This is a genomic window from Pseudomonas brassicacearum subsp. neoaurantiaca (assembly GCF_013608025.1).
In the GTDB taxonomy this organism is placed as follows: domain Bacteria; phylum Pseudomonadota; class Gammaproteobacteria; order Pseudomonadales; family Pseudomonadaceae; genus Aquipseudomonas.
In genome coordinates this window covers 168,318-225,988 of record NZ_VDLV01000004.1, presented here as the reverse complement: position 1 = coordinate 225,988, position 57,671 = coordinate 168,318, and the positions used below count along the sequence as shown (strand labels likewise).

Annotated in this window: 46 protein-coding genes, 1 other RNA gene and 1 pseudogene (2 of these 48 cut by a window edge); 19 read left to right on the top strand and 29 right to left on the bottom strand. The window is 61.4% G+C overall.

What is annotated here, in order from left to right:
• From smc to ffs, 5 genes are all read left to right on the top strand, one after another.
• Positions 1-353 carry the 3' portion of a chromosome segregation protein SMC gene (gene smc / locus FHK92_RS04145; protein ID WP_181286945.1) on the top strand. 3,136 nt of this gene lie to the left of the window's left edge, so the window shows 353 of its 3,489 coding nt (coding positions 3,137-3,489); its start codon lies off the left edge, out of view; the stop codon is at positions 351-353.
• Between the two features lie 257 nt (positions 354-610).
• On the top strand, positions 611-1,456 hold the full coding sequence (gene zipA, locus FHK92_RS04140) for a cell division protein ZipA (protein ID WP_030140882.1): 846 nt from the start codon (positions 611-613) through the stop codon (positions 1,454-1,456).
• Positions 1,457-1,589: 133 nt separating this feature from the next.
• A complete protein-coding gene (gene ligA / locus FHK92_RS04135; RefSeq protein WP_181286944.1) occupies positions 1,590-3,947 on the top strand; it encodes an NAD-dependent DNA ligase LigA in 2,358 nt (785 codons plus the stop codon).
• A 228-nt stretch (positions 3,948-4,175) separates the two neighbouring features.
• Positions 4,176-5,336 carry a zinc-binding metallopeptidase family protein gene (locus tag FHK92_RS04130; protein ID WP_181286943.1) on the top strand — a complete coding sequence of 387 codons (1,161 nt, stop codon included), beginning with the start codon at positions 4,176-4,178 and terminating at the stop codon, positions 5,334-5,336.
• 313 nt (positions 5,337-5,649) lie between these two features.
• An RNA gene (gene ffs, locus FHK92_RS04125) (signal recognition particle sRNA small type) lies at positions 5,650-5,746 on the top strand.
• A 182-nt stretch (positions 5,747-5,928) separates the two neighbouring features.
• Here the strand turns inward: ffs and FHK92_RS04120 are convergent.
• Complete coding sequence (locus FHK92_RS04120) at positions 5,929-6,243, bottom strand: helix-turn-helix domain-containing protein (protein ID WP_181286942.1); 315 nt, start codon at positions 6,241-6,243, stop codon at positions 5,929-5,931.
• A 339-nt stretch (positions 6,244-6,582) separates the two neighbouring features.
• On the opposite strand from FHK92_RS04120, the gene FHK92_RS04115 reads away from it, so the two are divergent.
• Complete coding sequence (locus tag FHK92_RS04115) at positions 6,583-8,325, top strand: putative bifunctional diguanylate cyclase/phosphodiesterase (RefSeq protein ID WP_181286941.1); 1,743 nt, start codon at positions 6,583-6,585, stop codon at positions 8,323-8,325.
• Here FHK92_RS04115 and FHK92_RS04110 read toward each other — a convergent pair.
• A pseudogene (locus tag FHK92_RS04110) lies at positions 8,313-9,044 on the bottom strand (substrate-binding periplasmic protein); the annotation flags it as partial. The gene FHK92_RS04115 and the pseudogene FHK92_RS04110 overlap by 13 nt on opposite strands.
• A 143-nt stretch (positions 9,045-9,187) precedes the next feature.
• Between FHK92_RS04110 and dnaX the strand changes: the two are divergent.
• From dnaX to recR, 4 genes are all read left to right on the top strand, one after another.
• Positions 9,188-11,269 (top strand): DNA polymerase III subunit gamma/tau, encoded by a 2,082-nt coding sequence (gene dnaX / locus FHK92_RS04105; RefSeq protein ID WP_181286940.1) that lies wholly within the window; start codon positions 9,188-9,190, stop codon positions 11,267-11,269.
• A 64-nt stretch (positions 11,270-11,333) separates the two neighbouring features.
• Positions 11,334-11,672 (top strand): YbaB/EbfC family nucleoid-associated protein, encoded by a 339-nt coding sequence (locus FHK92_RS04100; RefSeq protein ID WP_025212712.1) that lies wholly within the window; start codon positions 11,334-11,336, stop codon positions 11,670-11,672.
• A 300-nt stretch (positions 11,673-11,972) separates the two neighbouring features.
• Positions 11,973-13,001 (top strand): NADP-dependent oxidoreductase, encoded by a 1,029-nt coding sequence (locus FHK92_RS04095; protein WP_030140890.1) that lies wholly within the window; start codon positions 11,973-11,975, stop codon positions 12,999-13,001.
• Between the two features lie 66 nt (positions 13,002-13,067).
• On the top strand, positions 13,068-13,670 hold the full coding sequence (gene recR / locus FHK92_RS04090; protein WP_181286939.1) for a recombination mediator RecR: 603 nt from the start codon (positions 13,068-13,070) through the stop codon (positions 13,668-13,670).
• A 131-nt stretch (positions 13,671-13,801) separates the two neighbouring features.
• On the opposite strand, the gene FHK92_RS04085 is transcribed toward recR, so the two are convergent.
• From FHK92_RS04085 to ccoN (FHK92_RS03990), 20 genes are all read right to left on the bottom strand, one after another.
• Positions 13,802-14,350, bottom strand: a complete 549-nt coding sequence (locus FHK92_RS04085) for an adenine phosphoribosyltransferase (protein ID WP_003183509.1) — start codon at positions 14,348-14,350, stop codon at positions 13,802-13,804.
• Positions 14,351-14,425: 75 nt separating this feature from the next.
• Complete coding sequence (fnr, locus tag FHK92_RS04080) at positions 14,426-15,160, bottom strand: fumarate/nitrate reduction transcriptional regulator Fnr (RefSeq protein ID WP_181286938.1); 735 nt, start codon at positions 15,158-15,160, stop codon at positions 14,426-14,428.
• Between the two features lie 95 nt (positions 15,161-15,255).
• A complete protein-coding gene (hemN, locus tag FHK92_RS04075) occupies positions 15,256-16,638 on the bottom strand; it encodes an oxygen-independent coproporphyrinogen III oxidase (protein WP_181286937.1) in 1,383 nt (460 codons plus the stop codon).
• A gap of 310 nt (positions 16,639-16,948) precedes the next feature.
• Positions 16,949-17,632, bottom strand: coding sequence for a sulfite exporter TauE/SafE family protein (locus FHK92_RS04070; RefSeq protein ID WP_181286936.1), 684 nt, complete (start codon positions 17,630-17,632; stop codon positions 16,949-16,951).
• On the bottom strand, positions 17,625-17,843 hold the full coding sequence (gene ccoS / locus FHK92_RS04065) for a cbb3-type cytochrome oxidase assembly protein CcoS (protein ID WP_181286935.1): 219 nt from the start codon (positions 17,841-17,843) through the stop codon (positions 17,625-17,627). The genes FHK92_RS04070 and ccoS overlap by 8 nt, the downstream gene beginning before the upstream one ends.
• 24 nt (positions 17,844-17,867) lie before the next feature.
• A complete protein-coding gene (locus tag FHK92_RS04060; protein ID WP_181286934.1) occupies positions 17,868-20,318 on the bottom strand; it encodes a heavy metal translocating P-type ATPase in 2,451 nt (816 codons plus the stop codon).
• Between the two features lie 158 nt (positions 20,319-20,476).
• Positions 20,477-21,016 carry a FixH family protein gene (locus FHK92_RS04055; RefSeq protein ID WP_181286933.1) on the bottom strand — a complete coding sequence of 180 codons (540 nt, stop codon included), beginning with the start codon at positions 21,014-21,016 and terminating at the stop codon, positions 20,477-20,479.
• An 11-nt stretch (positions 21,017-21,027) separates the two neighbouring features.
• Complete coding sequence (gene ccoG, locus FHK92_RS04050) at positions 21,028-22,443, bottom strand: cytochrome c oxidase accessory protein CcoG (RefSeq protein WP_181286932.1); 1,416 nt, start codon at positions 22,441-22,443, stop codon at positions 21,028-21,030.
• A gap of 303 nt (positions 22,444-22,746) precedes the next feature.
• Positions 22,747-23,220 (bottom strand): SMI1/KNR4 family protein, encoded by a 474-nt coding sequence (locus FHK92_RS04045; protein WP_181286931.1) that lies wholly within the window; start codon positions 23,218-23,220, stop codon positions 22,747-22,749.
• 13 nt (positions 23,221-23,233) lie between these two features.
• The gene (locus FHK92_RS04040) at positions 23,234-27,628 is read right to left on the bottom strand and encodes an RHS repeat-associated core domain-containing protein (RefSeq protein WP_181286930.1); all 4,395 of its coding nucleotides are present in this window, start codon (positions 27,626-27,628) and stop codon (positions 23,234-23,236) included.
• A 95-nt stretch (positions 27,629-27,723) separates the two neighbouring features.
• Entirely contained in the window at positions 27,724-28,134 is a 411-nt protein-coding gene (locus FHK92_RS04035) for a type II toxin-antitoxin system VapC family toxin (protein WP_181286929.1), read from the bottom strand.
• On the bottom strand, positions 28,135-28,389 hold the full coding sequence (locus tag FHK92_RS04030; RefSeq protein WP_181286928.1) for a type II toxin-antitoxin system Phd/YefM family antitoxin: 255 nt from the start codon (positions 28,387-28,389) through the stop codon (positions 28,135-28,137). It abuts the gene before it with no gap.
• A gap of 149 nt (positions 28,390-28,538) precedes the next feature.
• Positions 28,539-29,522: a cytochrome-c oxidase, cbb3-type subunit III gene (gene ccoP, locus FHK92_RS04025; protein WP_181286927.1), complete on the bottom strand. Its 984-nt coding sequence runs from the start codon at positions 29,520-29,522 to the stop codon at positions 28,539-28,541.
• On the bottom strand, positions 29,519-29,704 hold the full coding sequence (locus FHK92_RS04020; protein ID WP_003183474.1) for a CcoQ/FixQ family Cbb3-type cytochrome c oxidase assembly chaperone: 186 nt from the start codon (positions 29,702-29,704) through the stop codon (positions 29,519-29,521). Before FHK92_RS04020 ends, ccoP (FHK92_RS04025) begins: the two co-directional genes overlap by 4 nt.
• Positions 29,705-29,709: 5 nt before the next feature.
• Complete coding sequence (gene ccoO, locus FHK92_RS04015) at positions 29,710-30,318, bottom strand: cytochrome-c oxidase, cbb3-type subunit II (RefSeq protein ID WP_003199605.1); 609 nt, start codon at positions 30,316-30,318, stop codon at positions 29,710-29,712.
• Entirely contained in the window at positions 30,318-31,760 is a 1,443-nt protein-coding gene (gene ccoN / locus FHK92_RS04010; protein ID WP_181286926.1) for a cytochrome-c oxidase, cbb3-type subunit I, read from the bottom strand. Before ccoN (FHK92_RS04010) ends, ccoO (FHK92_RS04015) begins: the two co-directional genes overlap by 1 nt.
• Before the next feature lie 481 nt (positions 31,761-32,241).
• Entirely contained in the window at positions 32,242-33,195 is a 954-nt protein-coding gene (gene ccoP / locus FHK92_RS04005) for a cytochrome-c oxidase, cbb3-type subunit III (protein WP_181286925.1), read from the bottom strand.
• Positions 33,192-33,392: a cbb3-type cytochrome oxidase subunit 3 gene (locus FHK92_RS04000; RefSeq protein WP_181286924.1), complete on the bottom strand. Its 201-nt coding sequence runs from the start codon at positions 33,390-33,392 to the stop codon at positions 33,192-33,194. Before FHK92_RS04000 ends, ccoP (FHK92_RS04005) begins: the two co-directional genes overlap by 4 nt.
• Before the next feature lie 3 nt (positions 33,393-33,395).
• On the bottom strand, positions 33,396-34,004 hold the full coding sequence (gene ccoO, locus FHK92_RS03995; RefSeq protein ID WP_181286923.1) for a cytochrome-c oxidase, cbb3-type subunit II: 609 nt from the start codon (positions 34,002-34,004) through the stop codon (positions 33,396-33,398).
• Between the two features lie 10 nt (positions 34,005-34,014).
• Positions 34,015-35,439 (bottom strand): cytochrome-c oxidase, cbb3-type subunit I, encoded by a 1,425-nt coding sequence (ccoN, locus tag FHK92_RS03990; protein WP_181286922.1) that lies wholly within the window; start codon positions 35,437-35,439, stop codon positions 34,015-34,017.
• Positions 35,440-35,535: 96 nt separating this feature from the next.
• Here ccoN (FHK92_RS03990) and FHK92_RS03985 point away from each other — a divergent pair, with 96 nt between their 5' ends.
• Complete coding sequence (locus FHK92_RS03985) at positions 35,536-36,228, top strand: alpha/beta family hydrolase (protein ID WP_258232566.1); 693 nt, start codon at positions 35,536-35,538, stop codon at positions 36,226-36,228.
• Between the two features lie 169 nt (positions 36,229-36,397).
• Here the strand turns inward: FHK92_RS03985 and FHK92_RS03980 are convergent, their stop codons facing one another.
• From FHK92_RS03980 to acnA, 3 genes are all read right to left on the bottom strand, one after another.
• Complete coding sequence (locus FHK92_RS03980) at positions 36,398-37,963, bottom strand: methyl-accepting chemotaxis protein (RefSeq protein ID WP_181286921.1); 1,566 nt, start codon at positions 37,961-37,963, stop codon at positions 36,398-36,400.
• Positions 37,964-38,040: 77 nt separating this feature from the next.
• Complete coding sequence (locus FHK92_RS03975) at positions 38,041-38,829, bottom strand: CPBP family intramembrane glutamic endopeptidase (RefSeq protein ID WP_181286920.1); 789 nt, start codon at positions 38,827-38,829, stop codon at positions 38,041-38,043.
• A 114-nt stretch (positions 38,830-38,943) separates the two neighbouring features.
• The gene (gene acnA, locus FHK92_RS03970; protein ID WP_181286919.1) at positions 38,944-41,685 is read right to left on the bottom strand and encodes an aconitate hydratase AcnA; all 2,742 of its coding nucleotides are present in this window, start codon (positions 41,683-41,685) and stop codon (positions 38,944-38,946) included.
• Positions 41,686-41,857: 172 nt separating this feature from the next.
• Between acnA and rlmM the strand changes: the two genes are divergently transcribed.
• Both rlmM and tusA read left to right on the top strand, forming a co-directional pair.
• Positions 41,858-42,931 (top strand): 23S rRNA (cytidine(2498)-2'-O)-methyltransferase RlmM, encoded by a 1,074-nt coding sequence (gene rlmM, locus FHK92_RS03965; protein ID WP_181286918.1) that lies wholly within the window; start codon positions 41,858-41,860, stop codon positions 42,929-42,931.
• A gap of 198 nt (positions 42,932-43,129) precedes the next feature.
• Positions 43,130-43,381 (top strand): sulfurtransferase TusA, encoded by a 252-nt coding sequence (gene tusA / locus FHK92_RS03960; RefSeq protein ID WP_030140914.1) that lies wholly within the window; start codon positions 43,130-43,132, stop codon positions 43,379-43,381.
• Here the strand turns inward: tusA and FHK92_RS03955 are convergent.
• The gene (locus tag FHK92_RS03955) at positions 43,378-44,781 is read right to left on the bottom strand and encodes an MATE family efflux transporter (protein ID WP_181286917.1); all 1,404 of its coding nucleotides are present in this window, start codon (positions 44,779-44,781) and stop codon (positions 43,378-43,380) included. The genes tusA and FHK92_RS03955 overlap by 4 nt on opposite strands.
• A 297-nt stretch (positions 44,782-45,078) precedes the next feature.
• Here FHK92_RS03955 and pdxB point away from each other — a divergent pair, with 297 nt between their 5' ends.
• Positions 45,079-46,221: a 4-phosphoerythronate dehydrogenase PdxB gene (pdxB, locus tag FHK92_RS03950; protein WP_181286916.1), complete on the top strand. Its 1,143-nt coding sequence runs from the start codon at positions 45,079-45,081 to the stop codon at positions 46,219-46,221.
• A gap of 192 nt (positions 46,222-46,413) precedes the next feature.
• On the opposite strand, the gene FHK92_RS03945 is transcribed toward pdxB, so the two are convergent.
• The gene (locus FHK92_RS03945; protein WP_003199629.1) at positions 46,414-46,593 is read right to left on the bottom strand and encodes a PA1571 family protein; all 180 of its coding nucleotides are present in this window, start codon (positions 46,591-46,593) and stop codon (positions 46,414-46,416) included.
• Between the two features lie 259 nt (positions 46,594-46,852).
• Here FHK92_RS03945 and FHK92_RS03940 point away from each other — a divergent pair, with 259 nt between their 5' ends.
• On the top strand, positions 46,853-48,625 hold the full coding sequence (locus FHK92_RS03940; protein WP_181286915.1) for an ABC transporter transmembrane domain-containing protein: 1,773 nt from the start codon (positions 46,853-46,855) through the stop codon (positions 48,623-48,625).
• 204 nt (positions 48,626-48,829) lie between these two features.
• On the opposite strand, the gene FHK92_RS03935 is transcribed toward FHK92_RS03940, so the two are convergent.
• Positions 48,830-50,758 carry a transglycosylase SLT domain-containing protein gene (locus FHK92_RS03935; RefSeq protein WP_181286914.1) on the bottom strand — a complete coding sequence of 643 codons (1,929 nt, stop codon included), beginning with the start codon at positions 50,756-50,758 and terminating at the stop codon, positions 48,830-48,832.
• 213 nt (positions 50,759-50,971) lie between these two features.
• Between FHK92_RS03935 and FHK92_RS03930 the strand changes: the two genes are divergently transcribed.
• Complete coding sequence (locus FHK92_RS03930) at positions 50,972-52,891, top strand: ATP-binding cassette domain-containing protein (protein WP_181286913.1); 1,920 nt, start codon at positions 50,972-50,974, stop codon at positions 52,889-52,891.
• 169 nt (positions 52,892-53,060) lie between these two features.
• Here the strand turns inward: FHK92_RS03930 and FHK92_RS03925 are convergent, their stop codons facing one another.
• Positions 53,061-53,501, bottom strand: a complete 441-nt coding sequence (locus tag FHK92_RS03925) for a universal stress protein (protein WP_181286912.1) — start codon at positions 53,499-53,501, stop codon at positions 53,061-53,063.
• Positions 53,502-53,603: 102 nt separating this feature from the next.
• On the opposite strand from FHK92_RS03925, the gene FHK92_RS03920 reads away from it, so the two are divergent.
• From FHK92_RS03920 to fadA, 3 genes are all read left to right on the top strand, one after another.
• Positions 53,604-54,041: a hypothetical protein gene (locus tag FHK92_RS03920; RefSeq protein ID WP_181286911.1), complete on the top strand. Its 438-nt coding sequence runs from the start codon at positions 53,604-53,606 to the stop codon at positions 54,039-54,041.
• A gap of 484 nt (positions 54,042-54,525) precedes the next feature.
• Positions 54,526-56,673, top strand: a complete 2,148-nt coding sequence (gene fadB, locus FHK92_RS03915) for a fatty acid oxidation complex subunit alpha FadB (protein ID WP_181286910.1) — start codon at positions 54,526-54,528, stop codon at positions 56,671-56,673.
• Positions 56,674-56,703: 30 nt separating this feature from the next.
• Positions 56,704-57,671 carry the 5' portion of an acetyl-CoA C-acyltransferase FadA gene (gene fadA, locus FHK92_RS03910; protein ID WP_041020098.1) on the top strand. 208 nt of this gene lie beyond the right edge of the window, so only the first 968 of its 1,176 coding nucleotides appear in the window; its start codon is at positions 56,704-56,706; its stop codon lies beyond the right edge, outside the window.

Sequence of the window (57,671 nt, the reverse complement as noted above, 5' to 3'; positions counted from 1 at the left end):
GGGTGACAATCATGGCGCGTCCTCCCGGCAAGAAGAACAGCACCATTCATTTGCTCTCCGGCGGTGAAAAAGCGCTGACGGCATTGGCCCTGGTCTTCGCCATCTTCAAACTGAACCCGGCACCGTTCTGCATGCTCGATGAAGTCGATGCACCATTGGACGACGCCAACGTAGGCCGTTACGCACGGCTGGTGAAGGAGATGTCTGAGACAGTGCAGTTCATCTATATCACCCACAACAAGATCGCCATGGAGATGGCCGATCAGTTGATGGGGGTGACCATGCATGAGCCCGGCTGCTCGCGACTGGTGGCGGTGGATGTGGAGGAAGCCATGGCGATGGTGGATGCCTGAAGACAGGTTGTAGGGCTTCTACTTGTAACGCTGTAGGTATTTTTTACCGTTGGGGCTGATGGTCAATTCACAGATTGGGCACAAGCCTATGCGACAGACGGTGTAAAGTTATCTTTGGTCGTGCTAGTTTAATGTCAATTTTTCGTATGCGTGGGCAAAACGCCATTCAGAACATAGAGTTGGCGCCACGTTTTAAAGCGGTTTGCAAATAGCTAAGCCCCTTATTTTTCAGCATTTTTATAGAGGCACGGGATTACATGGAAATCGGTCTGCGCGAGTGGCTGATCGTCATCGGCATCATTGTCATTGCCGGTATTCTTTTCGACGGCTGGCGTCGCATGCGCGGCGGCAAGGGGAAACTCAAGTTTCGCCTGGATCGCAGCCTGTCTAACCTGCCTGATGAGGATGACAGCGCCGAACTGCTGGGCCCGCCACGGGTGCTGGACACCCACAAGGAGCCGCAGCTGGACGAGCATGACTTGCCGTCGATGAGCGCGCCTGCGCGTGAGCCACGGGAATCGGGTTCCAAGCGCGGCAAGCGCAACAGCGAGCCGTCCCAGGGCGATTTGAACCTGAACCTGGATCTCGATGGCGGCCCGGGCTTCAGCAGTCGTGACGGCGACTTCCCGGACGAGAGCAAGCCTTCCAGCGCCGACAAGGAACAGGCCCAGGCTGAAGAAGTGCTGGTGATCAGCGTGATCTGCCGCGACCCGGCCGGCTTCAAGGGCCCGGCGCTGCTGCAGAACATCCTCGAAAGCGGCCTGCGCTTTGGCGAAATGGACATTTTCCATCGCCACGAAAGCATGGCCGGCAATGGCGAGGTGTTGTTCTCCATGGCCAACGCGGTCAAGCCTGGTGTGTTCGACCTCGATGACATCGACCACTTCAGCACCCCGGCGGTGAGTTTCTTCCTCGGCCTGCCAGGCCCACGCCATCCCAAGCAGGCCTTTGACGTGATGGTTGCAGCGGCGCGCAAGCTGTCCCAGGAGCTCAACGGTGAATTGAAGGATGATCAGCGCAGCGTGCTGACCGCCCAGACGATCGAGCACTACCGCCAGCGCATCGTCGAATTCGAGCGCCGTGCGCTGACCCAGAAGCGCTGAGGTCGCCAGAGTCTTTATGGCTGGGGCCTTTTGTGGCGAGGGAGCTTGCTCCCGCTGGAGGGCGAAACCCTCCCAAGAAAGTCTTGAAAAAATGAGCAGCCCAGGCTGCTCTTTTGCTTTATGAGAGAACACTATGAACGCCGTTGAAACCCGCATCCTAGAGCTGCGCGCCGAGCTGGATCAGCATAACTATCGCTACCACGTTCTCGATGAACCGAGCATCCCGGACGCTGAATACGACCGCCTGTTCCATGAACTGAAAGCCCTGGAAGAGCAGCACCCGGAACTGGTGACCAGCGACTCGCCGACCCAGCGGGTGGGCAGCGTGGCGCTGTCGGCATTCAGCCAGGTACGTCATGAAATCCCGATGCTCAGCCTGGGCAACGCGTTTGACGAAACCACCATGCGCGAATTCGATCGGCGCGTGACGGAAGGCCTCGACCTGCCCCAGGGCGATTTGCTCGGCGGCGGTGCGGCGGTGGAATACAGTTGTGAACCGAAGCTCGATGGCCTGGCGGTCAGCCTGCTGTATCAGGATGGCATGCTGGTGCGTGGTGCCACGCGCGGTGACGGCACCACGGGCGAGGACATCAGCGTCAACGTGCGCACGGTGCGCAACATTCCCCTCAAGCTGCAGGGCAGCGGTTGGCCACCGGTGCTGGAAGTGCGCGGCGAGGTGTACATGTCCAAGGCCGGTTTCGAGCGCCTCAATGCCACGCAACTGGAAGCGGGCGGCAAGACGTTCGCCAACCCGCGCAACGCAGCCGCCGGCAGTCTGCGCCAATTGGACTCGAGGATCACGGCCAACCGTCCCCTTGAATTCTGCTGCTATGGCATCGGCCAGGTGACGTCGGACATCGCCGACACCCACATCGGCAATCTCAAGCAACTCAGGGCCTGGGGCATGCCCATCAGCCGTGAGCTGAAGCTGGCCCACGGTATCGACGAATGCCTGGATTACTACCGCGACATCGGCGAGCGACGCAATTCGCTGCCCTACGAAATCGACGGTGTGGTGTTCAAGGTCAACAGCATCGCCTCCCAGCGCGAATTGGGTTTTCGTGCCCGCGAGCCGCGCTGGGCCATCGCCCATAAATTCCCCGCCAGCGAAGAACTCACCGAATTGCTCGACGTCGAGTTCCAGGTCGGCCGTACCGGTGCTGTCACACCCGTGGCGCGGCTCAAGCCAGTCAAGGTGGCTGGCGTGACGGTGGCCAATGCCACGCTGCACAACATGGACGAGGTGGCGCGCCTGGGCCTGATGATCGGCGACACGGTGATCATTCGCCGCGCCGGCGACGTGATCCCGCAGGTGGTGCAGGTCGTCACCGAGCGCCGCCCGGAAAACGCCCGCCCGGTGGCAGTGCCGCAGCAGTGTCCGGTTTGCGGTTCCCATGTCGAGCGTACGCAACTGATCAAGCGCAGCAAGGGTCGCGAGACCGTCAGCGAAGGCGCGGTGTACCGCTGCGTCGGTCGCCTGGCCTGTGGCGCGCAGCTCAAGCAGGCGATCATCCATTTCGTCTCGCGACGGGCAATGGACATCGAAGGCCTGGGCGAGAAAAGTGTCGAGCAATTGGTGGACGAAGGGCTGGTGGGGTCGCCCGCCGACCTGTATGCGCTGACGTTCGAGCAAATCGTCGACCTGGAAGGCTTCGCCGAGCTGTCGAGCAAGAACTTGCTGGCGGCCATCGTCGACAGCAAGCAGCCGAGCCTGGCGCGTTTTATCTACGCCCTCGGCATCCCCGATGTGGGCGAGGAGACCGCCAAGGTCCTGGCCCGCTCCCTCGGTTCGCTGGAGCGCGTGCAGGCGGCGTTGCCCCAAGTGCTGACGTACCTGCCAGATGTGGGCCTGGAAGTCGCCCACGAAATCCACAGCTTCTTTGAGGATGCGCACAATCGCCAGGTCATCAAGGACCTGCTGCGCCACGGCCTGGAAATTCAGGACCAGGGCGAGTTGGGCGCGGAATTCTCCGCCAGCACGACCCTCGGCGGCTTCCTCGACAAGCTGCACATTCCTTCGGTCGGCCCGGGCGGGGCGCAGAAGCTGGCGGACAAGTTCGGGTCGCTCGAAGCGGTCATGAACGCCGACTGGCTGGATATGCGCCAGGCGCTGCCGGAAAAGCAGGCCAACGCCGTGCGCGAGTTCTTCGCTGTCGCCGCCAATCGCGAGCAGGCCCTGGCTGCAGAGAAGCAACTGCAGGATTTCGGGATGCACTGGCTGAGCGAGAAGAAAGTCGTCGAAGGCTTGCCCGAAGCAGGGAATACCTGGGTGCTGACCGGTTCGCTGGAGCTGATGAGTCGCGACGTCGCCAAGGATAAATTGGAGAGCCTGGGGGCCAAGGTCGCCGGGTCCGTGTCGGCAAAAACCCACTGCGTGGTGGCCGGGCCGGGAGCAGGGTCGAAATTGACCAAGGCCAATGAGTTGGGGCTCAAGGTGCTCGACGAACAAGCGTTCGTCGATTTCCTGAAGGGCCATGGCATCCCGGTCTGAGGGGCGCGGCTTTTTTGGCGAGGGAGCTTGCTCCCGCTGGGTGGCGCAGCCGCCCCAATCGGCGCGACGCAATCGTCTTGATGAACCGCATTGTCCGGTTTTGCGACGGCTGTGCCGCCGAGCGGGAGCAAGCTCCCTCGCCACGGTTTATCGGTGCTATGAGCCGGCGTTTGGAACGATCATGAACCTAAGGTGATCTAGTCTTGCAGGCTCCAGGGAGAGATCGCCATGTACCGCTTCTTCGAACAACTGAGCTCGCGCATCGCCGCGCCGTTCCTCGGTGATCGGTCACGCAACAGCAAGGTCTGGCCGTGCCGTTGCGGCCAGTCATTGTTCTTTCGCAACAGCCAATGCCTGGCTTGCCTGGCGGCGCTGGGCTACCAGCCGGAGCAAAGCCGCCTGTCATCCCTCCAGCCTGGCGAGCAGCCTGATACCTGGACCTTGGATGCCGACCCGCAGGCCGGGCTGTTCCGCCGCTGCGCCAATCTCGATACCGCTGCAGCCTGCAACTGGCTGCTTCCCGCCAACGGGCACGACACGCTGTGCATCGCCTGCAGTCTGAACCGCACGATTCCTGACCTGTCGATCCCGGAAAACCCTGAGCGCTGGCGCAAGGTTGAAACGGCCAAGCGCCGCCTGGTTGCGCAGTTGATCACCCTCGGCTTGCCGGTCATTCCCAAGACCGTTAACGAAAGTACCGGCCTGGCATTCGACTTCATTGGCGTCGATCCCGACGGTAAACCGCCGACCACCGGGCACGCCAGCGGGCTTATCACGCTCGATATCAAAGAAGCCGACGATGCTCATCGCGAGCACGTGCGCCAGCAGATGCACGAGCCGTATCGCACCTTGCTCGGGCATTTTCGCCACGAGGTCGGCCATTACTATTGGGATCGGTTGATTGCCGGCAGCCATTGGCTGGAGCCGTTTCGCACGTTGTTCGGCGATGAGCGCGCCAGTTATTCCGAAGCTTTGGAGCGGCACTACCAACAAGGCGCGCCGCTGGATTGGCAAACCCACTACGTCAGTGCCTACGCCACCATGCATCCTTGGGAGGACTGGGCCGAGACCTGGGCTCATTACCTGCACATGATGGACGCGGTGGACACGGCGCTGGGCTTCGGCATGAGCGCGCGGGAAATGGATTTCGACTATCAGCCGTTCCCGCCCGACACCCTGTTTGACCCCGAGCACGCGGGTGGCACGGCGTTCCTGTCATTCGTCAACGCCTGGATCGAACTGGCCGGTATGCTCAACGAACTGTCGCGCAGCATGGGCCAGCCGGATTTCTACCCGTTCGTCGTGCCGGCAGCGGTGATCACCAAGCTGCACTTCATTCACTTGGTGATCCAGGAGGAGGGTGGTCGGGCGGATGAGGTGTTGTTGTAGTTTTGTGGTGAGCTGGCTGCCAAGGATGGCGGATGTTCCGACGCATTCGCGAGCAGGCTCGCTCCCACAGGGTTCTCCGCTATTCGAGAATCGGGCGTCCAGCGCAGATCCCTTGTGGGAGCGAGCCTGCTCGCGAATGCGCTAGGCCAGCTTGCATCCATACCGAATATGCCCGTGAATCCCAAGGACATGTTGCTGGAGCAAGTCCTTGAACACCTTCGGTTTTTTCAATACGACACGAACGGTTGTAACTTCTTGTCAGATAGGTACAATGGCGCGGCTCGCCGTCAGGCGGGCGTCGTTATGGTGACCCCATCGGTCCCCCCGCAACGATTACCCGTGAACCTGGTCAGATCCGGAAGGAAGCAGCCACAGCGGGAACATTGTGTGCCGGGGTGTGGCTGGTGGGGTTGCCTCCATAACGCTCCAGGCCTTCGTTCGCAAGGTTTGCCAAACTCAAAATTTCTTGCTGTTTTGCTGATCGATACTGATCGGTGCCTTCTGCTGCCCTGGTTTTCGCGGACAAGGCAGCCGAGCGCCAACTAGGAGGCCGAGCCGTGCCGTTGGCGCCCCCTGCTTCTATTTCACTGCATCAAGGCTTGGCCAACGCCTGATCAACCGCCGCAATCAGCTTTCCAAGGTCCTTCGGCGTGGCTCTGTGGATGACGTTGAACAGGTACGCCCGCTGCTCATCTTCGTCGCCCATGTCGGCGAAGAATGCTTTGAGCTGGACGTCCAGCGCGTCGGCAAACAGGAACAGGGCTTCGACGCTCGGGGTGTAGGCGCCGGTTTCGAAGCGGCTGATGGTTTTCGGGTCGAAACCGGTCTTTTCGCCAAGTTCAGCCTGAGTGAGCCCCGCTACTTTGCGGTAGCGTCTGATGGCTGGACCCAGACTTGAAATTCGCATCGCTTAATTCCCATTCAGAATCAAGAACTTAACGATAGATCTTCGCATTAGGCAACCGCTCGTTCCATCACCTTGCTTTGCAAAATGTGATGTGTTTCGTAGAATCGGCCTTTGGCATGGGTGTTTTGGTGTCCTGCTTCAGGAGCCCGGGTGTAGGAAAGACCGGGGCTCGCGCTTCTTTAGCAGCGACACAGGGCGGGGCCTGGAGCTTTTCAGGTCGCACCGCCAGCGTCCATGCTCCAGCTTTCTCAAGGTATTTGAGCCTAGTTGATTTTCGCCCCTGCGGGGGCGGTGCAACCGTGCGCGACAAACGAGCCTGACTCATGGATGACTGCTTCGATGGATAAGAAGTACCGCAGGGCTGTTGACGCCGCCGCGATCTTTTCCGAAACCGATTTGAGCGGGCGCATCACTTACGTCAATGATCAATTCTGCAGCCTGTTCGGCTACGGTCGGGATGAGTTGCTTGGGTCAAACCATCGCGTGCTCAACTCGGGCCAACATCCCAGTGAGTTCTTCAGCGCCATGTGGCGCACCATTGCCCTGGGCAAGATCTGGAAGGGCGAGATCTGTAATCGGGCCAAGGACGGCGCATTGCACTGGGTTGATACCACCCTGGTGCCGGTAATCGACGAAGCGACAGGGAAGATCAAGCGTTATCTGGCGATTCGTTTCGACGTCAGCGAGAAGCGTCGGTTGCTGCATTCCTTGCAGTGGCGTGTCGGCCACGACGTGCTCACCGGCTTGCCCAATCGCACCTATTTGTCCGAACTGCTGGACCAGGCACTGGAGTTTTCCCGGGTGGAAAACCTGCCCTTGGCCGTATGCATGCTCGACCTTGATGGCTTCAAGGCCGTCAACGACGGATATGGCCATGCCAGCGGCGATCGGTTGTTGGTGGAAGTCGCCAGGCGTCTGCGCAGCATCGTGCGTGGCGAAGACGTCGTGGCGCGGCTGGCCGGGGATGAGTTCGTCCTGGTGTTGCGACATGTTCGCGGCATGGACGAGTTGCATGCGGCCTTGAACCGGGTCCTGATCGCGGTTTCCATGCCGTATGCGATCGACGGCAAGGCCATCAACGTCTTTGCCAGCATTGGCGTCACGCTCTCTCCGTGGGACAACGACGACGCCGACACGCTGTTGCGCCACGCCGATCAGGCGATGTACGTGGCCAAGCAGAGCGGCCGCAATCGCTTCCATCTGTTCGACATTTCCAGGGACAAGGAGGTGCGGGCCACTTACCAGACCGTGGAGCGGGTGCGGCAGGCGCTGGCCGATAATGAGTTGCGGCTGCATTTTCAGCCAAAGGTCAACATGCGCGACGGCGCAGTGGTCGGGCTTGAGGCTTTGTTGCGCTGGAAGCATCCGCAGCGTGGGCTGGTGCCGCCACGGGAATTCCTGCCGTTGGTGGAAGAGACCGATCTGATCGTAGACATCGGCGAATGGGTCATGGAACAGGTGTTGACCCAGCTACAACAATGGCAACGGGCGGGACCGGGTTGGCCGGTCAGCATCAATATTTCGGCGCGGCATTTCCAGCGGACGGATTTCGTCGAACGGCTGCAGCGGGTACTGGAGCGACATCCGGCGGTGTCGCCGCGCATGCTCGACCTGCAGATCGTCGAGTCGGTGGCCGTGGAAAACCTGGCGCATGTCAGTGCTTGTCTCCAGGCGTGCCAAGCCTTGGGCGTAGGCTTTTCCCTGGGCGGCTTCGGTACGGGGCATTGCTCGCTCAACGACCTCAAGCACCTGCGCACGCAAACCATCAAGATCGACAAGACGTTCGTGCGCGATATTCTCAATGACCGGGATGATCTGGCATTGACCGAAGCGGTGATCGGTCTTGCCCGGGTATTTGGTCGGCAGGTGGTCGCGGAGGGGCTGGACAGCCTGGAGCACGGGCAGCTCCTGTTGGCGCTGGGGTGTGAAGTCGCCCAGGGTTATTTCATCGCCCGACCGATGCCGGCCAGGCAGATACCGGGCTGGGTCAAGACGTTTATTCCACCGTCCCAATGGCAGGCCCGGCCAGGCGACCAGAGCGAAGCGGCGCTGGCCTGCGACTCTTCGCTGCGGCCGGTATAAAGCTGGATAATTGCGTCGATTTCCCCGGATGCCTTCATCTCCCGCAAAGTTTGCAGAATGCGTTGCACCGGGATTTTCGGGTCATTGCGCAGGTAACAGCTCAATTGCTGTTCCTGGAGCACCGCCACTTCGTGTAATTGCCGGTCAGCGGTGTGGCGTTGGTTGAACCAGTCCAGCGCCCATTGATTGCTGACCGCATAGTGATAACGTCCCGCCAGCAGCTTTGCCAGCACCTGGTCCTGGCTGCGGGCGTCGTCCCGCCGAAGATGGCCGCTGTCGAACAAAGGTTGCAGAGTAGGGTAGCTATAGCTGAGCACGGTGCCGATCGCTTGCTGGACCAGCGCCGCGGGAGTGATTTTCTCCGGAGCGCTGGACGAGCCGACCAGCACATCGCGTTGAAAGAACAGCGGGACACTCCAGAGGTAGTCGGGCGTTTCGTGGTCTACCCAATCAGGCGAGACGTAACACCGCATGTCTATTTCACCGTGCTCCATGGCGCCGTCGAGCCTTGCGCGGGATAGCACGTGGAATTGCGCCGGCATGCCCACCCGGGTTGCCAGGCTGGTCATGATATCCGGCAAGATGCCCTGGGTCGGTCGGCCCCTGTCGACCTGAACCATGGGCATGGCCCAGCCATCGGTAATGGCGAAGCGCAAGGGGACCTCTTCTGCGAAACATCCCGTTCCCAGCAACAGCAAAGCCCCCATGGCCGAACGCATAAACTCTCCTGACTCTACAAAAACATGTCGACAACCGAGCTGCTCAACCTAGCTTAGCCAGATTAGACGAGCACACCGGATGCAATTTCGCCCCTGCTCCGCTAGCATTAGCCGCTTATGTTCCTTCGTTGCGACGGTTTTCGATGAGTTATCAGGTTCTTGCACGTAAATGGCGTCCGCGCTCGTTCCGCGAAATGGTCGGCCAGACCCATGTGCTCAAGGCTCTGATCAATGCCTTGGACAGCCAGCGGCTGCACCACGCCTACCTGTTCACGGGCACCCGTGGCGTGGGCAAGACCACCATCGCGCGGATCATCGCCAAGTGCCTGAACTGTGAAACCGGCATCACCTCGTCGCCCTGCGGCGAATGTTCGGTCTGCCGGGAAATCGACGAAGGCCGTTTTGTCGACCTGATCGAAATCGACGCCGCCAGCCGCACCAAGGTCGAAGACACCCGCGAACTGCTCGACAACGTGCAGTACGCGCCGAGCCGTGGGCGCTTCAAGGTCTACCTGATCGACGAAGTGCACATGCTCTCCAGCCATTCCTTCAATGCGCTGCTCAAGACCCTCGAAGAACCGCCGCCCTACGTCAAGTTCATCCTGGCGACCACCGACCCGCAGAAACTCCCTGCAACGATTCTGTCGCGTTGCCTGCAGTTCTCCCTGAAGAACATGACACCGGAACGCGTCGTCGAGCATCTGACCCACGTGCTGGGCGTCGAGAACGTGCCGTTCGAAGATGACGCGCTGTGGCTGTTGGGCCGCGCCGCCGATGGTTCGATGCGCGACGCCATGAGTCTGACCGACCAGGCCATCGCTTTCGGCGAAGGCAAGGTCATGGCCGCCGATGTGCGGGCCATGCTCGGCACGCTTGATCACGGCCAGGTCTATGACGTCTTGCACGCATTGATCGAAGGCGACGCCAAGGCGCTGCTGGAAGCGGTGCGTCACCTGGCCGAGCAGGGACCGGACTGGAATGGCGTGCTCTCGGAGATTCTCAACGTGCTGCACCGTGTCGCCATCGCCCAGGCCTTGCCTGATGGCGTCGACAACGGCCACGGGGATCGTGACCGCGTGCTGGCGTTGGCCCAGGCGCTGCCGGCCGAGGACGTGCAGTTCTATTACCAGATGGGCCTGATCGGCCGTCGCGACCTGCCCCTGGCGCCGGACCCGCGCGGCGGGTTCGAAATGGTCTTGCTGCGGATGCTTGCGTTCCGGCCCGCCGATACGCCGGACGCGCCAAGACAAACGCTAAAGCCAGTGGGGATCAGCCAGGCCACAGCTGATTCCGCCAAGCCAGTGGCTGCCGCGCCCGTGGTTGCGCCGGCAGCGGTTTCTGCTCCGGCAGCGGTGGCGCCTGTAGCCCAGCCAATGCCGGCGCCTGTCGTTGCGACGCCCGAGCCGGAGCCGGAACCTGAACCGAGCGCCGAGGTACTCCCAGAGTCGGTCGTTGAAGAGGTCATCGACCTGCCTTGGAACGATCCGGTTGAACCGGAAGTCGTCCAGCAACCCGCCGTGGAGCCTGTGCTGGAAACCATCGCCGAGCAGCCTGAATTGCCGCCGATGCCCATGCCGACGCCGGACAGCGCAGTGCCTGACGCGCCGGAGTGGGTGGCGGCACCGGTGCCGGAGCCGACAGTGGCGGACGTCGATGTCGCCACGCCGGGCATTGACCTGGACGACGAGCCGCCGCTGGATGAGGATTACATCGAGCCGGACATGGATTCGGCCTACAGCTACCTGGACGACCTGGCCAGCGAGCATGCCGCCGAGCCGGCCCCTGAGCCCGAGCCGGAACCGGCGGCGATGCCGGCCACCGGATTGGCCCTGCAATGGCTGGAGCTGTTCCCCAAGCTGCAGATCAGCGGCATGACCGGCAGCATCGCCGCCAACTGCACGTTGATCTCGGTGGAGGGCGACCATTGGTTGCTGCACCTGGACCCGGCCCACAGCGCACTGTTCAACGCGACCCAGCAGCGTCGCCTCAATGATGCGCTGAACCAATACCACCAGCGCACCCTGACGTTGACCATCGAGCTGATCAAGCCCGAGCAGGAGACGCCGGCCCAGGCCGCGTCCCGTCGCCGTGCCGACCGACAGCGTGAAGCTGAGGATTCGATTCACAACGATCCGTTCATCCAGCAGATGATGCAACAGTTCGGCGCCGTGGTCCGTCACGATACTATCGAACCTGTCGAGGCCCCGGTCCCCCAGGGCTCATAACTGAAGGCGCCGGGCCGGGCAGGCCGGGCGCGTTGTTTATCCAAGTACTTTCGAGGTGATTCCCATGATGAAAGGTGGCATGGCCGGCCTGATGAAGCAGGCTCAGCAGATGCAGGAAAAAATGGCCAAGATGCAGGAAGAGCTGGCCAACGCCGAAGTCACCGGCAAGTCCGGTGGCGACATGGTGACCGTGGTCATGACCGGTCGCCATGACGTCAAGCGCGTCAGCATCGATCCAAGCGTGGTCGAAGGCCTGAGCGAAGACGACAAGGAAATGCTTGAAGCCCTGTTCGCCGCTGCCGTCAACGACGCGGTGCGCAAGATCGAAGCCAACAGCCAGGACAAGATGTCCGGCATGACCGCGGGCATGCAATTGCCGCCGGGCATGAAACTGCCGTTCTGATTCGCCATCCCGGTCGGGATGGGCTACACACAATGCCAGGCATCGCGCCTGGCATTTTTGTTTCTGTCGGAGCATGGGGTCTCTGTTCGACCGCTTTCGTCGGAACGCCGCCCGGAGCAAGCTCGCTCCCACAGTGGATCGAAGTGGTCTCGATTGCGAGTTTCGCAGCAGGTCCTATGTGGGAGCGAGCCTGCTCGCGAAGGCTGCACCGCGCCATACCGGAATAAACATCGAACACCGCCCCTTCGGCAATGGTCTGCTCCCTATACGTGTCCGCTCAACGAACAAGGAGACGCCCCCATGTCATCGATTTCCAACCAGCGCATCGTCCTGGCCTCGCGCCCCACAGGTGCGCCAACCGCTGAAAATTTTCGCCTTGAACACATGACGCTGCCGGATCTGGCCGAAGGACAGATCCTGCTCAAGACGCTGTTCCTGTCTCTGGACCCCTATATGCGCGGGCGCATGAGTGACGCACCGTCCTACGCCGCCCCGGTGCAAATCGACGAAGTGATGACCGGTGGCGCCGTTAGTCGCGTGGAGCGCTCGATGCACCCGAAATTCCAAGAGGGTGATCTGGTGGTGGGCGCCACGGGCTGGCAGAGCCACTGCATCAGCGATGGGCGCAATGTCATTCCCATCCCTTCAGGATTGCCGAGCCCTTCGATGGCGCTGGGTGTTTTGGGCATGCCCGGCATGACCGCCTACATGGGGTTGATGGACATTGGCCAACCCAAGGCGGGGGAAACCCTGGTCGTGGCGGCGGCTTCGGGCGCCGTGGGCTCGGTGGTGGGACAAGTGGCCAAGATCAAGGGCCTGCGTGTGGTGGGCGTGGCCGGCGGCGGCGAAAAATGCAAATACGTGGTCGATGAGCTGGGATTCGACGCCTGTATCGACCACAAGAGCGCGAATTTTGCCGAAGAGCTGGCTCGGGCCTGCGATAAAGGCATCGACATCTATTACGAAAACGTCGGCGGCAAGGTTTTTGAAGCCGTGCTGCCGCTGCTCAACGCCAAGGCGCGCATCCCGCTTTGTGGCTTGATCGCGTCCTACAACGATCATCAGCCGCCAAGTGGCCCGGATCGCCTGCCTCAGTTGCAGCGCACGCTATTGACCAAGCGTGTGCGTATCCAGGGGTTCATCGTGTTCGATGACTACGGGGACCGCCAGCCGGAGTTCATCAGCGCCATGGCCCCCTGGGTGCGCGACGGCAGGGTCAAGTTCCGCGAAGACGTTGTCGACGGGCTGGAGAATGCGCCGCAGGCGTTCATCGGTCTGCTGGAAGGGCGCAATTTTGGCAAGTTGGTCGTGCGGGTGGCGCGCGATTGAGTATTTGACGCTAATCGGAGGCGCGGGTATAAACCGCGTCTCGTTGTTATGTCGGACGTTTCCTCGATGAGCTTCAGCCCTTTGATCCGCCAACTGATCGATGCCCTGCGAACCTTGCCGGGCGTGGGTCAGAAAACTGCCCAGCGCATGGCGTTGCAACTGCTCGAGCGTGATCGCAGCGGCGGCTCGCGCCTGGCCCAGGCCTTGAGCCAGGCCATGGAAGGGGTAGGGCACTGCCGCCAGTGCCGGACCCTGACCGAGGACGACCTCTGCCCGCAATGCGCCGACCCGCGCCGGGACGACAGCCTGCTGTGTGTGGTGGAGGGGCCGATGGATGTCTATGCGGTGGAGCAGACCGGTTTCCGTGGCCGTTACTTTGTGCTCAAGGGGCACTTGTCGCCGCTCGACGGCCTGGGGCCTGAGGCGATTGGCATTCCACAATTGATGGCGCGGATCGAGGAGGCGGGCACGTTTACCGAAGTCATTCTCGCCACCAACCCGACGGTCGAAGGCGAGGCCACTGCCCATTACATCGCCCAATTGCTGAGCAACAAAGGCCTGGTCGCCTCTCGCATCGCCCACGGCGTGCCGCTGGGTGGGGAGCTTGAGCTGGTGGACGGCGGGACGCTGGCGCATTCGTTTGCGGGGCGTAAGCCGATCGCGTTGTAACTTCCGAAGAAGTCCCCTGTGGGAGCGAGCCTGCTCGCGAAGGCGGTGGGTCAGTCAGACATTATCTGCTGATCGTCCGCTTTCGCGAGCAGGCTCGCTCCCACAGGGAATATGTGTTTTGTCGGGGACAATTATTTTTCGCTGAGCGAAAACTGCGTCAGGCAGAACGTCGGGATGCCCATGTCTTCCAGGCGCTGGGAGCCAAGCAGCTCCGGCAGATCAATGATCGCGGCCGCTTCGTGGACCTTCGCGCCCATGCGGCGGATCAGGTTGGCGGCGGCAATCAACGTGCCGCCAGTAGCGATCAGGTCATCGAACATCACCACCGAATCCCCTTCGCACAGGCTGTCCGCATGGACTTCCAGGAAGGCTTCGCCGTATTCGGTCTGGTAACCCTCGGCCAACACGTCGGCCGGCAGCTTGCCTTGCTTGCGAAACAGCACCAAGGGCTTGTTCAACTGATAGGCCAGGATCGAGCCAATCAGGAAGCCGCGCGCATCCATCGCGCCGATGTGCGTGAACTCGGCCTCGACGTAACGGTGGGCGAAACTGTCCATGACCAGCCGCAGGGCGGTGGGTGACTGGAACAACGGGGTGATGTCGCGAAAGATCACGCCTGGCTTGGGGAAATCGATCACGGGGCGAATCAGGGATTTGATGTCGAAGGAGTCGAAGACCATCGTCGAGGTGTCCTGGCTGGCTGCAAACGCGGCAGTATAGCGCGGCGAGGCGAAAGCCTCAGCCGCGCAAGCGCATCAGCCTTCGACCGAGCCGCCGGCCAGGGCGCAGAGCTGGATCGGATCAAGGATATGGATTTCCTTGCCTTCGGCGGCGATCAATTCGCTCTGCTGGAAACGGGTAAACACCCGGGACACGGTTTCCACCGCCAGACCCAGGTAATTGCCGATTTCGTTGCGCGACATGCTCAAGCGAAACTGATTGGCCGAAAACCCACGGGCACGAAAGCGTGCCGAGAGGTTGACCAGGAACGTCGCAATGCGCTCGTCGGCGGTCTTCTTCGAGAGCAACAGCATCATTTGCTGGTCGTCGCGGATCTCGCGGCTCATGACTCGCATCAACTGGCGACGCAACTGCGGCAGTTGCAAGGCCAGCTCATCCAGGTGATCGAAGGGAATTTCACATACAGAAGTGGTTTCCAGCGCTTGGGCCGAGACCGGATGGGTTTCGGTGTCCATGCCGGACAGGCCCACCAGCTCGCTGGGCAGATGGAAGCCGGTGAGTTGTTCTTCGCCACCGTCGCTCAGGTTGAACGTCTTCAGGGCGCCTGAGCGCACAGCATAGACCGAGTCGAAGGCATCGCCCTGACGGAACAGGAACTCGCCCTTTTTCAAGGGACGCCCCCGCTTGACGATGTCGTCCAGCGCGTCCATGTCTTCCAGATTCAACGAAAGTGGCAGACAGAGAGGGGCCAGGCTGCAGTCCTTGCAATGGGCCTGGTTATGAGCGCGGGATTTGACTGGCTCGGACATTTCTTAAATCCTTGTGGGAAAAACACACATTAGACGTAAGGGTAACTCAGCGCACACCCTCCGGCCAGTGCGGCGTCACCGGCAAATTGTCGCGCTCAGATGACGCGGGAAAAACGCTGCCGGTTTTGCTGCTCCAGATAGGCATCGAACACCATACAGATCGAGCGCACCAATAGGCGTCCCGCAGGCAGTATCTGGAGGTGCGTATCGGTCAATTCGATCAGGCCATCGTCGGCCATCGCCTGCAACTGCGGCCATGACGACGCAAAATACTCACGAAAATCGATGTTGAAGCGTTGCTCGATTTCGGCGAACGCCAGGATGAAGTGGCAGATCAGCTGCTGGATCACCGCACGCCGCACTCGGTCGTCCGCATTGCACACAAGCCCGCGACTGGTTGCCAGTTGCCCATCGGCCAATGTGTTTTGATAGTGGTTCAGGTCGCTGCTGTTCTGGCAGTACAGATCACCGACCTGGCTGATGGCCGACACCCCAAGACCGATCAGGTCGCAATGACCATGGGTGGTGTAGCCCTGGAAATTTCGCTGCAGCGTCGCCTCTTCCTGAGCGATCGCCAGCTCGTCGTCGGGCAGGGCGAAGTGGTCCATGCCGATGTAGCGGTAACCGGCGGCGGTCAACTGTTCAATGGTGCCTTGTAGCATGGCCAGTTTCTGCTCGGGGTTTGGCAGGTCCTGGCTGTTGATGCGCCGCTGAGGCATGAAGCGCTCCGGCAGGTGGGCGTAATTGAACACCGAGAGGCGGTCCGGTTGCAGGTTGATGACTTCCTCGACGGTGCGCGCGAAGTTGTCCGGCGTCTGCTTGGGCAAGCCGTAGATCAGGTCGATGTTGATCGAGCGAAACTGCAAGGTCCGCGCGGCTTCGATCACGGCGCGGGTTTCTTCCAGGCTTTGCAGGCGATTGACGGCGCGCTGCACGACCGGGTCGAGGTCTTGCAGGCCGACGCTGACCCGGTTGAAACCCAGTTCCCGCAACAGGCCCATGGTCGACCAATCGGCTTCGCGAGGGTCGACCTCGATGCTGTAGTCGCCGGAGTCGTCGTCCATCAGGTTCAAATGCTGGCGCAGCTTGGCCATCAACTGGCGCAGCTCGTCGTGACTGAGGAACGTCGGGGTGCCACCGCCAAAATGCAATTGTTCGACGCGCTGGGCGGGGTCCAGATGGCAGCCGATCAGCTGGATTTCCTGCTCCAGCCGTTGCAGGTAGGCATGGGCGCGACCGCGATCCTTGGTGATGACTTTATTGCAGGCGCAGTAGTAGCAGATGTTCGCGCAAAACGGCACGTGCACATACAGCGACAGCGGCCTGATCGCCTTGCGGCTGTCGCGCAGGGCGTGAAGCAGGTCGAAGGAGCCCACCTGGCTGCCGAACTGTGCCGCGGTCGGGTACGAGGTGTAGCGTGGTCCCGCCAGGTCGTAGCGGCGGATCAGGTTTGAGTCCCAACGAATGGCGTCGAGCATGCGGGCGTTCCCCGGATAGGCTGGCATGGTCGGGAGTCTATGGGGGCGTGGGGACGGGGGTGTTGATTTGTGTCAACGGCGCATCAGCAGTCGTCGAGGGGCGACGTCTGTCCAGACCACTCAAGACCCGTGGCGAGGGAGCTTGCTCCCGCAGGCCTGCAAAGCAGGCCCCTACGATCTTCAGGCAGAACGCATTTAGCTGATATTGCGTCTGCTGCGCAGCCGAGCGGGAGCAAGCTCCCTCGCCACAGGGGCAGTTGCAATGATCGAGTTCATTCTCTCTGAATGGCTGGCAAAGATGGCGATTCGGTCAATGCCCCATGAGCCAATGCTGATGCGGCCCCGGCAGCGTCCAGATGCCGAAGACGATCACCAACAACCCGCCGGCCATGCGCACGCTGCGTTTGCGCAGCAGCGCGGTCACGCGCTCGGCCGCCAGGCCGGTGGCGAGTAGCACCGGCCAGGTGCCGAGGCCGAAGGCGAGCATCAGCAGCGCACTGTCCAGCGCATTGCCCTGGCTGGCAGACCACAGCAGGGTGCTGTAGACCAATCCGCACGGCAACCAGCCCCACAGCGCGCCGAGCAGCAAGGCCCGAGGCACGCTTGACACCGGCAGCAGGCGATTGGCGACGGGCTGGATGTGCCGCCACAAGCCACGGCCGATGCTTTCGATGCGGGTCAGGCCGCTCCACCATCCGGCGAGGTACAGGCCCATCGCGATCAGCAGCAAACCTGCCAATACGCGCATGATCATGGCCGCCGGACTGTTGGCGACGGCCCAGCCGGCCAGGCCGATCAGCAAGCCGGCGGTGGCGTAGCTCAGGATCCGCCCCAGGTTGTACGCCAGCATCAGTCGGAAGCGCCGGCTGCGTTGTTCCTTGGGAATCGCCAGCGTGAGGGCGCCCATCAGGCCGCCACACATGCCCAGGCAATGGCCACCGCCCAGAAGGCCAAGGATGACGGCTGAAACCAGCAGCGGTGCCAGGTCAAGCATGGGGCGGCGCCTTGTCGTCCGGTTTTTTCGCCTCGCCACTGGCTTCGTCCACGGCCGCCTGATGGTTAGGGTCCTGGTCGTCGAACAGGATGCTGTGGGCCGGACCGTCGAGGTCGTCGTACTGTCCGCTGTCCACGGCCCAGAAAAAAATGTACACGGCGATGGCCACGATCAGCAGCGCGGCCGGGATCATCACGTAGAGAGCTGGCATGTCGGAACTCCATGCCCGCGCGGCTCAGGCCGGCAGCGGACGGGTATCGGGCGTGGCGTCGAGATCCTGCGCCTGCGGTTGACGGGTCAGCCTCAGCGCATTCAGCACCACGGTCAGCGAACTGATGGACATGCCGACCGCGGCCCATACCGGCGTGATCCAGCCGAGGGCGGCGAACGGCAACATGAGCCCATTGTACAGCGCTGCCCAGGCCAGGTTCTCGATGATCACCCGGCGGGTGCGCCGGGCCAGGCTGAAGGCATGGATCAACGCATCGAGGCGATTGGACAGCAGCACGGCGTCGGCGCTGGTCTTGGCCAGGTCGGTGGCTGAGCCCATGGCGACACTGATATCCGCCGCCGCCAGCACTGGTACGTCGTTCACGCCGTCGCCGAGCATCAGCACTTTGCGACCTTGCTGATGCAATTGTTGGAGCACCGCCAGCTTGTCGTCCGGGCGCAAGCCGCCGCGGGCTTCATCGATGCCAAGCTCGGCGGCGACGCTGGCAACCATCGGCGAGCTGTCGCCCGACAGTAACAGCGTGCGCCAGCCGCGGGCCTTGCAGGCGGCCAGCAGCGCCGGGGCATCCGTGCGCAAACGATCGTCGAGGACAAACCAGGCCAGTGGTCCGACGTCATTCCCCAACAGCAGCCATTGTCCGGGTTCGTCCGGCATCAACGGTACGGTGGCGCCACTCGGTTCGCAGACAAACACCGGATGGCCGATGCGCAATCGCTGTTCGCCCACTGAGCCTTCCAGACCCAAGCCCGGGAAGCTTTGGACGTGCTCGGCGGCCAGCGGCGCGCGACCGAAGGCCCGGGCAATCGGGTGCTCGGAGCGATTTTCCAAGGCCGCGGCCAAGGCCAGGCACCGGTCGCTGTCGAGCGCCGCGAGCGGTCGAATGGCGCGCAACGCCAGGCGGCCTTCGGTTAGGGTCCCGGTCTTGTCGAAAATCACCGTGTCGATCTGATTCAGGCCTTCCAGCACATGGCCTCGAGTCAACAGCAGCCCGAGTTTGTGCAAGGTCCCGGTGGCAGCGGTCAAGGCAGTCGGCGTTGCCAGCGACAGCGCGCAAGGGCAGGTCGCGACTAGCATTGCCAGGACAATCCAGAACGCGCGGGACGCATCCAGGTAACACCACAACAGGCCGATCGCCGCTGCGGCGATCAAGGAAAACAGCAGGAACCATTGGGCTGCGCGGTCGGCGATTTCCGCCAGTCGTGGTTTTTCGGCCTGGGCCCGTTCCAGCAGCCGCACGATGGCTGACAGCCGGGTGTCATGGCCCAGCGCTTGTACTTCGACGGTCAGGGCGCCGTCGACATTCAGCGTACCCGCCGTGACCGCGTCGCCGGCCTGGCGGGGTTGTGGCAGGTATTCGCCGGTCAGCAACGATTCATCGACGCTGGATTGGCCTTCGAGAATCCTGCCATCGGCCGGCAGGATCGCGCCGGGCTGGACCAATACCCGGTCGCCCGTGCGCAGTTCGCTGAGCAGGATGCGCTCGCTCTGGCCGCGATCATCCAGGCGCAGGCAAGAGGCGGGCAGCAGGTTGACCAATTGCGCGGTGGCGGCAGCGGTGCGTTCCCGGGCCCGGCGTTCAAGGTAGCGGCCGGCGAGCAGGAACAGGGCAAACATGCCGACCGCATCGAAATACAACTCGCCGGTGCCGGTGATGGACGTCCAGATCCCTGCGATGTAGGCGCTGCCGATGGCCAGGGACACCGAAACGTCCATGGTCAGGTGGCGAGTGCGCAGGTCGCGCATGGCGCCTTTGAAAAACGGTGCGCAGCTGTAGAACACGATGGGCGTTGTCAGGAATAGCGCGACCCAGCGCAGGATGGTGTGCATCTCGGGGCTCAGGTCGATGTTGAATTCCGGCCAGGTGGCCATGGTCGCCATCATCGCCTGGAACCACAGCAAACCGGCTACGCCCAATTGGCGCAGGGCCAGGCGGTTCTGCGCGGCGAGCTGCTCGCTGGCCTGATCGGCCTGGTAGGGGTGCGCGGCGTAGCCGATCTGGCGCAGTTCGGCGAGCAATGTACTCAGCGGCAACTGAGCATCGGCCCAGCGAACGTGCAGTCGATGGTTGGACAGGTTCAACCGCGCCTCGGCCACGGCCGGCAAGGCGCGCAGGTGTTTTTCGATCAGCCAGCCGCAGGCCGCGCAACTGATGCCTTCCATGAGCAAGGTGGTTTCGGACAGGTCGCCTTCATGGCGGACGAATGACTGCTGCACGTCTGGGCGATCGTACAATGCCAGCTCATCGGTCAATTGGACGGGCAAGGTCTCGGGGTTGGCCGACGCTTCACTGCGATGCTGGTAATAACTTTCCAGACCGCCGGCGACGATAGCCTCGGCCACCGCCTGGCAGCCTGGGCAGCACAGCTCGCGAGTCTCACCGAGGACAACGGCGGTGAAGCGGCTGCCGGGAGGGACGGGCAGGGCGCAGTGGTAGCAGGGTTGTGGGGTGGTCATGGTTGTCGCATGAAGGCCTTTTGTGGCGAGGGAGCTTGCTCCCGCTCGGCTGCGCAGCAGTCGTGATTTCAGTACGCAATATGCCTGAGGAGTGCCGGATTACAAACAAGGCCGCTTCGCGGCCCAGCGGGAGCAAGCTCCCTCGCCACAAAAGCAGCTTACTTCTTCAGGTCTTCAGCGCCTTGCAGCGGCTCGTCGCCCAGCAGGATGGCCTGGTCGTGGTTGACCTGCTCTTCTTCGAACAGACGCCAGGTCTTGTCGTTCTCAACACCCAGCAATTCGACAAAGCGCCGACCTTCGATCTTGTCCGCCAACTGGCCAACGTAGCGGCCCGGTTCGCTGTCGTTGCGGGTCAGGACAATCTTGCGGTCCTTCTCCGGCTGCGTCGGCGAGATCAGGCTCAGTTCCACGGTCTGGGGCCGGCTGTTGCCGTTCAGGCGCAGGTTCACTTCGCCAGTCAGGTCGTCCAACTGCACATTGGCATGCAACTGCAGGGTCTGGGCCAGCAGTTCGCGCTCCAGCGAGCGGTTGATGCCTTTACCTGCTTCGTAATAGTTGTCGTTGACCAGGTTGTCCGGATTTTTCACCGCAATGGTCACCATGGTCAGGCTCAGCGTTACCGAGCAGGCGAGGATCCCGATAATGATCCACGGCCAAAGGTGTTTGTACCAAGGGCTGGTGGCGGTTGCTGCAGGCATGTTCATTTCTCTCAACGAGTCTGTGGGCCGATGAACCGGCTCTTGGCTTCGACATGTACGCTTTCGTCATCGGCGTCCTTGAGGATGAAGATCACCTCATTGGTGCTCGACGGCAGTTGTTCCGGTGCGCTGGACAGTTCGACCGGCTGGCTGTAGATCTCGCCAGCCGCGACCTTGATTTCCCGTCGGCCTTGCAGCTTGAGGTCAGGCAAGCCAGCGGCTTCGAGGACATACGTATGGTCGCGCTGGTCCTTGTTCATGATCTTCAGGCTGTAGACGTTCTCGATCCGGCCTTCGGCGTTTTCGCGATAAAGCACGCGGTCCTTGCTGACGTCGAAACCCACCAGCGATCGCATGAAAAACGCGGTGACCAGCAGGCTGACCATCGCCAGCAGCACCAGGGCGTAGCCGATCAGACGCGGGCGCAGTTTATGGGTTTTCTGCCCCGAGAGGTTGTGTTCGGTGGTGTAGCTGATCAGGCCGCGCGGATAATCCATCTTGTCCATGATGTTGTCGCAGGCATCGATGCAGGCTGCGCAGCCGATGCACTCGATCTGCAAGCCGTCGCGGATGTCGATGCCAGTGGGGCAGACCTGGACGCACATGGTGCAGTCAATGCAGTCCCCAAGGCCCAGCGCCTTGTAGTCGATACCTTTCTTGCGCGGGCCACGGCTTTCACCGCGACGTGGGTCATAGGAAACGATCAGGGTGTCTTTGTCGAACATCACGCTCTGGAATCGAGCGTAAGGGCACATGTAGATGCATACCTGTTCACGCAGCCAGCCGGCATTGCCGTAGGTGGCGAGGGTGAAAAAGCCGACCCAGAAGTACGACCAGCCATCGGCCTGGCCGGTAAAGAATTCGAAGACCAGCTCACGGATCGGCGTGAAGTAGCCGACGAAGGTCATGCCGGTGACGAAACCGATCAGCAGCCAGAGGCTGTGCTTGGTGAATTTGCGCAGGAACTTGTTGGCGCTCATGGGCGCCTTGTCGAGCTTGATGCGCTGGTTGCGGTCGCCTTCGGTGACCTTCTCGCACCACATGAAGATCCAGGTCCAGACGCTTTGCGGGCAGGTGTAGCCGCACCAGACCCGCCCGGCGTACACGGTGATGAAAAACAGGCCGAAGGCGGCGATGATCAACATCCCCGACAGCAGGATGAAATCCTGGGGCCAGAAAGTGGCGCCGAAAATAAAGAATTTGCGTTCCGGCAGGTTCCACCAGACAGCCTGGTGACCGCCCCAATTCAGCCAGACCGTGCCGAAATACAGCAAGAACAGGAATGCTCCGCCGACCATTCGCAGGTTGCGGAACAGGCCGGTGAAGGCGCGGGTGTAGATTTTTTCCCGAGAGGCATACAGGTCGACGCTTTTGTTGGCGTCCTTGGCAGGCGGGGTAACGTCATGTACCGGAATCTGGTTGCTCATCAATTGCATCCCACGGCAGTGGAAAAACGCCGAGGCCAGTACGTGCCGACCACGGTCAGAAAGGGTGTTGCAGTGGCGCAATGATACGCCTGTCGCTCTGGCCCAAGGGTGCGACCTTTGGTCGCGTTGGGTGTCTGGGCCGAATGGTGTAGCGGATGTAACAAGTCATGACCTGGATCAATTGACTATAGACAGAGCATGGCGTTGGCGGAGATTGGAAGGGGCGGCTTCGCCGCCCAGCGGGAGCAAGCTCCCTCGCCACAGGATTTGTGTTTCGGAGCAAATCCTGTGGTGACCGCTGATTTATTCCTCGTCCAAATCTTCCTCATCGATCAGCCCTTGAACGAAGCGGAGGAAATTCGAGCAGACCAGCTTTTCGGATTGAGCCTGGTTCTCTTCGGAGCTAAGGTCGCTATCGAAGCTATCAGTCGTGAAATAGCTAACGGCTTCGGTATCAAGGTTGAGGCAAAAGAAGTTGCCACCCCAATCATTTGCGAAAGGCAAGAGATGCGCAGGAAGCACCTCTTTCTTCAGCATCAACTGATAGGTGGATAGCACCGTGGAGTCAGCGCCAGTAATTGGCTTGAAGGCGGCCACTTCCAGTGGCTCGTCGAAGTCATCGCCGACCCAGTAGGTGCGCTCCGGCACGCCGCCGTTGTACTTGAGGTAATGGTTTCTAAAAGGCGTGGGTAGCTTCTTGCCAATAGCGGACTCCAAAAGATCCAGGTCCGCTGGCGTGATGGCTGCTTCGTCATCTGAGAATGTATTTTCAAGCATCGTTACTCTCCGTTTATGAGCAGCGCCCAGGTTTGGCTTTCGGTATCTTGTTGGCCAGCCAACCTTTTTTTGAGGCCGCAAGGACTGACTCAGTGCTCTCGTACTTAACCTTGAAGTGTTTTTCATATTGCGCGACTGAACCACCATGCGGGAACGTAGCCTCATGTGCGGCTGTTTTAACGAGTTGCATCGTGGTTGTACCGGTTTTGGGGTTGAAGTCATCTACGTGGTGCCAGGTGTAGCCAGTCGCTGCTTTCTTCGAGATACCGGCCTCTTTAAAAGCCTGCGTGAAGTCGCGCCCCCTTGCACCTTGCATCTTGATGGTCACGATATTCTTTTGTGAGCCCGTTGTCGGGAACAGGTCACTGCTTCCAGTGAAGTCTACCCCTGCAAACGCCCAGCCCCATGGATCCGCCCAACCGATAGGGTTCGGAGCGTATTGGTAGAGATTGAGCCCACCTTCCAACCCAATCGGATCCGGTGTGGTAAACCGCCCCACATCCGGATCATAAAACCTGAACGTATTGAAATGCAGCCCTGTTTCCCGATCCAGGTATTGGCCTTGGAACCGCAGGTTCTGCTCTTCGATGTAATAAGCCTCGCGCACCTCTTCCAGCGTGTTGCCCCACACCCGATACGTGGCGTGCCAAACGTTGTGCCCATCGGCTTCGGTGAGTTGTTCCGGCAGGCCGTTGAGGTCGTTGTGGTAGTAGCGGATCTTTTGCAGCGGGCCGCTGCCGTCGACGCGGGCCAGGGGTTCGTAGCCGTCGTCTTCGTAGAGGTACAGGCTGGTTTGCTGGTGGCGGTGTTCCTGCAACAGGCGCAGGCCGTCCCAGGTGAAGCGGGTTTCCCCCAACGGGTAACCCTTGCTGTCGTGCTCGGCCTTGGCGATACGCCGGCCCAACGGGTCGTAGGCCATTTTTACCACGCTGCCGTTGTCGTTGCGCACTTCGATCAAGCGGCTTTCGGCGTCGTAGGCGAATCGCTGGACGCCGCGTTTGGCGCTGCGTTTTTCGATCATCCGGCCAAAGGCGTCGTAGCGGTAGCGCTTGTCCTGGTAGGTCAGCACTTTGTTGTGCACCACCAGTCCGGCGCCCGGTGCCGGGCCGTCCAGCAGGTTAGCGGCGGCGTCGTAGCTGAAGGTTTCGCGCTGGCCGTGCAGGCTGTCCTGGCTGGCGATGATGCGGCCGGTGGCGTCGTAATGCAGGAGCTGGCGCTGTTGCGCGGCGGGTTGCTGGTCGAGCTTGCCGATGAGATTGTCGGCGGGGTCGTACTCGAAGTGTTTTTGCACTGCCGCTGGCAGCAGCGAGGGTTGACCGCTGTGCCGGCGTTGCCGTGCGCGCAACCGGCCGCTGCGGTCGTATTCGCTGCGGGTGCTGATCTGCCCTTGGGTGCGCAGCACCTCGCGGTGCAGGCGGTCGCGTTCGAAGTCGCTGATGACCTGGCCGTCGAGGTTGATCTGGTGCAGGTGGCCGCTGCCGTAGTACAGGCGGTTGACCCAGCGGCCATCGGGCAACTGCGTCTGGATCAGGTTGCCCAGTTCGTCGTAGTGATGTTGCAGGCTGCCGGCGGCGCTGTTTTCGGCGAGCAATTGGCCGAGGGCGTCGTAGGCGAAGCTCAGCGTCTGGGCGTTGCCTTGCCGGTCGGTGAAGGTGACGGCGGTGAGTTGGTCCAGCGGGTCGTAGCTGTATTCGGTGCGGCCATCGTCGGTGACTTTGGCGAGCAACCGGCCCACGGCGTCGCGTTCCAAGCGATGGACAATGGGCGCTGGCAGGGTTTCGGGAATGATCGCCAGGCCCGTGCCGTACGGCGCGGGCATCGCCGTCACCGCCGCGACGTTGTCGAGGCGGTCGTAGTCGTAGCGCTTGGCACTGCCGTCCAGGTCCTGTTGTTCGCTCAACCGATCCCCAGCATCCCAGGCAAACCGGTAGCTCTCGCCATTTTCGTTGATCAGCGCTTGCAGCCGGCCAAAGCTGTCGTAGGCAAATTGCACCTGCCGGCCCTGGGCATCGGTGCGTTGGCGGACCTGGCCGCGACGATTGTGCTGATAGTGCGTGGTGTGCCCGGCCGGGTCGGTGTAGCCGGTGAGCCGGCCGGCCGTGTCACGCTGGTAGCGTTCCGTGCGACCGTCCGGCAATTGGCTGCTCAGCAGCCGGCCTTGGGCGTCGTAGCTGAATTGGGTGCGCTCACCGAGGGCGTCGGTGATGGTTTGAAGATAACCGCGCGTGTCATAGCTGAAACGCGTCGGGTACCCTGAGCAATCGACGTGTTCCACCAATTGGCCGAACGGGTTCCAGCGCAGCTTCTTGCTTTTGCCGGTGGCATCGATGATTTCGACGACCTGGCCATGGGTGTCGTAGCGGTAACGCGTGACGTGGCCCAGAGGATCGGTTTCCGCCGTGCAGTTGCCGCGTTGATCGTAGCGGTACGTCCAGCTATTGCCGGCGGCATCAGTGTCTACCAGCGGCAGGGCCCAGTGTTCGAGCCAGAGGGTGGATTCGCTGCGGCCCAACGGGTCGGTTTCGCTGATCAGGTTGCCGGCGTCGTCGTAGCTGAATTCATACTGGCCACCCTGTGGATCGGTGGCGCTGAGCAATTGCCGCTCATCGTTCCACTCGAACAGCCACGTCTGGCCGAGGTTGTCGCTGAACCGGATGATCTGGTGCTGGCTGTTCCAGTGGCGGATGCTGGTGCGTTGCAGGCTGTCGATGATGCGGGTGATACCGGACTTGAGGTCATAGTCGAACTGGTAGGCGTCGCCCTCATCAGTCCAGTGCCGGACCACGCGCCATTCCTGGTCATCGATCAAGGCCCATTCGTAGAAGCAGCGCAGGCCCGCGGGCAGTTGGTGTTCGACCATCCGCTGACCAGCGTCATAACAGAAACGCCGTTGCACCTGGTTGCCAGCGTCGCGTACTTCGGCAAGATTGCCCGATGCGTCGTAGGCGTAGCTGACCAGTACTTCCCGCGATTGATCAGGGTAGAGGCGTTGAATCTGGCTGACGCGTTCGCCTTCGCGAATCAACTCGACCTGCACCAGATCGAAGGTGTCGCGCAGCCGCACCAGGCGTCCGCCCTCGTCATAGTCGAGGTGAATACGGTTGTCGTTGCGGTCGCCCAGTTGGCTCAGGCGCAGGTGCGATGGATTGGCCGGCGAGGGCTCGAACAAGCGGTACAGGCCGTCCTCGCTCTCGATCAGCAATTGCCCACTGGCATGGCGGCGCACCGCCAGACCTTCGCCGGCACTGAACACCGCGCCGCCCAACGGGATCGAGCCCATGTCGATGGGGCGCGCCTGTTCGTCGGTGTAGACCAGGGTTTCGCCGCCGTCGGGGTGGGGCAGGATGTCGACTCGTACCTCATAAGTCACGCTCCAGCCGGCACCGAACAGGCTGTCGCAACGCTCGTCACGGCTGTTGTAGAAGCGTTGCCAGTCGATCGGCAGAATGCCGGGCAAGACGAAGTCCAGCTCTTCACCGCCGCCAAGCACCTTGGCGCCAGTAGCGGCATGCACCGGGTTCGACGAACCCAGGGCGGCATTGGCGGCCGCGTTCGCCGCGCTGCTGGCGGCCATGGACACCGCGCCGCCCACGAGCATGCACGGCAGCTTGCTGAAGAATTTGCCCTTGCCGCCCTTGAGCATCAAAAGTGCCGTGACCGCCAGCCCCACGCCCGGGGTCTTGCCGCTGCGGATCTCACGCACCACCACCGAGCCGCCGCCGATGGTCACGTTGGGCGAAATCAGCCCGGACGACACCACCGTCGCATCGCAAGTGCTGCGGTCGCCGCTGCGCACGGCGGGCTGGCCGTTGATGGTGACCTTGTCCGAGCCTTCGGCCATGAACTGCGGTGGCATCGGCGGATGCTTCATGCAGATGACCAGGTCTTCCGGCTTGGGTATGGCGCCCGGCGCGGGCGTGGCGACAGTGGGGCGCCACATCTGCGAGAAGAACGCTCCCGCCATATCCAGGTAGCTGGGCTCTTCTTCCGGCTCGGGGGCTCCAAGCTCGGTGCCGGCCGGGGCGACGTGGGATTGAATCGCCCCGGCGGCGCGGGCCGCGGGGATGTTATTGGTGAGGGTGTCGGTGGAGCCGGTGAGGATGTTGGCCTGCACCGTGGGCGGAAACAGGGCGTTGCCGATGCCCTCGCATATATTGCTCAGTCCCTTGTCGGCCCCGGTCTTGCTCATCGCCAGGCCGACGATGGTGCCCACCACCAGGCCCAGGACGAAGCAGCCCAGGCCGCCAGTGACCACGGTGATGCCGGTGGCGGCGACCACGGCGGCGGTTGCCACGGCAGTGATCGCGATGTTCGCCGCCACCTCCAGCACGCCGCCAAGGATATCGGCCATCATCGAGGTGTGGTTGAGTGCATCGCCCAGGCGGGCAGCCCAGAGCGCGTCAGACATGTACGAAGCCCAGGCTCATGCCTGTGTGCTGGAATGGTTCGCTGCGTTTCATTGCGCCTGTCTCCCTGGCGGTAAATAGTGGGTCCGTCGTGATATCAGCTTGACCAAGGGTTGAGCAACGCCACGCCGCTGCTCTGGAAATCCACCACGTTACGCGTCACCACGGTCAGCCCGTGGACCAGCGCGGTGGCGGCAATCAACGCATCGCATTCGTTGCTGCGGTCGGGAACATGAAGACGCGCGCAGCGAAGGGCCACGGCGCGGTCGACGGCGAGAATCCTGCCGGCAAACGTGGGCATGACGTGGTTGTCTAGCCATGCACGCAAACGACTGCCTTGCACCGGATCCTTGCGTTCGAAGCGCAAGACGCCGGTTTCCAGTTCCAGTACGGTAATCGCCGAGACGTAGAGGCTGGGGGCGGGCACGCTGCGCGCCCAGGCCTGCACGTTTTTATCGGCTTGGGGTTTGCGCAGCTCCGAGATGACATTGGTATCGAGTAGAAACATTCAGGACAGATCCACCGAACGGGGCGTAATGACGGCACGCTCGGTATCGAAGTCGATATCCGGCGCATCGGGCATGACCAGTAACTCGACAATGCTGGCGCCAACGCCGGTCAGTTTCTGGTACTCCTCAATGCTTAGCAGCACATGGGCTGGCTTGCCACGGTCGGTGATGATGACCGGGCCTTCACGGGTGGCTTTTTTGGCACCACTTGTGTCGTGGTTGAATTCGCGGCTGGAAATAGTGGTGACGGACATGCTGGCGTCCCCCAGGAAAATCGAATGTAGGCACGTTACTACTCGCGCCGGGTGCAGGCAAGGGGAAACAGGCTCGCGATGTTTCGACGGTCAGTAAAAAGGCCCCGCCAATCTGATTGGCGGGGCCTTTCGCGTATCAGTGACTTGCCTTACTGAGCGTCAGCGGCCGGAGCCTTTTCGCCGTGAGACAGGCTGTAGACATAGGCTGCCAGCAAGTGGACCTTGTCGTTGCCTTGCAGATCAGCCTGGGCCGGCATCTGGCCTTGGCGGCCGTAGCGGATGGTCTGCTGCAGTTGAGCGAAGCTCGAACCGTAGATGAACGCGGCCGGGTGGGTCAGATCAGGTGCGCCCATGGCGGGCGTGCCCTTGCCGGCCGGACCGTGGCAGGCTACGCAGTTGGCGGCGAACAGCTTCTGGCCGTTGGCCGGATCAGCCTTGGCGCCTTCCGGCAGCTTGCGACCGTGCAGGCTGGTCACCAGGAAGGAAGCCACGTCAGCCACGCCTTGCTCGCCGACAACGGCGGCCCAGCCCGGCATGACGGCATGACGGCCGCCCATGATGGTGGTCTTGATGGTTTCCGGCTCACCGCCCCAGCGCCAATCGGCGTCGGTCAGGTTGGGGAAGCCGTAGGCACCCTTGGCGTCGGAACCGTGGCAGACCGAGCAGTTGGAAGCAAACAGGCGGCCGCCCATCTTCAAGGCCTGCGGGTCCTTGGCGACTTCTTCGATCGGCATGGAAGCGAACTTGGCGAAGATCGGACCGAATTTGGCGTCCGAGCGAGCCATTTCCTTTTCCCACTCATGCACGCCGGTCCAGCCGGTCTGGCCGTTGGCGAAGGCGGTCTGCTTTTCGGTGTCCAGGTAGTTATAGCCTGGCAGCAGGCCTTTCCAGTTGCCCAGGCCAGGGTAGAGGACCAGGTAACCGAGGGCGAACACGATGGTGCCCACGAACAGCATGAACCACCATTTCGGCAGCGGGTTGTCGTACTCCTCGATTCCGTCGAAGGAATGGCCGACTGTTTCTTCGGTGGCTTCGCTGCGCTGGCCCTTGCGGGTCGACAGCAGCAGCCAGGTCAGGGAGAAGATCGTTCCCAGGCTGAGGACTGTGACGTACAGACTCCAGAATGTAGTCATTCTTTGTTACTCCTAGAAGCTTGCTCGACGTGCTTGATGGCTTCGGGATCATCCGCGAACGGCAGCAAGGTCGCGTCGTCGAACTCCGACTTGCGCTTGGGGCTGAACACCCACAGCGCCAGGCCGATAAAGGCCACCATCACGACGACGGTACCCAGGCCACGAATCATCCCGATATCCATCCAAATCACCGTTTGCTTTTGATGATGGTGCCCAGGCCTTGCAGATAGGCCACCAGCGCGTCCATTTCAGTCTTGCCCTTGACGGCATCCTTGGCACCGGCGATGTCTTCGTCGGTGTAAGGCACGCCCAGGGTACGCAAGACTTCCATTTTCTTGGCGGTGTCTTTGCCGTCGAGCTTGTTTTCTACGAGGAACGGGTAGGCCGGCATCTTCGACTCAGGCACGACGTTGCGCGGGTTGTACAAGTGCGCACGGTGCCAGTCGTCGGAGTAGCGGCCGCCAACGCGGGCCAGGTCCGGGCCGGTACGTTTGGAACCCCACAGGAACGGGTGGTCCCAGACGCTTTCGCCGGCGACGGAGTAGTGGCCGTAGCGTTCGGTTTCGGCACGGAACGGGCGGATCATCTGCGAGTGGCAGCCGACACAGCCGTTGGCGATGTAGATGTCGCGGCCTTCCAGTTCAAGGGCGGTGCGCGGCTTCATGCCTTCGACCGGCTTGTTGGTCACGTCCTGGAAAAACAGCGGAACGATCTGGGTCAGGCCGCCGATACTGACGGCGATGACCATGAAGAAGGCCAGCAGGCCGATATTCTTCTCTACTGCTTCGTGCTTCATCAGTGAGCTCCAACTACGGCGATCTTGGCGGCGGCTTCAGCTTCAGCCGGGTCAGAGGCACGAACGGTGCGGTACACGTTGTAGGCCATCAGCAGCATGCCGCTGGCGAAGAACGCGCCGCCCAGGGCACGGACGATGTAGCCCGGGTGGCTGGCTTGCAGGGCTTCGACGAACGAGTAGGTCAGGGTGCCGTCGTCGTTGATTGCACGCCACATCAGGCCTTGGGTAATGCCGTTGACCCACATCGAGGCGATGTAGAGCACGGTACCGATGGTCGCGAGCCAGAAGTGCGCGTTGATCAGGCCGGTGCTGTGCATCTGCGCGCGACCGAACAGTTTCGGGATCATGTGGTAGATGGCGCCGATGGATATCATCGCCACCCAGCCGAGTGCGCCGGCGTGGACGTGGCCGATGGTCCAGTCGGTGTAGTGGCTCAGCGAGTTGACGGTCTTGATGGCCATCATCGGGCCTTCGAAGGTCGACATGCCGTAGAACGCCAGCGATACCACCAGAAAGCGCAGGATCGGGTCGGTGCGCAGCTTATGCCAGGCGCCCGACAGGGTCATCATGCCGTTGATCATGCCGCCCCAGCTTGGCGCCAGCAGGATGATCGACATCGCCATGCCCAGGGATTGCGCCCAGTCCGGCAGCGCGGTGTAGTGCAGGTGGTGCGGACCGGCCCAGATGTACAGGGTGATCAGCGCCCAGAAGTGCACGATGGACAGGCGATAGGAATAGATCGGACGCTCGGCCTGCTTCGGCACGAAGTAGTACATCATCCCCAGGAAGCCGGTGGTCAGGAAGAAGCCCACGGCGTTGTGGCCGTACCACCACTGGATCATCGCGTCGGTCGCACCCGAATAGGCAGAATACGACTTGAAGAAGCTGACTGGCAGCGACGCGTGGTTGACGATGTGCAGCATGGCGGTCACGACGATGAAGGCACCGTAGAACCAGTTGCCGACATAGATGTGCTTGGTCTTGCGCTTGACGATGGTGCCGAAGAACACCAGACCGTAGGTCACCCAGACGATGGCCAGCAGGATAGCCAGCGGCCACTCCAGCTCGGCGTATTCCTTGGTGGTGGTGAAACCCATTGGCAAGGTCAGGATCGCGCCGACGATCACCGCTTGCCAACCCCAGAAGGTGAAGGCCGCGAGGCTGTCGGAAATCAGTCGCGTCTGGCAGGTTCGCTGCACGACATAGTAAGAAGTGGCAAACAATGCACAACCACCGAAGGCGAAGATCACCAGGTTGGTGTGCAGCGGGCGCAGGCGTCCAAATGTCGTCCATGGCAGATCGAAGTTCAACTCCGGCCAGACCAGTTGCGAGGCGATGAAGACACCGAGCCCCATGCCAAGGATCCCCCAGACCACCGTCATGATGGCGAACTGGCGGACTACCTTATAGTTATAAGCAGTCGGACTGATTGCTGTGCTCATTCTAAGGTTCCACGGTTTGGGTGTTTTATTAGGATAAAAATCGGTCGCAAGTATGGAGAAAGCGGGGGGTCATTGCAACGCGCCATGACCTGGGTCAATGCTTTCCAAAGCTGATTCTGCGGCCTTTCCATGTTCTCTGTAGGGACAAAATTGGCCCACGGCAAAATGTCTCGACGAAGGAAGGAGGCGAGGGGGTCAGGTCGGTTGTAACGGGGTGTGTTCAAACACGGCGTTCGGGGGATGCCACGCAACTGTCGCAACAGCCGGTATTCACCTGCGTTTGCGAGGTTTTGACGAACGATTGTCGAACGCAACGGGTCGGCTCGGACCTGAAACCAGCAGTCGCCAGTGCACGCAAGAGCAAGCTTAGACGTGATTCCGAGGAACCGAAAGAAAGACGAAGGGAGGGTGCGACAATGCGTCGCGCAGGGGCACGGAACAGCCGCATCCAGATGAATGCGGCTGTTCGTGTGGTCAGGATTTATTCGCTTTTGTGTTCTGCTTGCAGGCGTTCGGTGCCGGCGTTGTGAGACAGGCTGTAGACGTAAGCCGCGAGCAGTTGCACCTTGTCATTGCCCAGCAGCTCATTCTGCGCCGGCATGTGGCCTTGGCGGCCATGACGAATGGTCTGCTGCAGCTGCGCCAGGCTGGTGCCGTAGATGAAACCGGCCGGTTGCGTCAGGTTCGGCGCGCCCATGGCTTCGGTGCCCTGGCCGTTGGCCCCGTGGCAGGCGACGCAGGTGGTGCTGAACGTTTGCTGGCCGGCTTGCAGGTCGGCACCGCTGTCCGCCGGCAAGGGCAGGCCCGCCAAGTCGTGGCGCACATACGCGGCCACGTTCTTGACTCCGGCGTCCCCCAGCACTTCGCCCCAGGCTGGCATCGCCGCCATGCGCCCGCCCATGATGGTCGTCTTGATGGTGTCTGCCGCGCCGCCCCAACGCCAGTTGCTGTCGGCCAGGTTCGGGAAGCCGAAGGCACCCTTGGCGTCCGAGCCGTGGCAGACCGAGCAGTTGGAGGCGAACAGGCGACCGCCCATTTTCAAGGCTTGCGGGTCCTTGGCGACTTCTTCCACCGGCATCGCCGAGAACTTGGCGAAGATCGGCCCGAACTTGGCGTCGGCCTTGGCCATTTCCTTCTCCCATTCATGGGCGCCGGTCCAGCCGTTGTCGTAGCCGGGCAGGATGCCTTTCCAGTTGCCCAGGCCCGGGTAGAGGACCAGGTAGCCAACGGAAAACACCAAGGTGCCGGCGAACAACAGGAACCACCATTGCGGCAGCGGGTTGTCGTATTCCTCGATGCCGTCGAAGCTGTGGCCCATGGTCTGGTCGACGCTGCCCTTGGTCTCGCCCTTGCGGGTGCCGATCAGCAGCCAGGTCAGGCCGATCAGGCTGCCAATGGTCAGTACGCAGATCCACGTACTCCAGAAAGTGGTCATGACCGGGTACTCCTTGGTGCGGGGTCTTGGGGGGTAATGTCGGCGGGCGGTTCGTCGGCGAACGGCAGCAGGCGCGCCTGGGCGAATTCCGGCCCGCGCTTGCTGCTGTATACCCACAGGATCAGGCCGATGAAGGCGATGAACACCACGACGGTGCCCAGGCCGCGGATCATGCCAGTACTCATTTCAAGCGCCATGGCTCACCTCTTGCTCTTGATGGCAGTGCCGAGCACTTGCAGGTAGGCCACCAGCGCGTCCATTTCGGTCTTGCCCTTGAGCGTGGCCGTCGCGCCTGCGATGTCATCGTCGGTGTACGGCACGCCGAGGGTGCGCATGGCGCGCAGCTTGCCTTCGGTGTGGCTGCTATCGACCGCTTGTGTCACCAGCCAGGGGTAGGCCGGCATTTTCGACTCGGGCACGACGTTGCGCGGGTTGTACAAGTGCGCGCGGTGCCAGTCATCGGAGTAACGCGCGCCAACGCGGGCCAGGTCCGGGCCGGTGCGCTTGGAACCCCACAGGAACGGGTGGTCCCAGACGCTTTCGCCAGCCACCGAGTAGTGGCCGTAGCGCTCGGTCTCGGCGCGGAACGGACGAATCATCTGCGAGTGGCAGCCGACGCAGCCTTCGCGGATGTAGATGTCGCGGCCTTCCAATTGCAGGGCGGTGTAGGGCTTCATGCCGTCCACCGGTTTGTTGGTCACGTCCTGGAAGAACAGCGGCACGATCTGGGTCAGGCCGCCGATACTCACGGCCAGGACCATCAGCAGCATCAACAGGCCGACGTTTTTTTCGATTGTTTCGTGTTTCATGGCGGACTCCTCAAGCCATCTGCGCGGCAGCGGCGGCTTCGGCAGGCTGGTAGGCCCGCACGGTGCGCCAGGTGTTGTAGGCCATCAGCAACATGCCGCTGAGGAAGATCGCCCCGCCTACGAGCCGCACGATGAAGCCGGGGTGGCTGGCCACCAGGGTTTCGACGAAGGAGTAGGTGAGCGTGCCGTCCTCGTTCACTGCACGCCACATCAGGCCCTGGGCGATGCCGTTGACCCACATCGAGGCGATGTAGAGCACGGTGCCGATGGTTGCGAGCCAGAAGTGCGCGTTGATCAGGCCGATGCTGTGCATCTGCGTGCGACCGAAGACTTTCGGGATCATGTGGTACAGCGCGCCGATAGAAATCATCGCCACCCAGCCGAGCGCACCGGCGTGTACGTGGCCGATGGTCCAGTCGGTGTAGTGGGAGAGGGCGTTGACGGTCTTGATCGCCATCATCGGACCTTCGAAGGTCGACATGCCGTAGAACGCCAGGGATACCACCAGGAACCGCAGGATCGGGTCGCTGCGCAACTTATGCCAGGCGCCCGAAAGGGTCATCATGCCGTTGATCATGCCGCCCCAGCTTGGCGCCAGCAGGATCAGCGACATCACCATGCCGAGGGACTGTGCCCAGTCCGGCAGGGCGGTGTAGTGCAAGTGGTGCGGGCCGGCCCAGATGTACAGGGTGATCAGCGCCCAGAAGTGGACGATGGACAAGCGATAGGAATACACCGGACGTTCGGCCTGCTTCGGCACGAAGTAATACATCATCCCCAGGAAGCCGGCGGTGAGGAAAAAGCCTACCGCGTTGTGACCGTACCACCATTGCACCATCGCATCCGTGGCCCCGGCGTAAACCGAGTAGGACTTGGTGAAGCTCACCGGCAGTTCCAGGTTGTTGACGATATGCAAAATCGCCACGGTCAGGATGAATCCGCCGAAGAACCAGTTACCGACGTAGATGTGCTTGGTGTTGCGCTTGGCCACGGTGCCGAAGAACACGATGGCGTAGGCGACCCAGACAATGGTGATCAGGATGTCGATCGGCCATTCGAGCTCGGCGTATTCCTTGGAACTGGTGTAGCCCAGCGGCAGGCTGATGGCCGCCAGCAGGATCACCAATTGCCAGCCCCAGAAGCAGAACGCAGCGAGTTTCGGCGCAAACAGCTGGGTCTGGCAGGTGCGTTGCACCGAGTAGAACGAACTGGCGAACAGGGCGCAGCCACCGAAGGCGAAGATCACCGCGTTGGTGTGCAGCGGGCGCAGGCGGCCGAAGCTGGTCCAGGGCAAATCGAAGTTGAGCTGTGGCCAGACCAATTGGGCGGCGAGAAAAACCCCGAGCCCCATGCCGACGATGCCCCACACCACCGTCATAATGGCGAATTGGCGGACCACCTTGTAGTTGTAGGCGGTACTGATAGAAGTGTTCATGGTTCCCCATCCACGGTTCAGCCGAAGTGAGCGCCTGCGCAGGGCAGTGCGGCGTTCTTCGCCTGGAGTTATAGGCAGACTAAAAGCGAGGCAAGCATGGACAAACAGCACAAGGCCAGTATTGACGGGGATCAATGGGCGCGATGCGTGGCGGAACGTGGCTGGTTATGGACGGCCGCGAAACCGGGCGCTAGCGCCGAGTCGCCGACCTTGATCCTTGCCCACGGTGCGGGTGCACCGATGGACAGCGGATTCATGGAAGAGATGGCCGCGCGCCTTGCCGCACATGGCGTCAATGTGTTGCGCTTCGAGTTTCCCTACATGGCCCAGCGCCGCCAGGACGGCGGCAAGCGTCCACCCAACCCGGCCCCCAAATTGCTGGAATGCTGGCGTGAGGTGTACGCCACGGTGCGGCCTTATGTCGCTGGGCGGCTGGCCATGGGTGGCAAGTCCATGGGCGGACGCATGGCAAGCCTACTCGCCGATGAGCTGGGCGCCGAGGCGCTGGTATGTCTGGGGTATCCCTTCTATGCGGTGGGCAAGCCGGAGAAACCACGGGTCGAACATTTGGCAGGATTGAAGACTCGGACCTTGATCGTCCAGGGCGAGCGGGATGCGTTGGGCAATCGGGAGGCGGTGCAGGGCTATACCTTGTCACCGAACATCGAGGTGATGTGGCTGGTGGCGGGGGATCATGATCTGAAGCCGTTGAAGGCTTCCGGTTTCAGCCATGAGCAGCATCTGGAGGCTGCGGCGCAGGCGGTGGCCGGGTTTGTGTCTCAAGACTGATGCTGCCAGTCATGGCCTCATCGCGAGCAAGCTCGCTCCCACATTGGAATGCATTTGAATGAGCGACCAACAACCCCTGTGGGAACGAGCCTGCTCGCGAAAGCGATCTTCCAAAGAGCAAAAAACCCGGAAGCTTTCGCCGTCCGGGTTTTCAGTTTGCCAATTGAAATCAGCGGTTGAACCGCTCCACCAATGAATACTGCGTATTGGCCGTGCGGGTCAGCTCCTCGCTGAGCAACGCTGAACTATGGGCCTGCCCCGACGTCTGGTCGGCCAGTTCCGAGATGTTGCTGATGTTGCGGCTGATTTCCTCGGCCACCGAACTTTGCTCCTCGGTCGCGGCAGCAATCTGAGTGGTCATGTCGGTGATATGCGCCACCGCTTCGCTGATGCCCACCAGCGCCTGGTCCGCTTCCATGACCCGCGCCACGCCTTCTTCGGCCTGGCGATGACCGGCGTCCATGGTTTGTACGGCATTGTTGGCGGTCTGTTGCAGCTTGGCGATCAAGGCATGGATCTGCCCAGTGGACTCGCTGGTGCGTTGGGCCAGTTGGCGCACTTCATCGGCTACCACGGCAAAGCCGCGTCCCATCTCGCCGGCACGGGCCGCTTCGATGGCGGCGTTGAGGGCCAGCAGGTTGGTCTGGTCGGCGATGCCCTTGATCACATCAACCACGCCACCAATTTCATCGCTGTCCTTGGCCAGTTGGGTCACGGTCTGCCCGGTTTCGCCCACGACGACCGACAAGCGCTCGATGGCCTCGCGGGTTTCCCCGGCGATGTCGCGACCGCGCCCCGTGAGGCGATTGGCCTCCTGGGTGGCATCGGCGGTGCGCTGCACATGGCTGGCGACTTCCTGGGTGGTCGCGGCCATTTGGTTGACCGCGGTGGCGACCTGTTCGGTTTCCACGCGCTGGCGTTCCAGGCCGCTGGAGCTGTCGTGCGCCAGGGTATTGGATTGCCGGGCTTGTGCATTGAGGTGCTCGGCGGTGTCCTGCAAGCGGGTGAGGCAGGTTTTCAGGCGCGCTTCCTGGCTGAGGATCGACATTTCCAGGCGTGCCTGAACGCCACGGCTGTCGGTGTACATCCGCGCGATCAGCGGGTCGGAAGTGGTCTGTTCGGCCAGGCGCAACAGCCGCTTGATGCCACGTTGTTGCCATTGCAAGCCCAACAGTCCCAACGGCACCGACAACAGGGCGGCCAAGGCGAAGCCCCAAGAAGAATCAAGGAAGGCACCGACGATGAAGCTCAACTGGCTGACGAGGATAAACGGCAGCCAGTCCTGCAGCATCGGCACCCATTTGTCGCTGCTCGGAACCGCGGATTTGCCTTGGTTGATGCGTTGATAGAGTGCTTCGGCCCGGGTGATCTGCTCGGCCGTCGGCTTGACCCGTACCGACTCGTAGCCGACCACCTGGTTGCCCTCGAAAATCGGGGTGACGTAGGCGTTGACCCAATAATGATCGCCATTCTTGCAGCGATTCTTGACGATGCCCATCCAGGGTAATCCCTGTTTCAGGGTGTTCCACATGTGCGCGAACACGGCTGACGGGACGTCGGGATGGCGCACCAGATTGTGCGGTGCATGGATCAGCTCTTCCTTGGAAAACCCACTGATTTCAACGAACGCGTCGTTGCAGTAGGTAATCACACCCTTGGCATTGGTGGTGGAAATCAATCGCTGCTGGGTCGCGAAAGTCCTTTCGCGTTGTGTGACAGGCTGGTTGTTACGCATGGTGTGTAGATCCGCAAGACTTTGAAAGGTTGTCGGCGGCGTCAGGTTTTAATTGAAGTTATTTTTTCCTGTCGCTATCACGCCAGCATCGGGTAGGTAAATAGGGCGAAATGAAGCAGGTTCAAGCCAAAGTGCGTGGCAATGGCGGCACCCAGGCCGCCAAACCGATAGGCCAGTCCATAACCGATCCCGGCCAGGCCCGACAACAAAACCCAATGCCATCCCGCGCCAGCATGCACCAGGCCGAATAACAACGAGGACAGGATCAGCGCCAGGGATTCGCCGTGGCGCAGAAGCTTGAAGCACCGGCTCAGGCCTCCTTGAATGTAGCCACGAAACAGCGCTTCCTCCACCAGCGTCACCAATAAAAGATTATTGAGCACCCAGAGCCAGGCCTGGTCCGGCCATTTCGGCGCCCATTGGATCATGCCCAGCAGCAGGGCCCCGCCCAAGGCCAGTGTGGTGCTCAAGCACAGCCCTGCCACCGTGGCGTAGATGGACCAGCGAAACGGGCGCCGGCCGACGATCCACGGGCAGGCCAGCAGCAGCCAGAAGCCGATCAACGGCTTGTCCTGGTTCAAATACATGGCAAACCGTGCGGCGTCATCGGTGAAACGTTGCGCCGCGATGGCCCGCCCGTTGAAAAAGCCCGGCATCCAGTGCAGCGCCAGCGCGATCGCCAATACCAGGAACAAACAATGTCCGAGAAATTGCCCGACGGGCATCTTTTGTTGGCGAACCGCAAACCCGGTGAACAGCAACAGTGCGATAGAGATGGCTGCGGTCCAGGTGAGATGACCATAGGCCAGGGCCATGGCATAACCGGCCGAGAGAAGGGCCAGGTATGGCCAGGGTAGGGCGGGCATATCAAATCCTTTGAGGCGGAAAACTGTCGAGGCTTGTCGACGCCGGCGGGATTATAGGCAGACCCATGGGAAAACACCGCCCAAAGAGGCGGTGTTTTTATTAGCCGTTTCTTTTTATCCTTTTATCAATTGCCGAAGGACAAAGTGCAGGATCCCGCCGGCCTTGAAATATTCCACCTCGTTCAAGGTATCGATCCGGCACAGCACTTCGATCCGCTCCTGGCTGCCGTCTTCGCGGGTAATGACCACGGGCAGGTTCATGCGTGGCGTCAGCTCGGTGTCGCTCAGGCCGAGGATGTCCAGGGTTTCCCTGCCGGTGAGGTTCAGGCTCTTGCGATTCTGATCGAGCTTGAACTGCAACGGCAGCACGCCCATGCCCACCAGGTTGGAACGGTGGATACGCTCGAAGCTCTCGGCGATCACTGCCTTGACCCCGAGCAGGTTCGTACCCTTGGCCGCCCAGTCGCGACTCGACCCCGTGCCGTATTCCTGTCCCGCGATCACCACCAGGGGCGTGCCGGTAGCCTGGTACAACATCGCGGCATCGTAGATCGACATGCGTTCGCCGTTGGGGATATAGATCGTATTGCCACCTTCCTCGCCGCCGAGCATTTCATTGCGGATACGGATGTTGGCGAAGGTGCCCCGCATCATCACCTGATGGTTGCCCCGTCGCGAGCCGTAGGAGTTGAAGTCCCGAGGCTCCACGCCCTGTTCGCGCAGGTAGCGGCCGGCCGGGCTGTCCGTCTTGATATTGCCGGCCGGGGAGATGTGGTCGGTGGTCACCGAGTCCCCCAGCAGCGCGAGTACCCGTGCCCCTTCGACATTCTTGACGGCGGGTGGCGGCCCGCCAATGTCATCGAAAAACGGTGGATGTTGAATATAGGTCGAGTCGGCTTGCCAGACGTACGTGGCGGCTTGTGGCACTTCAATCGCTTGCCACTGCTCGTCGCCGGCAAACACGGCGGCATATTCCTTGTGGAACATGCCGGTGTCGACCTGAGCCACGGCGTCGGCGACTTCCTTGCTGCTCGGCCAGATGTCCCGAAGGTAGACCGGTTTGCCATCGCGATCGTTGCCCAGCGGTTCGCTGCTGATGTCGATGCGCACGGTGCCGGCCAAGGCATAGGCGACCACCAGGGGCGGTGAGGCCAGCCAGTTGGTTTTCACCAAAGGATGCACTCGCCCCTCGAAGTTGCGGTTGCCCGAAAGCACCGACGCCACGGTCAGGTCTGCTTTCTGGATGGCTTTCTCAATCGGGTCGGGCAGGGGCCCTGAGTTGCCGATACAGGTCGTGCAACCGTAGCCCACCAGGTCGAAACCGAGCTTGTCGAGGTATTCGGTCAGGCCGGCGGCGTTGTAATAGTCGGTCACGACCTTTGACCCGGGCGCGAGGGAACTCTTTACCCAAGGCTTGCGGGAGAGGCCTTTTTCCACGGCTTTTTTCGCCAGCAGCCCGGCCGCCATCATTACGCTGGGGTTGGAGGTGTTGGTGCAAGACGTGATCGCTGCGATGACCACCGCGCCGTTTTTCAGGCGATGAGTCTGGCCTTCGAATTCATATTCCGCTTCGCCCACCTGATCGGCATTGCCCACCGCGACGCCTCCGCCGCCCTCGCTTTCCAGGCGACCTTCTTCCTTGCTGGTGGGTTTGATTTGCAACCCGAGGAAGTCACTGAAGGCCTGGCCGACATTCGGCAGTGCCACCCGGTCCTGTGGACGCTTGGGGCCGGCGAGGCTGGCGTCGACGCTGCCCATGTCCAATTCCAGCGTGTCGGTGAACACCGGTTCCTGGCCGGGCAGGCGCCACAGCCCCTGGGCCTTGCAATAGGCTTCAACCAACTTCACGGTGTCCGTCGGACGGCCGGACAGGCGCAAGTAGTCCAATGTCACATCGTCCACCGGGAAAAAGCCGCACGTGGCGCCGTATTCCGGGGCCATGTTGGCAATCGTGGCGCGGTCGGCCAGCGGCAGGTCGGCAAGGCCATCGCCATAGAACTCGACGAATTTGCCCACCACACCTTTCTTGCGCAGCATCTGCGTGACGGTCAGCACCAAGTCAGTGGCGGTGATGCCTTCACGCAACTTGCCAACCAGTTTGAAGCCGATGACTTCTGGGATCAGCATTGACACCGGTTGGCCGAGCATCGCCGCTTCGGCTTCGATCCCGCCCACGCCCCAGCCGAGCACGCCGAGGCCGTTGATCATGGTGGTGTGGGAGTCGGTGCCCACCAAGGTGTCGGGGAAGGCGTAGGTCCGGCCGTCTTCCTCTTTGGTCCAGACGGTGCGGCCGAGGTATTCGAGGTTGACCTGGTGACAGATGCCGGTGCCCGGCGGCACTACGCTGAAATTGTCGAAGGCGCTCTGGCCCCAGCGCAGGAACGCGTAGCGTTCACCGTTGCGCTGCATTTCGATGTCGACGTTCTGTTCGAACGCCTGTCGGCTGGCGAACTTGTCCACCATCACCGAGTGGTCGATCACCAAGTCTACCGGCGACAGCGGATTGATCCGCTGCGGATCGCCGCCGGCCTTTTCCACGGCGGCGCGCATGGCGGCCAGGTCGACCACGGCGGGAACACCGGTGAAATCTTGCATCAGTACCCGCGCCGGGCGGTATTGGATCTCGCGGTCGGATCGGCGTTCTTTCAGCCAACCGGCCAAGGCCTTGAGGTCGGCGCCGGTGACGGTTTTTTCATCTTCCCAGCGCAGCAGGTTTTCCAGCAGCACCTTGAGGGACATTGGCAGTTTATCCAGGTCACCCAGGCTTCGCGCTGCGTCCGGCAGGCTGAAATAGTGGTAAGTCCTGGCGTCGACTTGCAGTGTCTTAAGGGTTTTCAGGCTATCGAGGGACGGCATTGAAATCACTCCTTTGAGTCCGCACGGCTACGGACTGACGGAACGGACAGAGCCTTTAACCTAGCCCTGTTTTGAGCGTATGACTAATCACTGGACTCTATAGGAAGGTTCGCGGTTCCGAACTCCGCTATCATGCGCCGGTTTTCGTGACAGGCTTTGCTACGGGGTTTCAATGAATACGCTTTTTATGCACTGCCGGCCGGGCTTCGAAGGCGAGGTCTGTTCCGAGATCGCCGAACATGCCGCGCGGCTCAACGTGGCCGGTTATGCCAAGGCGAAGCCGGCCAGCGCCTGCGCCGAATTTGTCTGCACTGAAGAGGACGGCGCCGAGCGGCTGATGCGTGGGCAGCGTTTTGCCGAGCTGATCTTCCCGCGCCAGTGGGCACGCGGCACGTTCATCGAGTTGCCGGAAACCGACCGCATCAGTGTCATCCTGGCCCACATGACGGCGTTCCCGACGTGCGGCAGCCTGTGGCTGGAAGTGGTTGACACCAACGACGGCAAGGAGCTGTCGAATTTCTGCAAGAAATTCGAAGGCCCGCTGCGCAAGGCCTTGAGTGGAGCGGGCAAGCTGGTGGACGACCCGTACAAGCCACGTCTGCTGCTGACTTTCAAAAGCGGTCGCGAAGTCTTCCTCGGCCTGGCGGAAGCTGACAACTCGGCCATGTGGCCAATGGGAATCCCGCGTTTGAAGTTTCCACGGGAAGCACCGAGCCGCTCGACGCTCAAGCTCGAAGAGGCCTGGCATCATTTCATTCCCAAGGACCAGTGGGACGAGCGTTTGCACAGTGACATGACCGGCGTGGACCTCGGCGCCGCGCCGGGTGGCTGGACTTGGCAACTGGTCAACCGTGGCATGTTGGTCACGGCCATCGACAACGGCCCGATGGCCGAAAGCCTGATGGACACCGGCCTGGTGCAGCACTTGATGGCGGACGGTTTCACGTTCAAACCCAAGCAACCGGTGGACTGGATGGTCTGCGACATCGTCGAGAAACCGGCACGCAACGCGGCGATGCTCGAAGAGTGGATTGGCGAAGGGCATTGCCGCGAGGCCGTGGTCAACCTCAAATTGCCGATGAAACAGCGCTACGCCGAGGTCAAGCGCTTGCTCGAACGCATCGCCGAAGGTTTCAAGGCTCGGGGCATCAAGGTCGAGATCGGTTGCAAGCAGCTGTACCACGACCGCGAGGAAGTGACGTGTCACCTGCGGCGGCTGGATACCAAAAAGCCGAAGTCCCGCTGAAGTATGAAGCAAGCTTTTGTGGCGAGGGAGCTTGCTCCCGCTGGGTTGCGAAGCAACCCCAATGCCTCTGCTGGATTGTACAAAGCGACGACTGCTTCGCAGCCGAGCGGGAGCAAGCTCCCTCGCCACAGGGCTGATGTACATCTGTTAAGCGTGCCGACATTGCGCGACAATGCCGGCCAGATCCAGGAGTAGAACATGAGTGAAATGAACGACACGCCGGTCGACGGTACGCTGGATGCCACGGGCCTCAATTGTCCGGAGCCGGTGATGATGCTGCACCAGCACATCCGCGACCTGGCCCCCGGTGGCCTGCTGAAAGTCATCGCTACCGATCCCTCGACGCGCCGCGACATCCCCAAGTTTTGCGTGTTCCTGGACCACGAACTGGTGGCCCAGCAGGAGAGCGCCGGCACCTATCTCTACTGGATCCGCAAGAAGCTCGCTTAATCCGTCGAGCGGCTGAGGCGGATCTGCTTGCGCGCGCTGCGTGCCAGGCGGATCGACAGCATCAGCGCCGCGCAGCTCAAGCCTGCAATCAAGCCTTGCCACAATCCGCTCGGGCCGCTGGGTGCGCCGAGCCAGTCGGTCAGGCCCAGGGCGTAACCCACCGGCAGGCCGATGCCCCAATAGGCGAACAGGGTCAGGATCATGGTGACCCGGGTGTCCTGGTACCCACGCAACGCGCCCGCCGCCGTGACCTGGATCGCATCGGAAAACTGGAACAGCGCCGCATACACGATCAGCATCGACGCCACTTCGATCACTCTCGGATCGGCGGTGTAGATCGCGGCGATAGGCTCGCGCAGCGCGAACATCAGGCTCGCTGACAGGCAGGCGTACGCCAGGGCCGTGCCCATGCCGACGCCTGCGGCGAAACGCGCTTCCCGGGGTTGGCTGCGCCCCAGCGCCTGGCCCACCCGCACCGTCACGGCCATGCCCAGGGAGTAGGGGATCATGAACACCAGGGAGCTGAAGTTCAGCGCGATCTGGTGCCCGGCCACCACCGTCGCGCCGAGGCTGCCGATCAGCAGCGCGATTACCGCGAAAATGCTCGACTCGGCGAACACCGCGATGCCAATCGGCAGGCCGATGCCCAGCAGACGCTTGATCATCGACCATTGTGGCCAGTCGAAACGAGCGAACAATCGGCTCGATTGATAGGCCGGGGCCCGGCATGTCCAGACCGCCATGCCCGCCGCCATGAACCACATCACGATGGCCGTGGCCCAGCCACAGCCGACCCCGCCCATGGCCGGGACGCCTAGATGTCCATAGATGAAGATGTAATTGAGTGGAATGTTCAGCGCCAGTCCGCACAGCCCCAGCACCATTGCCGGACGCGTACGGCCCAAGCCGTCGCTGAAACAGCGCAGCACGTAATAGAGCGCCACCGCCGGCAGACCGGTGCCTATGCCCCGCAGGTATTCCATGCACGGGCCGATCAGTTCGGGATCGACTTTCATGATGTGCAGGATCGGCTCGGCGCTGAACAGGGCCAGGGTCGCGATCAATCCCACCACCAGCGCCAGCCACAGCGCCTGACGCACCAGCGGCCCGATCTCATCGAACGTACCGGCACCGAAACGTTGGGCCACTTTCGGCGTGGTTGCCAGCAGCGTACCGGTCATCAGCAGGAACACCGGCACCCAGATCGAATTCCCCAGCGCCACTGCCGCCAGATCCCGTGGGCCGACGCGGCCGGCCATCACCGCATCGACAAAACCCATGGCGGTGGTTGCCAGTTGCGCCACCATGATCGGCAAGGCGAGGGCGAGCAGCGTCTTGAATTCCAGGCGCACCCGGGCCGGGCGGGAGAGGGCGTTGGGGGTTTCGATAACGGGATTCACAGGCGCAGCGTCCGAAAGATTGAACACAAGGCGGCGAATTCTACGCCTTGACGCAGTGGTCAGGAAAAAACCTGTGTTGGGGATTTGTAAACACTCTCTCAGCCGTGGGAATTCTTGTGGCGAGGGGATTTATCCCCGTCGGGTGCGTAGCACCCCTGCGGTTTTGCGACTGCTGCGCAGTCGAGCGGGGCGGTGCGACGTTTCGCTAAATCCCCTCGCCACAACATCATTCACTCCGGGTAATGCACAGGCCCAACGGAACGCCTACACTGCCCATCCCGCCAAAGGAGCTCCGCCATGCTGATCGTTGCCGACGAAAATATCCCCTTGCTCGATGCGTTTTTCCAAGGTTTCGGTGAGATCCGCCGGGTGCCGGGCCGAGGGATCGATCGGTCGATGGTCGAGCAAGCCGATGTGTTGCTGGTGCGTTCGGTCAGCCAGGTCAATCGGGCGCTGCTGGAAGGCAGCAAGGTGCGTTTCGTTGGCACCTGCACGATCGGCACTGATCATCTGGACCTGGATTATCTGGCCGAGGCCGGCATTCGCTGGGCCAGTGCCCCGGGCTGCAACGCCCGTGGCGTGGTCGACTATGTGCTGGGCAGCCTCATGACCCTGGCGGAAATCGAAGGCGCGGATCTCGCGCAGCGAACTTTTGGCGTAGTCGGCGCGGGGCAGGTGGGCGGGCGATTGATCGAAGTGCTCAAGGGCCTGGGCTGGACCGTGAAAGTCTGCGATCCGCCTCGCCAGGCCGCCGAGGGCGGCGATTATGTGAGCCTGGAGCAGATCATCGAGCAGTGTGATGTCATCAGCTTGCATACGCCCTTGACCCGGGATGGCGAGCAACCGACCTGGCACCTTTTTGACGAGCAACGATTGAACCGCCTCAAACCGGGCACTTGGCTGATCAACGCCGCGCGCGGGCCGGTCATCGACAACGCCGCGTTGCGCGAGGTGCTGCTGGAGCGTGAAGACCTGCAGGCAGTGTTGGATGTGTGGGAGCAGGAGCCGACGGTAGACGTCGACCTGGCCGACCTCTGCGTGATCGCCACCCCGCACATCGCCGGCTACAGCCTTGACGGTCGCCAGCGCGGCACGGCGCAGATCTACCAGGCCTTGTGCGATTTTCTTGGGCAGCCAGTCGAAGTCAGCCTGGCCGACCTGCTGCCCAGGCCCTGGCTTGGAGGCATCACCCTGGACGCCGACACCGACCCGGCCTGGGCGCTGGCGGCGCTGTGTCGGAGCGTGTATGACCCGCGCCGCGACGATGCGGATTTTCGCCGCAGCCTGATCGGTACGGTGAACGAACAGCGCAGTGCTTTTGATGCCTTGCGCAAGCATTACCCGCCACGCCGCGAAATCGACAGCTTGAAGGTGCGTGTCGAAGGGCAATCGGCGGCCTTGCAGCAGATCGTGACGGCGCTGGGCGCTACTGTCATTTAAGCGTGGCGCGTTCTTGTTGCGAGGGAGCTTGCTCCCGCTCGGCTGCGAAGCAGTCGTCGCTTTTCGCTCGACCGGGCAATTGGGTTGCTTCTCAACCCAGCGGGAGCAAGCTCCCTCGCCACAGAAGCCTGGAAAACCAGCGAATATAAAAAACCCGACATCAAGGTCGGGTTCAATAGAAGACGGGCTGCATCACTTTTGTTCGGCAGGTTTGACCAGTCGTTTTTCCAGTTCGCTGCAAGCCTTCTGGATCATGTCTTCGGTGATCGGAACCTCGCGCCCTTGGGCATCGATGAACGAGCAGCCCAGGGACTGGTCCGGTTGCGTGCGGATCACTTGAATCTTGTCGTCGCTGCTGTGTTGCAAGGACATGGCCTGTCTCCTCATCAGGTTGCGTGCCTATCGTAATGTCGTCAGGTGACCGAGCCATGACACTCCTTGAAGGTTCATGACGACAGCCCCACTCAACCAGAAACACACTCGCGTTTCCAGCGAGACGTTAGACCGATAACATCTAGGCGCTAGTCTCGGTGGTCATATTTAACCTGACTCATTCTGATTCCATTTTGTTCCGCTGCGTTTCGGTGCTGCCGGCCGACCCTTTTCCTGTTGCATTTATCGGACACTTTCGATGCTTTCTTCCCGACATCGCCGCGCCATACGCCTGGCCAGTGGCTTCATCGCTCCCTATCGCAAACAGGTCGCCGGGGCGTTACTGGCCCTGATCGTCACGGCCGGCATCACATTGTCCATGGGCCAAGGAATCCGTCTGCTGGTGGACCAAGGCTTCATGACCCGTTCACCGCACCTGCTCAATCAATCCATCGGCCTGTTCATGGTGCTGGTGGCGGGCTTGGCGATCGGTACGTTTGCACGTTTCTACCTGGTCTCGTGGATTGGCGAGCGGGTGGTGGCCGACATCCGGCGGCAGGTGTTCAATCATCTGGTCTATTTGCATCCAGGCTTCTATGAGAACAACCGCAGTTCGGAAATCCAGTCACGATTGACCGCCGACACGACCTTGCTGCAGTCGGTGATCGGTTCTTCGCTGTCGTTGTTCTTGCGCAACGCCTTGATGGTGGTTGGCGGCATCGTGCTGCTCTTCATCACCAATCCCAAGCTGACCAGCATCGTGGTGATTGCCTTGCCGCTGGTACTGGCGCCGATCCTGGTGTTCGGTCGCCGAGTGCGCAGCCTGTCGCGCCAGAGCCAGGACCGCATTGCCGACGTCGGCAGCTACGTTTCCGAAACCCTGGGCCAGATCAAGACCGTGCAGGCCTATAACCACCAAGTCCAGGACGAGCAGCGTTTTTCCGTGACCGTGGAGCAGGCCTTCGAGACTGCCCGCAAGCGCATCGCCCAGCGTGCCTGGCTGATCACGCTGGTGATCGTGCTGGTGCTGGGGGCCGTGGGGGTGATGCTCTGGGTCGGCGGCATGGATGTGATCGCCGGGCGGATTTCCGGCGGTGAGCTGGCGGCATTCGTGTTCTACAGCCTGATCGTCGGCAGCGCCTTCGGCACCCTGAGCGAGGTGATTGGCGAGCTGCAGCGGGCCGCCGGCGCGGCGGAGCGCATTGCCGAATTGCTGCGCTCGGAAAATATCATCCAGCCACCGGCTTCCGGTCTTGTGACCTTGCCCGAGCGAGTTCGGGGTGAGTTGCGCCTGGAAGGCGTGCGTTTTTCCTATCCTTCCCGGCCGGATAGCTATGCGGTTGATGGCCTCGACCTGAGTATCAAGGCTGGCGAGACCCTGGCCCTCGTCGGGCCATCCGGCGCGGGCAAGTCAACGGTGTATGACCTACTGCTGCGCTTCTACGATCCGGCGCAAGGGCAGATCCTCATCGACGACGTACCGTTGACCTTGGTCGATCCGTTGGACCTGCGCCGTCATTTCGCCTTGGTTTCACAGAATCCAGCGCTGTTTTTCGGCACGGTGGAAGAGAACATCCGCTACGGCAACCCACAGGCGACGTCCGAGCAGGTGCGCGAGGCGGCGAAGATCGCCCATGCCCACGACTTCATCGAAAAAATGCCAGACGGCTACCAGACTCACCTGGGCGACGGCGGTCTCGGATTATCCGGCGGTCAACGTCAACGCCTGGCCATCGCCCGGGCACTGTTGGTGGACGCGCCGATCCTGCTCCTGGACGAAGCCACCAGCGCCCTCGATGCGCAAAGCGAACACCTCATCCAGCAAGCCTTGCCCAGCCTGATGAAAAACCGCACCACCCTGGTCATCGCCCACCGCCTGGCCACGGTAAAAAATGCCGACCGGATCGCGGTGATGGACCAAGGCAAAGTGGTTGCCGTCGGCACTCACCAGGAATTGGTTGCCAGCAATGCGCTATATGCGCGGTTGGCGGCGTTGCAGTTCAATGTTGGCCTTGAGCCGGCAACCCACTGATCACAGCGTCCACATCAATCCCCTGTAGGAGCGAGCTTGCTCGCGATAGCGGTGGGTCAGCTTGCATCCATGTTGAAGGTGCCGACGCCATCGCGAGCAAGCTCGCTCCCACAGGGCTACCACTGACCAAGCAACCGACCAAAAAAATGCCCGTGTCTTTCGACGCGGGCATTTCTTCTTGTCCGGTACAGCTTCCGCTAACACTCACTGATCATCAAAATACCGCTCATGCCAGTCCACCAGCGGCTGCGGCGAGTTGAGTTTCTGGCCGTAGATCACCGAGTAGGACAGTACGTTTTGCACGTACTGACGGGTTTCGTCGAAGGGGATGCTTTCGACCCAGACGTCGAAACTCAAGTGGTCCGCGCCGCGCAGCCATTGGCGCACGCGGCCTGGGCCGGCGTTGTACGCGGCGGAGGCGAGGACGCGGTTGCCGTTGAACTGGCTGTGAACCTGGCTCAGGTAGGCTGCGCCAAGCTGGATGTTCTTGTCCGGGTTAAGCACTTGCTGGGGCGAAGCCAGGGGGATGTTGAACTTGCGTGCGGTCTCCTTGGCGGTGCCGGGCATCAACTGCATGAGGCCGCTGGCGCCGACGCCGGAGCGGGCGTCGTCCATGAAGGCGCTTTCCTGCCGGGTGATGGCGAATGCCCAGCTCGGATGCAAGCCGCGGATCTTGGCTTCGCGCACCAGCGTGTCGCGGTGGGCCATCGGGAAGCGGATATCCAAGTCATCCCAGTACTTGGCCTGGCTGATGGTGCGGATGGCCGGGAAATACCATTTCAAGTCGTAGGCCAGTTTTGCCTGGGCGACCATTTCGTCCCGGTTGAAATGCCGGCTGACGTGATACCACTCGCGGCGCCCATCGACGATGTCGCCCCGGGCGTGAAACTCCAGCGCTCGGCGGACGCCGGGCGTATTGCGCACCTTGTTGATCAGCGCCTGGCTCATGACCAGTGGCTTGTTGGTCAGCGAGTAAGGTGATTGGGAGCGGTCGGCGGCCAGGAATCCATAGAAATCCCGTTCACGGGCCAGGTGTTTGTAGAGTGTCAGCGCTTCGGGATTCTGCGGCTGCGCCAGTTCCAGGCTGCGGGCCTGCCAGTAGCGCCAGCGATTGGTGGAGGCCAGCGACTCAGGCAGGCGACGGGTCAGTTGATAGGCATCGTCCCAGCGGGCCAGGCGCAGCAACAGGCGCAGGCGCCATTCCGACACTGTGTCGTCCCGCAGCTCCGGATCGTATTGGGTCATGACGTCCAAGGCGCGACTGTCGAAGCGCTTGGCCAGGGTCAGGCCGATTTCCCGAGCAATGGCGACTTTCTCATCCCGGGAGAAACGCATGGTGCTGGCGTAGCCGTCCAGCAGCGTCATGGCTTTTTCCGGATCCTGGCGCGCCAGACGACGCAGGCCAAGGCTGACGATGTCCGACATCGGCTCATCGGCGGGCGTGAAGCGAGAAGGCTGGTTGAGCAATTCGGGCTTCTGCGCGACATCGACCAGCAATTTGCCTCGGGGAGCCAGGGTGGTCAGGCCGTTGACCAGACTGTTAGCCAAGGGATAATTGCGCGCCTGGGCAGCCAGCTTGGTTCGTTCCCAGCGTTTTTGCTCGGTCAGTTGGCCTTGTGCAGCCCACACGCCAAACAGCGCATCGCAGGTGGCGGGCTGGGATTTGCCGCTGAGCCAGAGCTTTTCCGTGTTGGCATAGCCTTCGGCCTTCAACCCGTGCTCGAGTTGGTACTGGGCGTTGAGGCAGTCCAGTTCGGTGAAGTTGAGCTTGGGGTCGTAGTATTTGACGAAGGTCGCCCAGTCGCCACGTTCCGCTAGCCAGCGCAACCAGCGCAGTTTCATCCAGTTGGCCTGGGGCAGGTCGCCGTGCTCGGCGAGGAATTTCTCGATTTCGGCATTGCTCGCGCTCTTCAGGCGAGCGGTCAGTTCGTCATAGGCCAGGTACGGCTCCAGCGGATAATCGCGCAGGGCCTGGCTATAGCGAAAATACGGGCCTGAATCACCTTTGGCCAAGGCGCGCTTGGCCTCATCGTAGTATTGGCGCTGGGTGGAAATATCCACCGCCTGGGCGGTTTGAACGGCAGTGGCACACACAAACAAACAAGATAAGACACTGAAAAGGCGACTGCGCATGATACGTCCGGGCAGAAAAAACATGACAAGCCCAAGGGCAAACCGAGGGTAACTGGCTGTAGCTTAGCCTTTTGCCAGCAACCGGCGAAAGCTTTGCGGGGCTGTTGGCAAAAGTTCGCGACATTTGTTGTACAGAGTGCTTCGGCGACAAAATTGACGGACCTTTGAACTCTCTTCTCAGGTAGAATGCGCGCCCGGTTTTTGGAGAAGCTCATGACCCTGCTCAAATTCAGCGATGTGTCCCTTGCTTTCGGCGCGATGCCGTTGTTGGACAAGGTGTCCTGGCAGATCGCCCGTGGAGAGCGGGTGTGCATCATCGGCCGCAACGGCACTGGCAAGTCCAGCATGATGAAGCTGGTCAAGGGCGACCAGAAGCCGGATGACGGCTCCGTCTGGCGCGCGCCCGGGCTGAAAATCGGCGAATTGCCCCAGGAACTGCCGGTGGCCGACGAGCGGACCGTATTCGACGTAGTCGCCGAGGGTCTGGATGGTGTCGGCGCGCTATTGGCCGAATATCACCACTTGAGCCAGAACATCGTCACCGATGCCGACCTGGACAAGTTGATGCACGTCCAGCACGACCTTGAAGCCCGTGATGGCTGGCGCCTGCAGCAATTGGTCGACAGCACGTTGAGTCGTCTGCAACTGCCGGCCGACAAGACCCTGGCCGAGCTGTCCGGCGGCTGGCGTCGTCGCGTCCTGCTGGCCCAGGCCCTGGTGTCCGAGCCGGATCTTTTGCTGCTCGACGAACCAACCAACCACCTCGACATCGGCGCCATCGCCTGGCTTGAAGAAGCGCTGAAGGATTTCCAGGGGGCGGTACTGTTCATCACCCACGACCGTTCCTTCCTGCAGAACCTGGCGACCCGCATCCTCGAACTGGATCGTGGCGGCCTGATCGACTGGAACGGCGACTACGCCAGTTTCCTGGTGCACAAGGAAGCGGTGCTGGCGGCGGAAGAAACCGCCAATGCCTTGTTCGACAAGCGCCTGGCCCAGGAAGAAGTCTGGATCCGTCAGGGCATCAAGGCCCGACGTACCCGCAACGAAGGCCGCGTGCGTGCCCTCAAGGCTCTGCGCGTCGAGCGCAGTGAACGTCGCGAGCGCACCGGCAAGGCCAATATCCAGCTGGAAACGGCAGATAAATCCGGCAAGCAGGTCATGGTGCTGGAAAACGTCAGCTTCGCTCACCCGGACGGCCCGTTCCTGATCAAGGATTTCTCCATGGTCCTGCAGCGCGGCGACCGGATCGGCCTGCTCGGTGCCAACGGTACCGGCAAGACCACGTTGCTCAAGCTGATGCTAGGCGGCCTGGTGCCGACCAGCGGCAAAGTGGAAGAGGGGACGAAGATCGACGTCGCCTACTTCGACCAGTTGCGCCATCAGTTGGACCTGGAAAAAACCGTGATCGACAACGTGGCCGAAGGTCGCGACTTCATCGACATCGACGGCCAGAGCCGCCATGTGCTGAGTTATCTCGGCGATTTCCTGTTCAGCCCCCAGCGCGCCCGTACGCCGGTCAAGGCGTTGTCAGGTGGTGAGCGCGCCCGTCTGTTGCTGGCCAAGCTGTTCAGCAAACCAGCGAACCTGCTGGTGCTCGACGAACCGACCAACGACCTGGACGTGGAAACCCTTGAACTGCTGGAAGAGGTGTTGTTGACCTTCAACGGTACCGTGCTGATGGTCAGCCACGACCGGGCCTTCCTCGACAACGTGGTCACCAGCACCTTGGTATTCGAAGGCGAAGGGCTGGTTCGCGAATATGTCGGCGGCTACCAGGATTGGCTGCGCCAGGGCGGCTCGCCGCGCCTGCTGGGCGTGACGGAGAGCAAGTCGGGCAAGGCCGACCTCAATTCGGCGGTCGTCAAGGCCGAGCCGGCGCCGGTTGCCGCCGCTGCCGCGCCGGCCCCGGCGAAGAAAAAGCTCAGCTACAAGCTGCAGCGTGAGCTGGAAGCCCTGCCAGGCGATATCGACGCGAAGGAGCAGCAGATTGCCGCGGTGGAGGCAGAGATGGCTGACGCCGGCTTCTACCAGCGCCCAGCGGCCGAAACCGCCAAGGTGATTGCGCACCTGGAGCAATTGCAGGCCGAGCTGGATGCATTGGTCGAGCGTTGGGCTGAGCTGGACGCATGATTCGCTGAAGTAAAAAATCCCGGCGCTCAGCGATGAGTGCCGGGATTTTTATTTAAAGCGCTTGTCATGTGTGGGAGCGAGCCTGCTCGCGAAAGCGGTGTATCAGCCAACTGGAATATCGGCTGTCATGACGCTTTCGCGAGCCGGCTCGCTCCCACCGGTTTGCCGTTTACGAGCGCTTGATCAGGTGCACAGCCAGCACGTCGCAAGGCGCGCCATGCAGTACGTCGTTGGCGGTGGAGCCAAGCAACAATGCCAAACCGTGGCGGCCATGGCTGCCGACGACGATCAGGTCGCAGCCCTGTTCCTTGGCCAGGTGATGGATCTCCTGGCGCGGCTGGCCGTAGGTCAGGTGGCTGTTCTCCTTTTTCAAGGCAGGGTATTTCACGATCAGCCGGTCAAGACGTTCCTTGGCTTGGTCGAATTGCTGCTGTTGCAACTGGGAAAGATCCATCGGAACGTCACCGCCGAAGGCCATGGCCATCGGTTCGACGATGTGCACCAGCGACAGTTTGTTTTCCCGGCCTTCGCACAGGGCGAGGGCTCGCTTGACGACTGGATCGCATTCTTCAGTAAGGTCGACGGCGACCAGGATGTGTTCGTAGTACATGGAAAGCACTCCAGAGAATGGCGATACGGTAAGTATGGCTGGTTTCAAGCGCATTGACGGCGACGCAGGTCAACGGGCTCATCAGAATTCGGGAGTACAGATATGACGGTCTGGATAGTGGTGTCAATCCTGTTGGTGGTATTAAGCCCCCTGGCGTGGCTGCGGCCATCCCGTGCACAGAACGGGCGCATGGCTCTTCGCATGGAGGCGCGGCGTCTCGGGCTGGCCATGCAATTGACTCCGCAAGACTGGCCTCACTGGCTTGGCCAGCAGCCTCCAAACCCGTGCGCGCAATACTATCGGGCCCGGCGGGGCAATCAGCCGGCCAGTTGGAGTTATTGGCAAAAGGCGCCTGGCGTGTGGGTAAATCAATGGCAGGAAATCTGTCAGGATGAATCGTTGCTCAGTCATTTCAAAACGTTGCCGGCTAATGTCTACAAGGTCGAGGCGGATCGGCAGATGGTTGCGCTGTACTGGGGCGAAAAAGGCGAGGCCACTGTTTTGCAGGACATTTCTTCGGTGCTCAAGGCGTTGGCTTGACGCGTAAAAAAGCCCGACAGATTCATCGGGCTGGGTGGCCAGGCAGGCCGGTAAACGCTTCTTCAGGTCGTTCATTCGAAACGACCTTCGCATAAACAACTCAAATACGTTGTCACCAGCGTAGTCGGTTGAATCCGTTGCGGTTGGAATTAGGGCGACTTTTCTAATTATTGATTCTATGAATGGTCGCTCATGCAGCGCCGTGTTGCGGATCCGTGCGGTACGGAAATGACCGGGGAGTCGCGTTCAAACGCTTGTTTAGGGCGATTGACAATTGTCGGAAATTCCGTGAAGGTGGCGTACCCAAATCAAACGGGCGTATGAATTGAGCGTTTGTATTTTCAGAGCGCTCCTACAGACCCCGACTATCGCGTTGACGGGTGTGCCTGGCGGATTGGCGTAGCATCGACGGTAATGTCAATGCCGAACCAGTGGTCAGCGTCCAACGTGTACTGTTCAGCTTCCATATCGTGGAGATCAGTTGATGATTTACGAAGGTAAAGCCATCACGGTTAAGGCTCTTGAAAGTGGCATCGTCGAACTGAAATTCGACCTCAAGGGTGAGTCCGTCAACAAGTTCAACCGTCTAACCCTGAATGAATTGCGTCAGGCCGTGGACACTATCAAGGCAGATGCTTCGATCAAGGGTGTGATCGTCAGCAGCGGCAAGGACGTGTTCATCGTCGGCGCCGACATCACCGAATTCGTCGACAACTTCAAGCTGCCCGATGCCGAACTGATCGCAGGCAACCTCGAAGCGAACCGTATCTTCAGCGACTTCGAAGACCTCAACGTCCCGACCGTCGTGGCCATCAATGGCATCGCCCTGGGTGGCGGCCTGGAAATGTGCCTGGCGGCGGATTACCGCGTCATGTCCACTTCGGCCAAGATCGGCCTGCCGGAAGTCAAGCTGGGCATCTACCCAGGCTTTGGCGGTACCGTGCGCCTGCCGCGCCTGATTGGTGCCGACAACGCCATCGAGTGGATTGCCGCCGGCAAGGAAAACCGTGCCGAAGATGCGCTGAAAGTCGGTGCCGTGGATGCCGTGGTCGAACCTGGCAAGCTCCAGGAAGCGGCCCTTGAGACCGTCAAGCGCGCCATCAGCGGTGAGTTCGACTACAAGGCCAAGCGTCAGCCGAAGCTGGAAAAACTCAAGCTCAACGCCATCGAACAAATGATGGCCTTCGAAACCGCCAAGGGTTTCGTCGCTGGTCAGGCGGGCCCGAACTATCCGGCGCCGGTCGAAGCGATCAAGACCATCCAGAAAGCCGCGAACTTCGGTCGCGACAAGGCCTTGGAAGTCGAAGCCGCCGGCTTCGTGAAACTGGCCAAGACCTCCGCCGCGCAGAGCCTGATCGGTCTGTTCCTCAATGACCAGGAACTGAAGAAAAAGGCCAAGGCCTATGACGAAATCGCCCGTGACGTGAAGCAGGCCGCCGTGCTCGGCGCCGGCATCATGGGTGGCGGTATCGCCTACCAGTCGGCGTCCAAAGGCACGCCGATCCTGATGAAGGACATCAACGAACACGGCATCGAGCAAGGCCTGGCGGAAGCTGCCAAGCTGCTGGTCGGCCGCGTCGACAAAGGCCGCATGACCCCCGCGAAGATGGCTGAAGTGCTCAACGGCATTCGTCCTACGCTTTCCTACGGCGATTTCGGCCATGTCGACCTGGTGGTCGAAGCCGTAGTCGAGAACCCGAAGGTCAAGCAAGCGGTACTGGCTGAAGTCGAAGACAAAGTCAAAGAGGACACCATCCTCGCCTCGAACACCTCGACCATTTCCATCTCGCTGTTGGCCAAGGCCCTCAAGCGTCCGGAAAACTTTGTCGGCATGCACTTCTTCAACCCGGTGCACATGATGCCGCTGGTAGAAGTCATCCGTGGCGAGAAGTCCAGCGAACTGGCGATCGCCACCACCGTGGCCTACGCCAAGAAAATGGGCAAGAACCCGATCGTCGTCAACGACTGCCCGGGCTTCCTGGTCAACCGCGTGCTGTTCCCGTACTTCGGCGGTTTCGCCAAGCTGGTCAGCGCCGGCGTAGACTTCGTGCGCATCGACAAGATCATGGAAAAATTCGGCTGGCCGATGGGCCCGGCGTACCTGATGGACGTGGTCGGCATCGACACCGGCCACCACGGTCGCGATGTCATGGCCGAAGGCTTCCCGGACCGCATGAAGGACGACCGCCGTTCGGCCGTCGACGTGCTCTACGAAGCCAAGCGCCTGGGCCAGAAGAACGGCAAGGGCTTCTACGCCTACGAGACCGACAAGCGCGGCAAGCAGAAGAAAGTCGCCGACTCGTCGGTGCTGGAAGTGCTCAAGCCGATCGTCTACGAGCAGCGCGAAGTCACCGACGAGGACATCATCAATTGGATGATGATCCCGCTGTGCCTGGAAACCGTGCGTTGCCTGGAAGATGGCATTGTCGAAACCGCCGCCGAAGCCGACATGGGTCTGGTCTACGGTATCGGTTTCCCTCCATTCCGTGGCGGTGCGCTGCGCTACATCGATTCGATCGGTGTGGCCGAGTTCGTTGCCCTGGCTGACCAGTACGCTGATCTGGGCGCGCTGTACCACCCGACCGCGAAGCTGCGTGAAATGGCCAAGAACGGCCAGAGCTTCTTCGGTTAAGCGCCCAACGACTAGAGCGAGAGAACATTTATGAGCTTGAATCCTAGAGACGTCGTGATTGTCGACTTCGGTCGTACGCCGATGGGCCGCTCCAAGGGCGGCATGCACCGCAATACCCGCGCCGAAGACATGTCTGCGCACCTGATCAGCAAGCTGCTGGAGCGCAACGTCAAGGTTGACCCGAACGAGGTCGAGGACGTGATCTGGGGCTGTGTGAACCAGACCCTGGAGCAGGGTTGGAACATCGCCCGCATGGCGTCGCTGATGACCCAGATCCCTCACACCGCTGCTGGCCAGACTGTCAGCCGCCTGTGCGGTTCGTCCATGAGCGCGCTGCACACCGCCGCCCAGGCGATCATGACCGGCAACGGTGATGTATTTGTCGTCGGCGGTGTCGAGCACATGGGCCACGTGAGCATGATGCATGGCGTCGATCCGAACCCGCACATGTCGCTGTACGCGGCGAAAGCCTCCGGCATGATGGGCCTGACCGCCGAAATGCTCGGCAAGATGCACGGGATTACCCGCGAACAGCAGGACGCTTTCGGCGTGCGCTCCCACCAACTCGCCCACAAGGCGACCGTGGAAGGCAAGTTCAAGGATGAAATCATCCCGATGCAGGGTTACGACGAGAACGGCTTCCTGAAACTGTTCGACTACGACGAAACCATTCGTCCGGAGACCACCCTGGAAAGCCTGGCGACCTTGAAGCCGGCCTTCAATCCAAAGGGTGGCACCGTGACGGCGGGTACGTCGTCGCAGATCACCGACGGTGCTTCGTGCATGATCGTGATGTCGGCCCAGCGTGCCCAGGACCTGGGCATCCAGCCGATGGCAGTGATTCGTTCGATGGCTGTCGCGGGTGTGGATCCGGCGATCATGGGCTATGGTCCAGTACCGGCCACGCAGAAAGCCTTGAAGCGCGCAGGCCTGAGCATCGCCGACATCGACTTCTTCGAGCTCAACGAAGCCTTCGCCGCACAGGCCTTGCCGGTGCT

Excerpts from the sequence above, each read along its gene's own strand:
- zipA (WP_030140882.1), top strand. The coding sequence starts at position 611 with ATGGAAATCGGTCTGCGCGAGTGGCTGATCGTCATCGGCATCATTGTC.
- ligA (WP_181286944.1), top strand. The coding sequence starts at position 1,590 with ATGAACGCCGTTGAAACCCGCATCCTAGAGCTGCGCGCCGAGCTGGAT.
- FHK92_RS04130 (WP_181286943.1), top strand. The coding sequence starts at position 4,176 with ATGTACCGCTTCTTCGAACAACTGAGCTCGCGCATCGCCGCGCCGTTC.
- FHK92_RS04120 (WP_181286942.1), bottom strand. The coding sequence starts at position 6,243 with ATGCGAATTTCAAGTCTGGGTCCAGCCATCAGACGCTACCGCAAAGTA.
- FHK92_RS04115 (WP_181286941.1), top strand. The coding sequence starts at position 6,583 with ATGGATAAGAAGTACCGCAGGGCTGTTGACGCCGCCGCGATCTTTTCC.
- dnaX (WP_181286940.1), top strand. The coding sequence starts at position 9,188 with ATGAGTTATCAGGTTCTTGCACGTAAATGGCGTCCGCGCTCGTTCCGC.
- FHK92_RS04100 (WP_025212712.1), top strand. The coding sequence starts at position 11,334 with ATGATGAAAGGTGGCATGGCCGGCCTGATGAAGCAGGCTCAGCAGATG.
- FHK92_RS04095 (WP_030140890.1), top strand. The coding sequence starts at position 11,973 with ATGTCATCGATTTCCAACCAGCGCATCGTCCTGGCCTCGCGCCCCACA.
- recR (WP_181286939.1), top strand. The coding sequence starts at position 13,068 with ATGAGCTTCAGCCCTTTGATCCGCCAACTGATCGATGCCCTGCGAACC.
- FHK92_RS04085 (WP_003183509.1), bottom strand. The coding sequence starts at position 14,350 with ATGGTCTTCGACTCCTTCGACATCAAATCCCTGATTCGCCCCGTGATC.
- fnr (WP_181286938.1), bottom strand. The coding sequence starts at position 15,160 with ATGTCCGAGCCAGTCAAATCCCGCGCTCATAACCAGGCCCATTGCAAG.
- hemN (WP_181286937.1), bottom strand. The coding sequence starts at position 16,638 with ATGCTCGACGCCATTCGTTGGGACTCAAACCTGATCCGCCGCTACGAC.
- FHK92_RS04070 (WP_181286936.1), bottom strand. The coding sequence starts at position 17,632 with ATGCTTGACCTGGCACCGCTGCTGGTTTCAGCCGTCATCCTTGGCCTT.
- ccoS (WP_181286935.1), bottom strand. The coding sequence starts at position 17,843 with ATGCCAGCTCTCTACGTGATGATCCCGGCCGCGCTGCTGATCGTGGCC.
- FHK92_RS04060 (WP_181286934.1), bottom strand. The coding sequence starts at position 20,318 with ATGACCACCCCACAACCCTGCTACCACTGCGCCCTGCCCGTCCCTCCC.
- FHK92_RS04055 (WP_181286933.1), bottom strand. The coding sequence starts at position 21,016 with ATGCCTGCAGCAACCGCCACCAGCCCTTGGTACAAACACCTTTGGCCG.
- ccoG (WP_181286932.1), bottom strand. The coding sequence starts at position 22,443 with ATGAGCAACCAGATTCCGGTACATGACGTTACCCCGCCTGCCAAGGAC.
- FHK92_RS04045 (WP_181286931.1), bottom strand. The coding sequence starts at position 23,220 with ATGCTTGAAAATACATTCTCAGATGACGAAGCAGCCATCACGCCAGCG.
- FHK92_RS04040 (WP_181286930.1), bottom strand. The coding sequence starts at position 27,628 with ATGTCTGACGCGCTCTGGGCTGCCCGCCTGGGCGATGCACTCAACCAC.
- FHK92_RS04035 (WP_181286929.1), bottom strand. The coding sequence starts at position 28,134 with ATGTTTCTACTCGATACCAATGTCATCTCGGAGCTGCGCAAACCCCAA.
- FHK92_RS04030 (WP_181286928.1), bottom strand. The coding sequence starts at position 28,389 with ATGTCCGTCACCACTATTTCCAGCCGCGAATTCAACCACGACACAAGT.
- ccoP (WP_181286927.1), bottom strand. The coding sequence starts at position 29,522 with ATGACTACATTCTGGAGTCTGTACGTCACAGTCCTCAGCCTGGGAACG.
- FHK92_RS04020 (WP_003183474.1), bottom strand. The coding sequence starts at position 29,704 with ATGGATATCGGGATGATTCGTGGCCTGGGTACCGTCGTCGTGATGGTG.
- ccoO (WP_003199605.1), bottom strand. The coding sequence starts at position 30,318 with ATGAAGCACGAAGCAGTAGAGAAGAATATCGGCCTGCTGGCCTTCTTC.
- ccoN (WP_181286926.1), bottom strand. The coding sequence starts at position 31,760 with ATGAGCACAGCAATCAGTCCGACTGCTTATAACTATAAGGTAGTCCGC.
- ccoP (WP_181286925.1), bottom strand. The coding sequence starts at position 33,195 with ATGACCACTTTCTGGAGTACGTGGATCTGCGTACTGACCATTGGCAGC.
- FHK92_RS04000 (WP_181286924.1), bottom strand. The coding sequence starts at position 33,392 with ATGGCGCTTGAAATGAGTACTGGCATGATCCGCGGCCTGGGCACCGTC.
- ccoO (WP_181286923.1), bottom strand. The coding sequence starts at position 34,004 with ATGAAACACGAAACAATCGAAAAAAACGTCGGCCTGTTGATGCTGCTG.
- ccoN (WP_181286922.1), bottom strand. The coding sequence starts at position 35,439 with ATGAACACTTCTATCAGTACCGCCTACAACTACAAGGTGGTCCGCCAA.
- FHK92_RS03985 (WP_258232566.1), top strand. The coding sequence starts at position 35,536 with ATGGACAAACAGCACAAGGCCAGTATTGACGGGGATCAATGGGCGCGA.
- FHK92_RS03980 (WP_181286921.1), bottom strand. The coding sequence starts at position 37,963 with ATGCGTAACAACCAGCCTGTCACACAACGCGAAAGGACTTTCGCGACC.
- FHK92_RS03975 (WP_181286920.1), bottom strand. The coding sequence starts at position 38,829 with ATGCCCGCCCTACCCTGGCCATACCTGGCCCTTCTCTCGGCCGGTTAT.
- acnA (WP_181286919.1), bottom strand. The coding sequence starts at position 41,685 with ATGCCGTCCCTCGATAGCCTGAAAACCCTTAAGACACTGCAAGTCGAC.
- rlmM (WP_181286918.1), top strand. The coding sequence starts at position 41,858 with ATGAATACGCTTTTTATGCACTGCCGGCCGGGCTTCGAAGGCGAGGTC.
- tusA (WP_030140914.1), top strand. The coding sequence starts at position 43,130 with ATGAGTGAAATGAACGACACGCCGGTCGACGGTACGCTGGATGCCACG.
- pdxB (WP_181286916.1), top strand. The coding sequence starts at position 45,079 with ATGCTGATCGTTGCCGACGAAAATATCCCCTTGCTCGATGCGTTTTTC.
- FHK92_RS03945 (WP_003199629.1), bottom strand. The coding sequence starts at position 46,593 with ATGTCCTTGCAACACAGCAGCGACGACAAGATTCAAGTGATCCGCACG.
- FHK92_RS03940 (WP_181286915.1), top strand. The coding sequence starts at position 46,853 with ATGCTTTCTTCCCGACATCGCCGCGCCATACGCCTGGCCAGTGGCTTC.
- FHK92_RS03935 (WP_181286914.1), bottom strand. The coding sequence starts at position 50,758 with ATGCGCAGTCGCCTTTTCAGTGTCTTATCTTGTTTGTTTGTGTGTGCC.
- FHK92_RS03930 (WP_181286913.1), top strand. The coding sequence starts at position 50,972 with ATGACCCTGCTCAAATTCAGCGATGTGTCCCTTGCTTTCGGCGCGATG.
- FHK92_RS03925 (WP_181286912.1), bottom strand. The coding sequence starts at position 53,501 with ATGTACTACGAACACATCCTGGTCGCCGTCGACCTTACTGAAGAATGC.
- FHK92_RS03920 (WP_181286911.1), top strand. The coding sequence starts at position 53,604 with ATGACGGTCTGGATAGTGGTGTCAATCCTGTTGGTGGTATTAAGCCCC.
- fadB (WP_181286910.1), top strand. The coding sequence starts at position 54,526 with ATGATTTACGAAGGTAAAGCCATCACGGTTAAGGCTCTTGAAAGTGGC.